Annotated in this window: 52 protein-coding genes, 2 tRNA genes, 2 pseudogenes and 1 riboswitch; of the genes and pseudogenes, 27 read left to right on the top strand and 29 right to left on the bottom strand. The window is 74.1% G+C overall.

The window, feature by feature from the left end:
* Positions 1-204: 204 nt before the first annotated feature.
* From ACGFMP_RS35665 to ACGFMP_RS35655, 3 genes are all read left to right on the top strand, one after another.
* Positions 205-897 (top strand): alpha/beta fold hydrolase, encoded by a 693-nt coding sequence (locus ACGFMP_RS35665; protein WP_393678016.1) that lies wholly within the window; start codon positions 205-207, stop codon positions 895-897.
* Between the two features lie 127 nt (positions 898-1024).
* Positions 1025-1951 (top strand): L,D-transpeptidase family protein, encoded by a 927-nt coding sequence (locus ACGFMP_RS35660; protein WP_393678015.1) that lies wholly within the window; start codon positions 1025-1027, stop codon positions 1949-1951.
* 188 nt (positions 1952-2139) lie between these two features.
* Positions 2140-2529 carry a nuclear transport factor 2 family protein gene (locus ACGFMP_RS35655; RefSeq protein WP_393678013.1) on the top strand — a complete coding sequence of 130 codons (390 nt, stop codon included), beginning with the start codon at positions 2140-2142 and terminating at the stop codon, positions 2527-2529.
* Between the two features lie 82 nt (positions 2530-2611).
* Here the strand turns inward: ACGFMP_RS35655 and ACGFMP_RS35650 are convergent, their stop codons facing one another.
* From ACGFMP_RS35650 to ACGFMP_RS35640, 3 genes are all read right to left on the bottom strand, one after another.
* Positions 2612-3712, bottom strand: coding sequence for a phosphatidylinositol-specific phospholipase C domain-containing protein (locus ACGFMP_RS35650; protein ID WP_393678011.1), 1101 nt, complete (start codon positions 3710-3712; stop codon positions 2612-2614).
* Between the two features lie 144 nt (positions 3713-3856).
* Positions 3857-4180: an AzlD domain-containing protein gene (locus ACGFMP_RS35645; protein ID WP_393678009.1), complete on the bottom strand. Its 324-nt coding sequence runs from the start codon at positions 4178-4180 to the stop codon at positions 3857-3859.
* The gene (locus tag ACGFMP_RS35640) at positions 4177-4887 is read right to left on the bottom strand and encodes an AzlC family ABC transporter permease (protein WP_393678007.1); all 711 of its coding nucleotides are present in this window, start codon (positions 4885-4887) and stop codon (positions 4177-4179) included. Before ACGFMP_RS35640 ends, ACGFMP_RS35645 begins: the two co-directional genes overlap by 4 nt.
* 71 nt (positions 4888-4958) lie before the next feature.
* Here ACGFMP_RS35640 and ACGFMP_RS35635 point away from each other — a divergent pair, with 71 nt between their 5' ends.
* On the top strand, positions 4959-5537 hold the full coding sequence (locus tag ACGFMP_RS35635; protein WP_393678005.1) for a helix-turn-helix domain-containing protein: 579 nt from the start codon (positions 4959-4961) through the stop codon (positions 5535-5537).
* A gap of 26 nt (positions 5538-5563) precedes the next feature.
* Positions 5564-6426, top strand: a pseudogene (locus ACGFMP_RS35630) (crotonase/enoyl-CoA hydratase family protein).
* Positions 6427-6466: 40 nt separating this feature from the next.
* On the opposite strand, the gene ACGFMP_RS35625 reads toward ACGFMP_RS35630, so the two are convergent.
* Positions 6467-7624: a phosphoribosylaminoimidazolecarboxamide formyltransferase gene (locus ACGFMP_RS35625; RefSeq protein ID WP_393678003.1), complete on the bottom strand. Its 1158-nt coding sequence runs from the start codon at positions 7622-7624 to the stop codon at positions 6467-6469.
* 62 nt (positions 7625-7686) lie between these two features.
* Positions 7687-7772: riboswitch (ZMP/ZTP riboswitch) on the bottom strand.
* Between the two features lie 30 nt (positions 7773-7802).
* Complete coding sequence (locus tag ACGFMP_RS35620) at positions 7803-8309, bottom strand: DUF1772 domain-containing protein (protein WP_393678001.1); 507 nt, start codon at positions 8307-8309, stop codon at positions 7803-7805.
* A gap of 190 nt (positions 8310-8499) precedes the next feature.
* On the opposite strand from ACGFMP_RS35620, the gene ACGFMP_RS35615 reads away from it, so the two are divergent.
* The 3 genes from ACGFMP_RS35615 to alc all read left to right on the top strand — a co-directional run bounded on the left by ACGFMP_RS35615 (position 8500) and on the right by alc (position 11863).
* Positions 8500-9501 carry an AraC family transcriptional regulator gene (locus tag ACGFMP_RS35615; RefSeq protein ID WP_393677999.1) on the top strand — a complete coding sequence of 334 codons (1002 nt, stop codon included), beginning with the start codon at positions 8500-8502 and terminating at the stop codon, positions 9499-9501.
* 118 nt (positions 9502-9619) lie between these two features.
* Positions 9620-10558, top strand: coding sequence for a LysR substrate-binding domain-containing protein (locus tag ACGFMP_RS35610; RefSeq protein ID WP_393677997.1), 939 nt, complete (start codon positions 9620-9622; stop codon positions 10556-10558).
* Between the two features lie 78 nt (positions 10559-10636).
* On the top strand, positions 10637-11863 hold the full coding sequence (alc, locus tag ACGFMP_RS35605; RefSeq protein WP_393677995.1) for an allantoicase: 1227 nt from the start codon (positions 10637-10639) through the stop codon (positions 11861-11863).
* 36 nt (positions 11864-11899) lie between these two features.
* Here alc and ACGFMP_RS35600 read toward each other — a convergent pair whose 3' ends face one another.
* The 3 genes from ACGFMP_RS35600 to ACGFMP_RS35590 form a co-directional block, all read right to left on the bottom strand.
* The gene (locus tag ACGFMP_RS35600; protein ID WP_393677993.1) at positions 11900-12337 is read right to left on the bottom strand and encodes an ankyrin repeat domain-containing protein; all 438 of its coding nucleotides are present in this window, start codon (positions 12335-12337) and stop codon (positions 11900-11902) included.
* A gap of 10 nt (positions 12338-12347) precedes the next feature.
* The gene (locus tag ACGFMP_RS35595) at positions 12348-12851 is read right to left on the bottom strand and encodes a hypothetical protein (protein ID WP_393677991.1); all 504 of its coding nucleotides are present in this window, start codon (positions 12849-12851) and stop codon (positions 12348-12350) included.
* Positions 12852-13057: 206 nt separating this feature from the next.
* The gene (locus ACGFMP_RS35590; protein WP_393677989.1) at positions 13058-13834 is read right to left on the bottom strand and encodes a maleylpyruvate isomerase N-terminal domain-containing protein; all 777 of its coding nucleotides are present in this window, start codon (positions 13832-13834) and stop codon (positions 13058-13060) included.
* A gap of 239 nt (positions 13835-14073) precedes the next feature.
* On the opposite strand from ACGFMP_RS35590, the gene ACGFMP_RS35585 reads away from it, so the two are divergent.
* Complete coding sequence (locus ACGFMP_RS35585) at positions 14074-16128, top strand: DUF5107 domain-containing protein (RefSeq protein WP_393677987.1); 2055 nt, start codon at positions 14074-14076, stop codon at positions 16126-16128.
* A 195-nt stretch (positions 16129-16323) separates the two neighbouring features.
* The gene (locus tag ACGFMP_RS35580) at positions 16324-17394 is read left to right on the top strand and encodes an RNA ligase (ATP) (RefSeq protein ID WP_393677985.1); all 1071 of its coding nucleotides are present in this window, start codon (positions 16324-16326) and stop codon (positions 17392-17394) included.
* A 99-nt stretch (positions 17395-17493) separates the two neighbouring features.
* Here ACGFMP_RS35580 and ACGFMP_RS35575 read toward each other — a convergent pair whose 3' ends face one another.
* Positions 17494-18099: a GNAT family N-acetyltransferase gene (locus tag ACGFMP_RS35575; RefSeq protein ID WP_393677983.1), complete on the bottom strand. Its 606-nt coding sequence runs from the start codon at positions 18097-18099 to the stop codon at positions 17494-17496.
* Positions 18100-18250: 151 nt separating this feature from the next.
* Here ACGFMP_RS35575 and ACGFMP_RS35570 point away from each other — a divergent pair, with 151 nt between their 5' ends.
* Positions 18251-18688 carry an SseB family protein gene (locus ACGFMP_RS35570; RefSeq protein WP_393677981.1) on the top strand — a complete coding sequence of 146 codons (438 nt, stop codon included), beginning with the start codon at positions 18251-18253 and terminating at the stop codon, positions 18686-18688.
* 61 nt (positions 18689-18749) lie between these two features.
* Here the strand turns inward: ACGFMP_RS35570 and ACGFMP_RS35565 are convergent, their stop codons facing one another.
* Positions 18750-20222, bottom strand: coding sequence for a bifunctional phosphatase PAP2/diacylglycerol kinase family protein (locus ACGFMP_RS35565; protein WP_393677979.1), 1473 nt, complete (start codon positions 20220-20222; stop codon positions 18750-18752).
* Here ACGFMP_RS35565 and ACGFMP_RS35560 point away from each other — a divergent pair.
* The 3 genes and pseudogenes from ACGFMP_RS35560 (at position 20221) to ACGFMP_RS35550 (ending at position 23329) form a co-directional block, all read left to right on the top strand.
* A pseudogene (locus ACGFMP_RS35560) lies at positions 20221-20933 on the top strand (HAD family hydrolase). The gene ACGFMP_RS35565 and the pseudogene ACGFMP_RS35560 sit on opposite strands and share 2 nt — an antisense overlap.
* 96 nt (positions 20934-21029) lie before the next feature.
* Entirely contained in the window at positions 21030-22244 is a 1215-nt protein-coding gene (locus ACGFMP_RS35555) for an aminotransferase class I/II-fold pyridoxal phosphate-dependent enzyme (protein ID WP_393677977.1), read from the top strand.
* 83 nt (positions 22245-22327) lie between these two features.
* A complete protein-coding gene (locus ACGFMP_RS35550) occupies positions 22328-23329 on the top strand; it encodes an MBL fold metallo-hydrolase (RefSeq protein ID WP_393677975.1) in 1002 nt (333 codons plus the stop codon).
* 155 nt (positions 23330-23484) lie between these two features.
* Here the strand turns inward: ACGFMP_RS35550 and ACGFMP_RS35545 are convergent, their stop codons facing one another.
* Together ACGFMP_RS35545 and ACGFMP_RS35540 are read right to left on the bottom strand one after the other, a co-directional pair.
* A complete protein-coding gene (locus tag ACGFMP_RS35545; protein ID WP_393677973.1) occupies positions 23485-24105 on the bottom strand; it encodes a DedA family protein in 621 nt (206 codons plus the stop codon).
* Positions 24102-24902: an MBL fold metallo-hydrolase gene (locus tag ACGFMP_RS35540; RefSeq protein ID WP_393677971.1), complete on the bottom strand. Its 801-nt coding sequence runs from the start codon at positions 24900-24902 to the stop codon at positions 24102-24104. Before ACGFMP_RS35540 ends, ACGFMP_RS35545 begins: the two co-directional genes overlap by 4 nt.
* A gap of 339 nt (positions 24903-25241) precedes the next feature.
* On the opposite strand from ACGFMP_RS35540, the gene ACGFMP_RS35535 reads away from it, so the two are divergent.
* From ACGFMP_RS35535 to ACGFMP_RS35525, 3 genes are all read left to right on the top strand, one after another.
* The gene (locus tag ACGFMP_RS35535) at positions 25242-27314 is read left to right on the top strand and encodes a phage holin family protein (RefSeq protein ID WP_393678062.1); all 2073 of its coding nucleotides are present in this window, start codon (positions 25242-25244) and stop codon (positions 27312-27314) included.
* Between the two features lie 143 nt (positions 27315-27457).
* Positions 27458-27976 carry a hypothetical protein gene (locus ACGFMP_RS35530; RefSeq protein ID WP_393677969.1) on the top strand — a complete coding sequence of 173 codons (519 nt, stop codon included), beginning with the start codon at positions 27458-27460 and terminating at the stop codon, positions 27974-27976.
* A gap of 101 nt (positions 27977-28077) precedes the next feature.
* Entirely contained in the window at positions 28078-28794 is a 717-nt protein-coding gene (locus ACGFMP_RS35525) for a Clp protease N-terminal domain-containing protein (protein ID WP_393677967.1), read from the top strand.
* 12 nt (positions 28795-28806) lie between these two features.
* On the opposite strand, the gene ACGFMP_RS35520 is transcribed toward ACGFMP_RS35525, so the two are convergent.
* Both ACGFMP_RS35520 and ACGFMP_RS35515 read right to left on the bottom strand, forming a co-directional pair.
* Positions 28807-29550 carry a class I SAM-dependent methyltransferase gene (locus tag ACGFMP_RS35520; protein ID WP_393677965.1) on the bottom strand — a complete coding sequence of 248 codons (744 nt, stop codon included), beginning with the start codon at positions 29548-29550 and terminating at the stop codon, positions 28807-28809.
* A gap of 70 nt (positions 29551-29620) precedes the next feature.
* On the bottom strand, positions 29621-30448 hold the full coding sequence (locus tag ACGFMP_RS35515) for an aldo/keto reductase (RefSeq protein ID WP_393677963.1): 828 nt from the start codon (positions 30446-30448) through the stop codon (positions 29621-29623).
* 164 nt (positions 30449-30612) lie between these two features.
* Between ACGFMP_RS35515 and ACGFMP_RS35510 the strand changes: the two genes are divergently transcribed.
* Entirely contained in the window at positions 30613-31302 is a 690-nt protein-coding gene (locus ACGFMP_RS35510; RefSeq protein WP_393677961.1) for an SLATT domain-containing protein, read from the top strand.
* A gap of 52 nt (positions 31303-31354) precedes the next feature.
* Here the strand turns inward: ACGFMP_RS35510 and ACGFMP_RS35505 are convergent, their stop codons facing one another.
* Together ACGFMP_RS35505 and ACGFMP_RS35500 are read right to left on the bottom strand one after the other, a co-directional pair.
* Positions 31355-33181, bottom strand: a complete 1827-nt coding sequence (locus ACGFMP_RS35505) for an AMP-dependent synthetase/ligase (RefSeq protein WP_393677959.1) — start codon at positions 33179-33181, stop codon at positions 31355-31357.
* A 267-nt stretch (positions 33182-33448) separates the two neighbouring features.
* Positions 33449-34321, bottom strand: a complete 873-nt coding sequence (locus tag ACGFMP_RS35500) for a LysR family transcriptional regulator (protein ID WP_393677957.1) — start codon at positions 34319-34321, stop codon at positions 33449-33451.
* Positions 34322-34482: 161 nt separating this feature from the next.
* Here ACGFMP_RS35500 and ACGFMP_RS35495 point away from each other — a divergent pair, with 161 nt between their 5' ends.
* Positions 34483-35490: an NAD-dependent epimerase/dehydratase family protein gene (locus ACGFMP_RS35495; RefSeq protein WP_393677955.1), complete on the top strand. Its 1008-nt coding sequence runs from the start codon at positions 34483-34485 to the stop codon at positions 35488-35490.
* Here the strand turns inward: ACGFMP_RS35495 and ACGFMP_RS35490 are convergent.
* Both ACGFMP_RS35490 and fdhD read right to left on the bottom strand, forming a co-directional pair.
* The gene (locus ACGFMP_RS35490; RefSeq protein WP_393677953.1) at positions 35430-35804 is read right to left on the bottom strand and encodes a hypothetical protein; all 375 of its coding nucleotides are present in this window, start codon (positions 35802-35804) and stop codon (positions 35430-35432) included. The two genes, ACGFMP_RS35495 and ACGFMP_RS35490, sit on opposite strands and share 61 nt — an antisense overlap.
* Before the next feature lie 37 nt (positions 35805-35841).
* Entirely contained in the window at positions 35842-36687 is an 846-nt protein-coding gene (gene fdhD / locus ACGFMP_RS35485) for a formate dehydrogenase accessory sulfurtransferase FdhD (RefSeq protein WP_393677951.1), read from the bottom strand.
* Positions 36688-36802: 115 nt separating this feature from the next.
* Here fdhD and ACGFMP_RS35480 point away from each other — a divergent pair, with 115 nt between their 5' ends.
* The 5 genes from ACGFMP_RS35480 (at position 36803) to ACGFMP_RS35460 (ending at position 40363) form a co-directional block, all read left to right on the top strand.
* Positions 36803-37156 (top strand): chorismate mutase, encoded by a 354-nt coding sequence (locus ACGFMP_RS35480; RefSeq protein ID WP_393677949.1) that lies wholly within the window; start codon positions 36803-36805, stop codon positions 37154-37156.
* A gap of 68 nt (positions 37157-37224) precedes the next feature.
* A tRNA-Leu gene (locus tag ACGFMP_RS35475) sits at positions 37225-37309 on the top strand.
* 549 nt (positions 37310-37858) lie between these two features.
* Positions 37859-38254, top strand: coding sequence for a WXG100 family type VII secretion target (locus ACGFMP_RS35470; RefSeq protein WP_393677947.1), 396 nt, complete (start codon positions 37859-37861; stop codon positions 38252-38254).
* 94 nt (positions 38255-38348) lie between these two features.
* Positions 38349-38651, top strand: a complete 303-nt coding sequence (locus ACGFMP_RS35465; RefSeq protein WP_393677945.1) for a WXG100 family type VII secretion target — start codon at positions 38349-38351, stop codon at positions 38649-38651.
* A complete protein-coding gene (locus ACGFMP_RS35460; protein WP_393677943.1) occupies positions 38651-40363 on the top strand; it encodes an RNase A-like domain-containing protein in 1713 nt (570 codons plus the stop codon). The genes ACGFMP_RS35465 and ACGFMP_RS35460 overlap by 1 nt, the downstream gene beginning before the upstream one ends.
* Positions 40364-40403: 40 nt before the next feature.
* On the opposite strand, the gene ACGFMP_RS35455 is transcribed toward ACGFMP_RS35460, so the two are convergent.
* The 3 genes from ACGFMP_RS35455 to ACGFMP_RS35445 form a co-directional block, all read right to left on the bottom strand.
* Positions 40404-40760 (bottom strand): hypothetical protein, encoded by a 357-nt coding sequence (locus tag ACGFMP_RS35455; protein WP_393678060.1) that lies wholly within the window; start codon positions 40758-40760, stop codon positions 40404-40406.
* A gap of 106 nt (positions 40761-40866) precedes the next feature.
* Positions 40867-41757, bottom strand: coding sequence for a carbohydrate kinase family protein (locus ACGFMP_RS35450; protein WP_393677941.1), 891 nt, complete (start codon positions 41755-41757; stop codon positions 40867-40869).
* The gene (locus tag ACGFMP_RS35445) at positions 41754-42683 is read right to left on the bottom strand and encodes a pseudouridine-5'-phosphate glycosidase (protein ID WP_393677939.1); all 930 of its coding nucleotides are present in this window, start codon (positions 42681-42683) and stop codon (positions 41754-41756) included. Before ACGFMP_RS35445 ends, ACGFMP_RS35450 begins: the two co-directional genes overlap by 4 nt.
* Positions 42684-42802: 119 nt before the next feature.
* On the opposite strand from ACGFMP_RS35445, the gene ACGFMP_RS35440 reads away from it, so the two are divergent.
* Positions 42803-42876: transfer RNA gene (locus tag ACGFMP_RS35440), tRNA-Met, on the top strand.
* Positions 42877-42933: 57 nt separating this feature from the next.
* On the opposite strand, the gene ACGFMP_RS35435 is transcribed toward ACGFMP_RS35440, so the two are convergent.
* The 8 genes from ACGFMP_RS35435 to ACGFMP_RS35400 form a co-directional block, all read right to left on the bottom strand.
* Positions 42934-43215: a DUF6343 family protein gene (locus ACGFMP_RS35435; RefSeq protein ID WP_393677937.1), complete on the bottom strand. Its 282-nt coding sequence runs from the start codon at positions 43213-43215 to the stop codon at positions 42934-42936.
* 81 nt (positions 43216-43296) lie between these two features.
* Complete coding sequence (locus ACGFMP_RS35430; RefSeq protein WP_393677935.1) at positions 43297-43941, bottom strand: TetR/AcrR family transcriptional regulator; 645 nt, start codon at positions 43939-43941, stop codon at positions 43297-43299.
* Positions 43929-44669, bottom strand: a complete 741-nt coding sequence (locus ACGFMP_RS35425; RefSeq protein ID WP_393677933.1) for an enoyl-CoA hydratase family protein — start codon at positions 44667-44669, stop codon at positions 43929-43931. The genes ACGFMP_RS35430 and ACGFMP_RS35425 overlap by 13 nt, the downstream gene beginning before the upstream one ends.
* A gap of 82 nt (positions 44670-44751) precedes the next feature.
* Complete coding sequence (locus ACGFMP_RS35420; RefSeq protein WP_393677931.1) at positions 44752-45942, bottom strand: acyl-CoA dehydrogenase family protein; 1191 nt, start codon at positions 45940-45942, stop codon at positions 44752-44754.
* Positions 45939-47936: an acetyl/propionyl/methylcrotonyl-CoA carboxylase subunit alpha gene (locus ACGFMP_RS35415; protein ID WP_393677929.1), complete on the bottom strand. Its 1998-nt coding sequence runs from the start codon at positions 47934-47936 to the stop codon at positions 45939-45941. Before ACGFMP_RS35415 ends, ACGFMP_RS35420 begins: the two co-directional genes overlap by 4 nt.
* 46 nt (positions 47937-47982) lie before the next feature.
* Positions 47983-49572, bottom strand: a complete 1590-nt coding sequence (locus ACGFMP_RS35410; RefSeq protein ID WP_393677927.1) for an acyl-CoA carboxylase subunit beta — start codon at positions 49570-49572, stop codon at positions 47983-47985.
* Positions 49572-50363: a TIGR03084 family metal-binding protein gene (locus tag ACGFMP_RS35405; RefSeq protein WP_393677925.1), complete on the bottom strand. Its 792-nt coding sequence runs from the start codon at positions 50361-50363 to the stop codon at positions 49572-49574. The genes ACGFMP_RS35410 and ACGFMP_RS35405 overlap by 1 nt, the downstream gene beginning before the upstream one ends.
* Before the next feature lie 829 nt (positions 50364-51192).
* The gene (locus ACGFMP_RS35400; RefSeq protein WP_393677923.1) at positions 51193-52155 is read right to left on the bottom strand and encodes an acyl-ACP desaturase; all 963 of its coding nucleotides are present in this window, start codon (positions 52153-52155) and stop codon (positions 51193-51195) included.
* Between the two features lie 194 nt (positions 52156-52349).
* Between ACGFMP_RS35400 and ACGFMP_RS35395 the strand changes: the two genes are divergently transcribed.
* Both ACGFMP_RS35395 and ACGFMP_RS35390 read left to right on the top strand, forming a co-directional pair.
* The gene (locus ACGFMP_RS35395; protein ID WP_393677921.1) at positions 52350-53990 is read left to right on the top strand and encodes an ABC-F family ATP-binding cassette domain-containing protein; all 1641 of its coding nucleotides are present in this window, start codon (positions 52350-52352) and stop codon (positions 53988-53990) included.
* Positions 53991-54254: 264 nt separating this feature from the next.
* Entirely contained in the window at positions 54255-54656 is a 402-nt protein-coding gene (locus tag ACGFMP_RS35390; protein ID WP_393677919.1) for a hypothetical protein, read from the top strand.
* Positions 54657-54883 lie beyond the last annotated feature (227 nt).

Genomic DNA, 54883 nt, shown 5'->3' with positions numbered 1-54883 from the left:
GCTGCGACACGCGCGGCGGGCCACCCACACAGCGCAACCGCGAGGCCCCGGGGTGAGCGCCCTCCCCGCGCGAACACCTACATTGGGCCGGGACAGTTGGGAGAGCCATGACCGACCACCGCCCGACCACACGCCCTCCGCGGCGCCGCCGTGCCCGTAGGCCTGCCGCCGGGTGCCCCCGCACCGGTGGGACGGTCTGACGCCATGGCGACATACATCCTCGTCCCCGGCGCCGACGGCAGCGCCTGGTACTGGCACCTGGTCGTGCCGCTGCTCCGCGACCACGGGCACACGGTGGTGACCGTGGACCTCCCGTCCGAGGACTCGGCGGGGCTCGACGCGTTCGCGGACGCGATCGTCGCCGCCGTGCGGGCCGCGGCACCCGAGCCGGAAGGGCCTGTCGTCCTGGTCGCCCAGTCGCTCGGCGGCTTCTCCGCTCCGCTGATCTGCGACCGCGTCCCGGTCGACCGCATCGTGCTGGTCAACGCGATGGTGCCGCGCCCGGGCGAGACCGCGGGGGAGTGGTGGGGCAACACCGGACAGGCCGCGGCCAGATCCGCGTACGCCGAGGCGACGGGTCGGGACCCCGACGCAGGCTTCGACCCGCGGACCGACTTCTTCCACGATGTGCCGCCCGCGGTGACCGAGGAGGCACTGGCCGCTCCCCAGGCCGGGCCGCCCGCCGCCGTGTTCACCCAGCCCTGGCCGCTGGCGGCGTGGCCGGACGTGCCCACCCGCTTCCTGCAAGGCCGCGACGACCGCTTCTTCCCACGGGAATTCCAGCGGGAAGTCGTACGGGAACGGCTCGGCATCGACGTCGAGGAGTTGCCCGGCGGCCATCTTGCGGCCCTCAGCCGTCCGGGTGAACTCGCGGCGCGCCTTCTCGAGGAGGCCTGACGCACGCGCGGAGCGTGTCGTCCGGCCCCCGGCCGCCGGCGGACGAAATACGAATGCGCGGGATGAAACGGGCGCAGATGGGGGCTGGGTGACGGATGAGAACCGGTTGTTTGCGAGGATCGTACCGATGACTGCCACACCCTCCGACGCATATGCCGACCGACGACCCGCACCAGCACCGGCCCGCCCATCCGCTCCCGGCACGGACCCGGGCGCCCGCCGCGACACCGACAGCGAGCGCCGCAACCGGCACCGGCGGCCCCGCCGCCGGCGGCGCGCGATGGTCGTGCTGGCCGTCGCCGTGGCCGGAATCGCCGTGCTGGGCGGCGGCTACACGGTCCTGACCCGGCACGCCGACAGCGCCGCCGCGGAGAGCACGGCCGCGCCCGGCCGCGGCGCGGGACCGCTCGGCGCCGCGGCGCCGCCGGCCGCGGCGAGCCCCAGGGCCACCCCCGACGGCTCGGTGGAGTCGATCACCGGCCTCGGCCCCAAGACCCGCGCGGCGATCCCCGCCGCCACCCGCCAGGTGCTCGTCGCCTCGGGCCGGGCGAAGAACTCCTCCGACACCGTGGTCACCCTGTGGACCAGGACCGGTGCCGGCCGCTGGCAGCCCGGCCAGGCCTGGGCCGCGCACAACGCGCTGCGCGGCTGGACCACCGACCACCACGAGAGCGACCTGCACAGCCCGATCGGGGTGTTCACGCTCAGCGACGCCGGCGGTCTCGACCCCGACCCCGGTACCCGGCTGCCCTACCACCGCTCGGCCAAATTCCGCGCCGGAGGCGTCGGCTTCGACGGCGAACCCCTCGACCAGGCCTTCGACTACGTCATCGCGATCGACTACAACCGCCTTCCCGGCACGTCACCGCTGGACGGTACCCAGCCGCTGGGCGGGAGCCGCGGCGGCGGCATCTGGGTGCACGTGGACCACGGCGGCCCGACCCACGGCTGCGTCAGCATCTCGGCCGCCCACATGGTCGACCTGCTGCACACCCTGCTGCCCGCCGACCATCCGGTGATCGTGATGGGCGACCGCGGCTCGCTGGCGACGTAGCGTCAACCGGCCCGTGCCGGGGGCCCGTCGGCGGTTACTCCCGCGGGAGTACGCCATGTGGGTTCAGCCCCTGACCGCGGGAGTAGACCGAAGACCTACCGCAGGTCGATGTCACATCCGCGCCGTTTTGGGAGTCTCAATACCAGGAGGGATTGCCCGTCTCTCCCAGGTGCATTGGAGGCAACGGCATGGACGACGACCAGGGGCTGGCCGACTTCGGGCGGCGGTGGACCGAGGCCGAGCGGCTGGGCGATGTCACGGCACTGGACGCCCTGCTCACCGAGGACTTCACCGCGGTGGGTCCGCAGGGCTTCGTCCTGGACAAGAAGCAGTGGATCGACAGGTACGCCTCAGGTGTGCTGATACACGACGCCTTCACCTGGGAAGAGGTGACGGTCCGCAGGCATGGGCGGGCGGCGGTGGCGGTGGGCGTGCAGGGCCAGCAGAGCATCTACGACGGGCGGGACGCGGACGGCCATTTCCGCGTCACCCAGATGATCGTGGCGGACGGCGCGGACTGGAAGCTCGCGGCCGTGCACCTCAGCCCGACCGGCGGGCGGCCGGGCCCGGACTCGTAGCCCCCCGTGACCGCCACCGCGCCCCGCGGTGGACCGACCACCGCGGGGCGCTGTCAGGGGGCGGCGGACCGCCGGCCGGGGGTCAGCCGCGGGGCAGCACCATCGACTGGACCTGCGGCAGGCCCTTCCAGTCGTTGGAGGCCACCGTCGCGTGGGACGTGGCCAGTTGGGCGACCCGGGCCTGCGCGTCGGCAGGCGCGGGGTTCACATCGTCCAGAGCGGGCGCCACGTTCTGAGAGTCGGTCATGAAGAGCAGGTAGTGGTGGGTGTCGTACCAGCCGGTGTCGATGCTGCCGTTCAGGTACGTGGCCGCGTCACCGTCGAAGGCCACGAACCACGGCCGCAGCGATGTGTCCGAATACCGCGTCCTGGGGTCGCCCGCCTGCGCGTTGTGGACCGAGGGGAAGATGTTCGCCTGCGCGGTCTTCCCCTGGGTGTGCAGGTCCCGCAGGTAGCCCGCGTACTCGCGGTCGGTCCACAGCGAATCGGTGGGGTTGGCCTCCTCGACCGTGCCGGGGATGACCTCCAGCAGCACCTTGCCCGCGAGCTGCGCGCGGGTCGGCCAGTTGCCGGCGTTCGCAGCCTCGTCGAGGGTGGCGTACTGCCCGCCGCCCGGCTTGTTCAGCAGGTCGTTCGGCTTGAACACCAGGTTGCCCAGGTGTGCGCTGATGGACTGGTCGAGCTTGGCCGGGCTCATCCCGAAGGTGGCCTGGAAGCCCGCCTTCATCTCCAGCTTGATGATCAGCGGCCCGTGCCCGGGGTGCGCGCCGAGCCAGACCCGCACGTCGTCGAGGCAGCTTTCCAGGTTCTTGTTGGCCCCGCCGGTGTAGAGCTGGGCGGCGCTGGACGCGTTGACGCAGTTGTTGCCGTTGCCGGTCGGGTTGGAGTGGCTGACCTTCCACTCCTGGGTGAAGAAGTCGTCCCACACGTCGAGTTCGATCATCGACGTGCCCGTGTCGAGCGCCTGCGCGAGGTAGCTGAAGGAGGCGGGGTCGTAGGTGTTGTGCAGCCCGGACATGGTGGAGCCGGACAGCGGCAGCGCATTGGTGTCGGCGGCCGATGCGTTGCCGCCGCCGGGGCCTGCGACGGTGAAGGCGAGGCAGGCGGCGAGCGTGCCGAGCAGTGCGGTACGCGCGGTGGCGCGCGGGCGGAGCGAAAGGCGGCGGGTCAGCGGGCCGGTCACGTGTGTCCTCCTGTGGGGGTGGCTCTCCGTCAGGACGGTGACGTCCGCGTATGAAGCGACGGAGACATGACACGTAACACGGCCTGCATTCCTGCTGTCACCTCCGAGTTCGGCCACATTGCCGCGCGGTGGGCCTCCCGGCGCTCAGGGCGCGCCGATCAGCCGCAGCACGGCGGTGGTCGCCGCAGCCGCGACCACCACGACGAGGAAGGGTGCTCCGCGCCATGCGCTGAGCGCGCCGACCGCGACCCCGGCGGGCCGGGCGGGCCCTGCGAAGGTGTGGGCGTCCGTCAGCGCCGACGTCGCGACCAGCGCGGCGAGCAGCACCACCACCGCGACCTCCAGCAGTCGCTCCGCCCGGCCCGGCAGCGTCATTCGGGAGCGCAGCACGGGACCCGCGAAGCGGAAGGCGAAGGTGCCCGCGCCCAGGACCGCCGTGGCGGCCACCAGTTCGGCCCCGCTGCTCATCGCGGCCCCCCGCCGTCGGCGCCCCGTCCGGGCCGCGTCCTTCCGGCGGCCGCGACCCCGGCCAGTGCGAGCAGGACCGGCAGGCCCGCGGGCAGGAAGGGGGTCGCCGCCAGCGCGATGAGCACCCCCGCGAGTGCGGCCCTGCGGGTCCGCCCCGTCCTCAGCGACGGCAGCAGCAGGGCGAGCAGCACCGCGGGGAAGGCGGCGTCGAGCCCGAGGGCGTCGGTGTCGCCCACCGCCCGGCCGCCGTAAGCGCCCACCACCACACCGGCGTTCCAGCTCATGAAGAGTCCCGTCCCGCAGAGCCAGTAGGCCGTACGCCGCCGCGCCGGGTCGTGCTGGGCCAGGGTGAAGGCGACCGTCTCGTCCACCATCAGGTGGCTGCCGACGATCCGCCGCAGCCACCCGGTGCCGAAGACGTCGCCCACCGCGAAGCCGAACGGCACATGGCGGGCGTTCACCAGCAGCCCGGCGGCGACGGCGGCGACCGGACTGCCGCCGGCGGCCACCAGGCCGACGAAGAGGAATTGGGCGGCGCCCGCGAAGACGACGACAGACAGCAGCATCGGCAGCCACACCGGCAGGCCGAGCCCGACCGCGATCGCACCGAAGGACATGCCGACCACCGCGTCGGCGGCGCACACCAGCGCGATGTCCCGCGCCAGACCGTGCGTGAGGACCCGTCTTGTTCGCCATATCGAACGCATCGCCGCCTATACTGAACACCGTTGGGTCGTTCGTCAAGGCGAACGGATCGACTTCTCCAGCGAACGAAGGAGTGGATGTGCCACACGACGAGAGCTCCCCCGGCGGCCCCCCGCTCGCCGTCATCGCGGCCTCGCTCCAGCGCGAGAGGCGCCGCGCGGGCCTGTCGCTCGCCGAGGTCGCCCGCCGCGCGGGCATCGCCAAGTCGACGCTGTCCCAGCTGGAATCCGGCACGGGCAACCCGAGCGTGGAGACGCTGTGGGCGCTCAGCGTCACCCTCGATGTGCCCTTCGCCCAGCTCGTCGAGCCGCCCCGCCCCCGGGTGCAGGTCATCAGGGCGGGCGAGGGACCCGCCTTCGCCGCCGAACGCGCGGACTACGTCGCCACGCTGCTCGCCTCCTCGCCGCCCCACACCAGGCGCGACATCTACCTGGTCTCCGCCCAGCCCGGCACCGCCCGCGAGTCCGACCCGCACATGCCGGGCGTCGTCGAGCACGTGGTGCTGAGCACCGGCCGTGCCCTGGTCGGCATCGCGGAGGACCCGGTCGAACTCGCCCCCGGTGACTACGTCGCCTATCCAGGCGACATCGCCCACGTCTTCCGGGCACTGGAACCGGACACCCTGGCGGTGCTCGTGCAGGAACACCGCTGACCCGCCGACCGGACGGAGCCGCCGCCATGCCGCAGCCGACGCGACCCGAGGACGGGCCTGAGCCGACCGTGCGGACCGAGCACAAGGGCGCGGTGACCACCGTGGTGCTGTCCCGGCCCGCCGCCCGCAATGCCGTCGACGGCCCCACGGCGCGGGCACTCGCCGACGCCTTCCGCGCCTTCGACGCAGACGAGGAAGCGGCGGTCGCGGTGCTCTGGGGCGAGGGCGGCACCTTCTGCGCCGGCGCCGACCTCAAGGCCATCGGCACCGACCACGGCAATCGCGTCACCGACGTGAACAGCCCCGGTCACGCCGCGGGTTCCGGTGCGGCCACGGACCCCGGTGACGCCGGCGACGCCGCACAGGCCGACGGTCCGATGGGACCGACCAGGATGCGGCTCGGCAAGCCGGTCATCGCGGCCGTGTCGGGCCACGCGGTGGCGGGCGGTCTCGAACTGGCCCTGTGGTGCGACCTGCGGGTCGTCGAGGAGTCCGCCGTCTTCGGGGTCTTCTGCCGCCGTTGGGGTGTGCCCCTGATCGACGGCGGCACCGTACGACTGCCCCGGCTGATCGGCGCGGGCCGCGCCATGGACCTGGTCCTCACCGGCCGGTGGACGCGGCGGAGGCACTGGCCATCGGCCTCGCCGACCGCGTCGTCCCCGACGGCACCGCTCGCGCCGCCGCCGAGCGGCTCGCGGCCGAGATCGCCGCCTTCCCGCAGACCTGCCTGCGGCACGACCGCCTCGCCCTGCTGGAGCAGCAGGGCCTGGCGGAAGACGCCGCCCTGGCCGTGGAGTGGGCCCACGGCCGGATCTCGCTCGCCGAGGCGGCGCGGGGCGCCGCCCGCTTCGCGGCGGGCGAGGGGCGGCACGGGGCCTTCGGCGGCTGACCGGCGCGGCCCGCGGGACCCGCGCCGGCCAGCGGCCGGATCAATGGCGGAAGAGGCGCAGCCTGGTGCGGGCCAGCGTGATGCCGTGCTCGCGGCAGGCCTCCGCCACATCACCCGATCGGATGGAGCCGCCGGGCTCGGCGATCCAGCGCACACCGTGGCGGGCCGCGTGGTCGACGTTGTCACGGAAAGGCAGGGCGCCATCGGAGGCGAAGGCGACATCGGTCAACCGGGCGCCCCACTCCCGGCGCCGCGCGTCGTCGAGCAAGTCGGCGGGCGCGGCCAACGCGTCCGCGAAACGGCGGCGTTCGTCGGCGGTCATGTCGCCCTCGATGAAGCGCACGTGCCAGTTGACGCGGTCCTGGCGGCGTATCCCCGGCACGAAGTCCAGGGCCGACACGGCCGGATGCCGCCGCAGCCACCAGCTGTCGGCCTTCGCCCCCGCCAGCCGTGTGCAGTCCACCCGCGACTGCTGCCCCGCCCCGATGCCGAGGGTGACCCCGCCGCGTACGTAACACACCGAATTGGACTGGGTGTAGCGCACCACGGCGAGCCCCAGCAGCAGATCCTCCACCGCCGCTGCGGGCAGCGGATCGCCGCACACCACGTCGTCGAGCAGCGACGCGTGCAGCGGCACGTCGTCCCGCTGCTGCGTCAGCCGCAGCCCGTGCACCTCGCGCTCCTCCTGCGGCGGCGGAACGAAGCCGGGGTCCGCCTCGAGCACCAGGAAGCGGCCCTTCTTCTTCCGGCCGAGCGCGGCCACCGTGCCCGGTGCGTAGCCGGGCGCCACGATCCCGTCGCAGACCACGTGGGCCAGCAGCGCCGCCAGTTCCTCGTCCACCGGATGCGACACCGCGGCGAAGTCGCCGTAGGAGGACTTCGGATCGGCGTCCCTGGCGCGTACGTAGGCACTGGTCAGCGCGCCCGCCTCGGGGTCCGTGCGGTAGAGGGCGGCGGTGGCCGGGTCGAGCGGGCCCGCGAGCGCGGCGCCCGCGGGCGACACGTGCTTGAACGACGCGGCCGCCGGCCGCCCCAGGGCCTCCGCCGCCTCCCGGACCAGCTGCCAACCGCTCAGCGCGTCCAGCAGGTTGATGTAGGACGGCTCGCCGTTGAGCACCCGCACCGGCCATGCGCCCGCGCTCACCGGCGCGGCGCTCGCCGTGTGCTGCTGAGGGTTGGTCCCATAACGCAATTGCATGTCCCGGCCTCCTCGGTCAGAGCCCGGATCCCGCAGGAGCGGGACGGACGGGCTGCGTTGACGGGAGGCGCCCAGGCGGTCGACGCATCACGGATGCGAACAGCCGCTCCCCGGTGGTGGTCCACCCTCGCCAGTCGCGACCGCCACCGACTCTAGCGGAGCCGGGACCGTCCGGGTATCACGCGCGGCCGGTGCCGCCGGCCACCCGCATCGCCCACGCGAGGCAGCCGAGCGCCCCGGTGGTGGCCAGGGTCCGCGCGATGTTCCAGTGCACCCAGGCGGACTCGAATCGGGCGCGTACCGCCGCGAGGTCGTGGATGTGCCCGGGCGCCCCCGCGTCCGCCAGACGGTTGTTGAGCGGCACGCTGAAGCCCATGGTGACCACGAGCGAGACCGCGTAGAGGGCCGTGCCCGCGATGATCCACGGCAGTGCGGATCGCCCCTCCCCGCCGCGGTGCAGCACCGCCGCCAGCACGCCGAGCACCAGGGCGCCGCCGAAGGCCAGGGTGAACCAGCCGTTGAGTATCGCCGCGTTCACGCGCTGCATCGCCTCGACGAAGGTACGGTCGCCGGCCTGTGCGAGACCGGGCATCACCGCGACGGAGAAGGCGAAGTAGAGGCCGGCCATCAGACCGGTGGCGAGGGTGGCGGCAAGCAGCACCAGGCTGCGGAGATCGCCGTTCACGGCAGCTCCTCGGGTCGGGCGGGAGGCGGGATCCGGTACGGGGACGTGGCCGGCGCCGGCCGGTGCGGTGCGGGTGTTCTGCGTCATGGCCTCAGTGAATCCGCGCGCGGTACGGCCCCGCCATCGCTGAAAAGCTCATCCCCATACGCGGCCGTCCAACTCTGCGGGCCGGTACGCCTAGGGTGTCGCCATGGACGCACTGGCCGATCTGCTCGACGGCCCGCGGGCACGCGGCGCCTTCCTGCTGCGTTCCGTCCTCACCCCGCCGTGGTCGGTGCGGATCGCCGACCTCGCGCCGCTGACCCTGGTGCACATGGTCCGCGGCGACGCCTGGATACGCACCGACGACGCCGGGGCCCGGCAGCTGCGCCCCGGCGACATCGCCGTCATCCGCGGGCCCGAGCCGTACACCGTCGCGGGCGACCCGGAGACCGAGCCGCAGATCGTCATCAGGCCGGGCCAGGTCTCCACAGATCCCGACGGCGACGAGCTGTGCGAGCGGATGGACCTGGGGGTGCGGACCTGGGGGGACGACCCGACCGGGGTGGAGGGCCCCGGCGGTCCTGCTGCCCGCGGTCCGGCCGCCGGCGGGCCGCCCGCGTCCGCCGTGATGATCAGCGGTACCTACCAGATGCGGGGCGAGATCAGCAGCCGGCTGCTCTCCGCGCTGCCGCGGGTGCTGGTCCTGCCCGGTGACGCCTGGTCGAGCCCGGTGCCCGCGCTGCTGAGCGAGGAGATCGTGCGGGACGAGCCGGGCCAGGAGGTGGTGCTCGACCGGCTGCTCGACCTGCTGCTGATCGCGGTGCTGCGGGCCTGGTTCGCCCGGCCCGAGGCCGCCGCCCCCGCCTGGTACGCCGCCCAGGGCGACCCGGTCGTCGGCCCCGCGCTGCGGCTGCTGCACGACGACCCCGCACACCCCTGGACGGTCGCGGGCCTGGCCGCCAGGACGGGCGTGTCGCGGGCAGCGCTCGGCCGCCGCTTCACCGAGCTGGTCGGCGAGCCGCCGATGGCCTATCTGACCGGCTGGCGGCTCGCCCTGGCCGCCGACCTGCTGCGCGAGCCGGACGCCACCGTCGCCTCCGTCGCCCGCAGGGTCGGCTACGGCAGCCCTTTCGCACTGAGCGCGGCCTTCAAGCGGGTCCGCGGGGTCAGCCCGCAGCAGCACAGGGAGCGCACCGCGGTGGCCCCGTAGGCCCATGCGGCCCCCTGCCACCGAGGCCGCAGGACCGCGCCGGCCGACGCCGCGGCTGCCCCCGCGAATCCCTGCGGAGGGTGCGAACATTCCGGCGGTGAATGTTTAGGCTGGCTGCATGAAGGAATGGGACCTCCGCAAACTGTCGATCCTGCGCGCGGTGCACGACACGGGAACCGTCACGGCCGCCGCGGGAGCGCTGCGGATGACGCCCTCGGCGGTGTCGCAGCAGCTGGCCGCCCTGTCGAGGCAGGTCGGCACGCCTGTCATCGAGGCGCGCGGCCGCGGTATCCGGCTCACCGGGGCAGCGCACGTCCTGCTGAGGCACGCCGAGATCGTCTTCGCGCAGCTCGAACGCGCCGGCGCCGAGATCGACGGCTGGGCGCAGGGCGAGGCGGGCGTGGTGCGGGTCGGGACCATCGCCACCGCGATCACCCGGCTCGTGGTCCCTGCCGCTGCGCTGCTGCGCCGCAGCTCGCCCGGCATCACCGTCTCGGTGCGGGAGGCCGAGGCCGCCGAGGCCTATGAGCGGCTGGCCGCGGGGGACGTCGATCTCGCGGTGTCGCTCGCGGTGGACGCGCCCACCGCGGGGGACCCGCGCTTCGTGCTCTTCCCGCTGCTCACCGACCCGCTCGACATCGCGCTGCCGCCCGGCCACCCGCTGGCGGCGGCGCCCGCGCCGCGGCTGGCGCAGTTCGCCGAGGAGCCGTGGATCTTCGGCAGCCGCGGCCCGTGGCACGACCTGACCCTCGCGGCCTGCGCGGACGCCGGGTTCGTGCCGGAGCAGGCGCACGCGGCGGCGGACTGGCCGGCCATCTTCTCGCTGGTCGCGGCCGGGATGGGGATCGCGCTCGTGCCGCGGATGGCCACCGCGGGCGGGCTGCGGCAGGAGGTCGTGGTCCGGGCGCTCGACGCCGACCGGCCGCGGCGGCGCATCGTCGGGGCGGTACGCGGCGGGGCGCAGGACGCGCCGCTGCTGCGGCGGACGCTGGAGGCGCTGCGGCAGGCCGCTGACCTCGACCCACTGTACAGCTCAACTGAAAGGTCTGTTCAGTAAGTTTCGATGGACGTGAACGGTGGGGGAGGCGGAGAGTGGAGGACAGGAGATCGGAGCAGGCGGGAGAGGCGGACGACGATGACGCTGTCAGCGGCGGGTGCGGGTGCGGGTGCGGGCACGGATGCGGGGGCGACCTCGACGGCGCTGACGTCCTTCACGGGGGACGCGCCCCCTTATGCGGGAGGCAATCCGTTCGCGGACTATCGGCGTACGGACCAGGTCCTGTCACGGTTCGCGGGACTCACGGACCTGGCCGATCGCAGGCTCGGCGCAGGAGTGATCGCGGCGAATGACGAGTTCTTCGCCGAGCGGGAGAATCTGCTGATCAGGGGGCCTGCTGTCTTCGACCCCGAGCGGTTCGGGCACAAGGGCAAGATCATGGACGGCTGGGAGACCAGGCGGCGGCGCGGTGCCTCCGCGCAGGTCCCGCATCCTGACCCGACCGACCACGACTGGGCGCTGATCCGGCTGGGGACGCCGGGGGTGATCCGCGCGGTCGTGGTCGACACCGCGCATTTCCGGGGCAATCACCCCCACGCCGTGTCGGTGGAGGCGGTCGCGGTGTCACCGTCGGCGTCGCCCGCGGAGTTGCTGGATCCGGCGCTCCGCTGGACCGGGCTGATAGCGCGGAGCGCCGTCGGCGGCCACGCGGAGAACGCCTTCGCCGTCCATGTGGAGCGCCGCTTCACCCATGTGAGGCTCCGCCAGCATCCGGACGGCGGGATTGCGCGGCTGCGGGTACTGGGCGAGGTGGTGCCCGATCCGGCGTGGCTGGCGGGGTTGGGGACGTTCGACCTGGTGGCGTTGGAGAACGGCGGGGCGGTGGAGGACGCCTCCGACCGCTTCTACTCACCGCCCGAGCACACCATCCTGCCCGGCCGCTCGCAGAAGATGGACGACGGCTGGGAGACCCGGCGGCGTCGTGACAGCGGGCACGACTGGATCAGCTATCGGCTGGTGGAGCAGGGCGAGATCCGCGCCGTCGAGATCGACACCGGCTGTCTCAAGGGCAATGCGGCGGGCTGGGCGGATTTGTGGGTCAGGGACGCAGGGGGAGTCGCAGGGGCGGCGGGGATCGAGCCCGGGGGCCGGAGTGCCACAGGGGGCGCCGACTGGGTCCGGCTGCTGGACCGGGTGCGGCTCCAACCCGACACGGTCCACCGCTTCCTGGTCGAGCCCAGGCCTGCCACCCACGTCAGGATCGACATCTTTCCCGATGGCGGGATAGCCCGGCTGCGGCTGCACGGGTCGCTGACCGAGCAGGGCGCGGACCGGCTCGCGCTTCGTACGGCGGCCATCACCTGACCCTGACCGGGAGCGGGGTCCCGCCGCCCGGCCGGGTCAGCCGGCGCCGAGAAGGGTGAGCAGGTCGTCCTTGCCGAAGAGCCGGGCCGTGTCCACCGCCGAGGGTGCACCGGCCGCCGGGTCGGCGCCGCCCTCGACGAGGGCGCCGACCACCTCGCGCTCGCCCTTGAAGACGGCGCCGGCCAGCGGGGTCTGGCCGCGGTCGTTGGCCCGGTCGACTTCCGCGCCACGCTGGAGCAGCGCCCTGACGGTGTCCGCGTGGCCGTGGTAGGCGGCGAGCATCAGCAGCGTGTCGCCGCGGTCGTTGGTCAGATTCGCCGGGACTCCGGCGTCGATGTAGGCGGCGAGCTTCGCGGTGTCGCCCAGGCGGGCCAGGTCGAAGACCTGAGCGGCGAGCTGGAGCACCTCCGGGTCGTGGGCGGGCTCGTGCTCGGCGTCGGGCGCGGAATCCTGCCCGGGGGTCGGCTCGGTCATGGGGCCCACACTATGCAGGGCACTCGCCGTTGAAGAAGGAGATCACCACCCGTTGCGGCGCGCCGTCACCCACCCGGATGTCCAACGGCACGCACGCCCTGCCGTCACCCGCCACGAAGAAGGCCCCCAGATAGCTGGTCGCCGCGTCAGGACACCCGTGGAAGGCCACCGAGGGCGCCGGCGCCATGCCCTCCTTGCCGCCGAATTCCAGACCCGCCCGGGCGCGCTGTTCGGTGCCGATCGTGACGGTCACCTCCCCGCCGTCACGAACCGCCGCGGCGATCAGATAGTGCCACCCGTCGGAATCGTGCGCCGCGTGGGCGCCCTGGTCGCCGCTTTCCAGCCCGCGCAGACCCTGAAGGGTCAGCGGACCGACCGTGACGTCATCCCATTCCGGGCCGGGCGACGAAGGTGAGGCGGGCGGTGACGAGGCGGGCGGCCGTGAGGCGGGCGGTGACGAGGGGTGGCCGGCGGGGCGGGTCGAGCCGGGTCCTCGGCCGGGCAGCGGAGTCATACCGTCACCGCAGTTGACGGGGCGGGGGTGTTCGATGCTGCCCACCGGGGGGCCGGCGGAAGCGGTGGGCACGTCCGCTCTCGGCGAGTCCTTGTGGCCGCCCCACGCGCATCCGGCGACCAGAAGCAGTGCCCCACCTGTCACACCAGCCGCCTGCCACGCTCGACCTGACATGGACATCACCCCTCTGTCAGGACGGTACGTCCTCAGCGGAGCGTCGGCCAGACCACCAATTGCCGTATGAGGGCGGCATCCCCGGTCATCCGCAGGGCCTCGTCGTCCCAGGGGATCCGGCGGTAGAGGGCCAGCAGCAGATCACTCGCCGGGGCCGACAGTGTCGCGTCGGCCTCGGGCCTGCCCTCGCCCGCGGCGCTGCGGACGGCCGAGGCGCCGGTCTCGTCCAGGATCAGCGTCCAGGCCCGGCCCTCGTCCGCGACCAGGGCGACCCGCACGGGGGACTGCGGCCACCCGTCCATCGAACCGAAAGCGACATGGAGGAATTCATCGACAGCGTCCACCGCCGGCCCCGACGGCAGGGGTTCGGGCACACCAGCAGCGTCCTGGACGTCCCTGACGTGCACCGCGACCTCGTGCACATGGTGCCTGGCCACCGTTCCCGCGGTCGAGGCGCCGCCCGAGTCCGCCCACCAGGTCCAGCACGGAGCGTCCGCACCCGCGGTGCGCAGCGCGCCCAGCAGAACCGCGGTGGAGCGCGCCGACCACTCCGGCAGGTCACCGGCCGGCGCGCGGTCCGGCACCTCCGCGTCGGCGGGCGGCCGGGGCGCGGGGCCGGCCGTGACTGCGGCCGCCCAGAAACGCTGCAATCCGCCGACGTGCGCCAGCAGATCGGTCACCGTCCAGTCAGGGCAGGCCGGGATCCTGGCATCCGCCGGAGACTTGCTCGCCACGGACCGCAGTGCGGCGGACCGCTCCTCGATCAGATCGAGCCATTCATCGAACCGCGGCACCGGCGAAGTCGTCATGGGCTCCGTTGTAGCAGCGAACACCGACAAGCAACCCGCTCTCGGGCGGGTCCGGCACGGCCGGCGCCCCGGCGGCCGATTACGGCAGTTTTGCCCAACCCTGAGTGGAGCGGGGCCTGTTCAGGGGGCGGCGAAGGCTGTTCCATGGTGATCGTCAGTCGCGTCAGTCCCGCACACCCGACGACGGCCCGCCGCACCCCGGCGGCCGGCCCGTACCCGACGAACCGGATGAGGTGGCCTTGGCTACGACCGTGCGCAGTACTCAGGTGAGCATTCCGGCTGCCCCGCTCGGACCGGAGAACCCGCTGCCCGCGCTGCGCCCGCACGGCGAGCTGCACCGGATCGACCCGGCCGACCTCGAAGGGCTGCCCGCCGACATGGTGCGGCAGATCGGTTACGCCCAGCTGCGGACGGTGCTCCCGGCGCCGCTGCTCGACGGCTACGGGCGGGACCGCGAACCGGCCGTCCTGGATGCCCTGGTGATCGAGAACAGCAGGCTGCGCGCCACTGTGCTGCCAGGGCTCGGCGGCCGGCTGTACTCGCTGCTCCACAAACCCACCGGAAGGGAACTGCTCTACCGCAACCCGGTGTTCCAGCCGGCCGACTTCGCGCTGGCAGGCGCCTGGTTCTCCGGCGGGGTCGAATGGAACCTCGGCGCCACCGGGCACGCCGCGCACACCTGCGCCCCGCTGCACGCCGGCCGGGTGCCCGCGCCGGACGGCGGCGAGATGCTGCGCATGTGGGAGTGGGAGCGGCTGCGCGACCTGGCCTTCCAGATCGACCTGTGGCTGCCGGAGGACTCCGACTTCCTCTACGTGGGCATCCGGGTCCGCAATCCGCACGACCGCACCGTTCCGGCCTACTGGTGGTCCAACGCCGCGGTTCCCGAGACCGACCGCACCCGCGTGCTGGCCCCGGCGGAGGCCGCCTGGCACTTCGGGCACCGCCGCGTCCTGCGCCAGGTCCCCTTGCCCGTCGCGGAGCCCGGCGGCCCCGACGTCAGCTATCCGGCCGGCTCGCAGCTCCCCGCCGACTACTTCCTCGACATCCGTGGCGACGACCGCCGCTGGATCACCGCACTCGACGGCGAAGGCCACGGCCTGGTCCAGACGTCCAGCGATCTGCTGCGCGGCCGGAAGGTCTTCGTGTGGGGCCGCGGCCGCGGCGGCCGGCGCTGGCAGGAATGGCTCACCGAGCCGGGCACCGGCGGCTATCTGGAGATCCAGGCGGGTCTGGCCCGCACCCAGTTCGAGCACATCCCGATGCCCGCCGACACCGACCTGTCCTGGCTGGAGGCCTACGGCCCGCTCAGCGCCGACCCGGACCTGGTGCACGCCGAGGACTGGGCCGCCGCCCGAGCCGAGGCCGCGGCCCGGCTGGAGGAGGCGCTGCCCCGCGCGGCCGTCGACACCGCCTACGCCGACTGGCTCGCGCACGCCGACACCGACCCCAAGGACGTGCTGGCCACCGGATCCGGCTGGGGCGCGCTTGACGTCGAGCGCGGCCACTTCCGGCTGCCTGGCACCCCGTTCGACGCAGGCACCCTCGGCGACCCGCAGCGGCCCTGGCTGGAACTGCTGCTTGCCGGCGTCTTCCCCCGGCCCGTCGCGGGCGCCCTGCCAGGGCCGTGCCTGGTCTCGCCCCAGTGGCGCGAACTGCTGGAGTCCGCGGACACCTACCCGGGCAACGAGTGGTTCCTGGACTACTACCTCGGCATCGCCCAGTGGGCCGCCGACGACCGGGCGCAGGCGGTGCGCAGCTGGGAGCGGTCTTCGGCGGCCCACCCCTCGCCCTGGACCCATCGCGCACTGGCCGTCGCCGACAGCGCGGACGGGAGGACCGAGCAGGCCGCCGAGCGCTACACCCGGGCCTGGGACTGCCTTCGCACCACGGCGGAGCTGTACGGACCGGGTGCGCGCACCGCGCAGCGCGCACTGCTCGTCGAGGCCGTGCCCGTCCTGCTCGCCGCGGGCCGCACCGCCGACGCCGCCCGGCTTCTCGCCGAGCCCGCCCTGGGCGGCACCGAATCGCAGGACGACGGCAGGATCCGGCTGCTGCGCGCCCGTACCGCGCTCGCCCGCGGGGACGCACCGGCCGCCCGTGCCCTGCTGGACGCCGGGATCGTCGTCGCCGACCTGTGGGAGGGCGCCGAGGAGCTGAGCGCGACCTGGTATGCCGTCGCCGAACGCCTGCTGGCCGGCGACGGGGAGGTCACCGACGCGGTGCGCGCCGCGGCCAGGACCGAGCACCCGCTGCCGGCCCGATACGACTTCCTGATGCGCCCGGAGGGCTGACCTGCGGCCGGTCGGGCCTGCGACCGGCCGGGCCCGCGGCCGGTCGGGCCTGCGACCGTCGCAGCGGTAGGAGCGGCCGAGCGGGCCGGTTAAACCGGTGGCCCGACCCGCGCGCGGGCCGCGACAGTGGTCACTGCGTCCCCGGTCAGGGGGTGATCGCCGGACCGACGGGGGAGTCGGGGGAAGGGGACAGCCATGTCCACACTGCGCGTGACCGCCGAGCAGCTCACCATCGTGGAGCACCCGAACGCCGATGCGCTGGAGCTCGCACAGGTCGGCCTGTATCGCGCGGTGGTCGCCAAGGGGGCCTACCGCACCGGGGAGTTCGCGGTGTACATCCCCGAGCAGGCGGTGCTGCCCGACCCGCTGATCGCCGAACTCGGCCTCACCGGGCGACTGGCAGGCGGCGCGGCGAACCGCGTGAAGGCGGTACGGCTGCGCGGGGAGCTGTCCCAGGGCATCGTGTGCCGCCCTGCCGCCCTGGACGGCACCGACCTGGAGCGCGCCTCGGCCGCCGACGAGGACTTCGCCGAGCGCCTCGGTGTCACCAAGTGGGTGCCTCCGGTGCCGGTCTCGATGAGCGGCGAGGTGGAGTCCGCGCCCGACCTGCTGCCGTGGATCGACATCGAGAACCTCAAACGCCACCCGGACATCTTCGCGGCCGGCGACCTGGTCACCGTCACCGAGAAGCTGCACGGCACGGCCTGCTGCCTGACCTACCTCGCCGGCACCGGCGTGGTCCACGTCAGCTCCAAGGGCCTCGGCTCGCAGCACCTCGCCCTCATCGAGGCGCCCGGCAATCTCTACTGGCGTGCCGTGCACGGCCACGGCCTGCCGCGGATCGCCGCGGACCTGGCCGGCAGGCTCGGCGCGACCAGGATCGGCATCTACGGCGAGGTCTACGGCAGCGGTGTGCAGGACCTCGGCTACGGGGTCGACGCCCGCCGCGAAGTCCCCGGTTACGCGGCCTTCGACGTGTGCGCGGAGATCGGCGGCCGGCTGACCTGGCTCGACCCGGCGGACCTGCTGCCTGCCGGCGAGCTGCCACTGGTGCCGCGCCTCCACCACGGCCCCTTCGACCTGGACCTGGTGCTCGAACTGGCCCAGGGCCGCGAGACCGTCTCGGGGCACGGCGCGCACATACGCGAGGGCGTCGTCGTACGCACCGCCGACGGCGCCTACAGCTCGGTCATCGGCGGCCGGGCCATCGCCAAGGTGGTCGGGGACGCCTATCTGACCCGCAAGGGCGGCACCGAGTACGAGTGACGTCCCCGGGCGGTCCCTTCGCCCCGGAGCCCCCGGCCTCCCCGCGGCCGGAGGTCCGCCCGCCCCCGGCAGACCCCGGGGCTGCCGGGCCGCCCGCCGTCAGCCCGCCAGCCGGGCGCGCAGCCGCAGCCGCGCGTCCGGCCACTCGTCGGCCAGCATCGAGAAGAAGACGCTGTCCCGCCACGTCACCCCGTCCGACCGCAGCCGGTGCCGCCGCCACACCCCCTCGCGGACCGCGCCGAGCCGCGCGATGGCTTGCTGCGACCTGGTGTTGAGCAGGTCGGTCTTCCAGCAGATCCGGCCGTAGCCCAGGTCCTCGAAGGCGTGGCCCATCAGCAGCAGCTTCGCCTCGGTGTTGACCGCGGTACGCCAGTGGGCCCGCCCGTACCAGGTCCAGCCGATCTCCAGCCGCTCGTCGACGGTGCTCACATCGCTGTAGGTGGTCCAGCCGACGGCCTGCCCGCCGGCCTGGCCGACCACCGCGAAGGCCAGCCCGCCCGAGGCCTCGCAGGCGGCGGCGACCCTGCCCGCGAGGTCGCGTATCTCGTCCACGGTGCGCGGCGGCTCCACCGGCAGCCAGCGCCACAGCTCCTCGTCCCCGCCGCCTGCGGCGAACAGCGCGGCGGCGTGGGCGGCCGGGTCCAGCGGTTCCAGCCGGACGTGGCGGCCTTCGAGGACGGTGGGTGCGGGGTTCCTGGCGACCATGCGCGCACGTTAACCGGCCGGGTACGGGCCTGGTCAACGCCGTTTCACGGTCCGGACGGCATGGTTCGCCGGTGGATGGGTACGCGCCGGGTTCAGCCAAGACCGACCGTACCCGCAGGACGGGCCCCCGCGGCGAGAGGACACAGAAGCGATGACCGACGACATCAGCCCCAACGGCGCCCTGCCCCCCGCGCAGCGCGCGCTGCACGAGATCGCGACCGGCAGTGAGAACGTCATCGCGCTCAGCACCCTGGCGATCAGCGAGGTGCTGCTGCCCGTGCCGGCCGTCGAGGAGTACCCGGAGGGAGTGGAGGGCGCAGAGCTGCCCCGGGAGATCCAGCTGCCGGTCTACGAGCAGGACGACGGCAGGCAGCTGGTCCCCGTCTTCACCTCGGAGACGCGGATGGCCGAGGCGCTGCCGTCGACCAACCGCTACCGGCTGGTCCAGCTGGCGGCGCTCAGCGGCGCCTGGCCGTCGGACGAGCTGATCCTCTCGATCGACACCGGCAACGCCGACGCGCTGAGCATCTCGGGTGAGGGCGTACGCGCCCTGGCCGGCCTGGTCGGCGGCCCCAACGGCAGCAACTGACCGGAGCGGGACCACACCGGCCGGGCCGCGGGGGAGTCCCGCGGCCCGGCCGGTTTCCTGTTCAGCGCCGGCCGCGGTAGGCCACCAGGCCGCCGGGCGCCTTGTCGAGCAGCAGCTCCTGCGGTGCGGGGGCCACCTCGCCGTCGCAGGCCAGGTGGACGCCGGCGCCCGGCACCCGGACCCGCAGCCGCGGAACCGTCGCCGCCTCGTAGACCGGCGACCTGGTCAGCACCCCGGTCAGGGCGGCGCCCAGCAGCCGTGTCCTGGCGAACGGCCCGCCGTCCACGATCCGCACGTCGAGCCGCCCGTCGGCCAGGTCGCGCCGCCGCACCGGCGCGAGCCCCACGCTCGAATAGCGGCAGTTCCCGGCGAAGAGCAGCCACACCGAGCGCGCCCTGCCGTTGATCTCGATGTCCACGGGCTCGCAGGTCCGCAGCACGTGCACCGCCGCCAGCACGCTCGCCGGCCACGACCCGACCCGCCGCGACCAGCGCTCCCGCACCCGCACCAGGTCCGGGTAGGACCCGAGGCTGAAGGTGTTGAGGTAGGGCTCCGCAGTCCCGTCCGGCGTGTCGAGCACGGTGGTGCGGGCCACGTCCACCGCCGCCGCCCGCTGTTCGAGCACCGCGGCCGCGGTGTCCTCGACCGTGCTGCAGCCCATGTCGATCGCGAAGTGGTTGCGGGTCCCGCCGGGGAAGACCGCCAGCGGCAGCCCGTGCCGTATGGCGATCGCCGCGGCCAGCCGCACGGTGCCGTCGCCGCCGCACACCCCCAGCGCTCCGCCCATCTCGACCGCGGTCCTCGCGGCCTTCTCCAGCGTCTCGGCCAGGTCGTCGTCCTCGGTGCACTCGGTGACCTCGGCCTCCGGCAGCGCCGCGGCGATCCGCACCTCGGGCGTGGTCAGCAGCGGCGGCGGGCCCGAGGCGGCGTTCACCACGACCTGCAGCCCGCGGCCGCCCGGCAGCGAGGGCACCGTCGCGGCCGGCCCCGACCGCGGCGTGCCGGGCGCGGGCGGCAGCAGCGCCCGCACGGCCAGCGCGGCGCCCACTCCCAGCGCGCAGCCGACCAGCACATCGCTCGGGTAGTGCACTCCGGTGTAGATCCGGGAGAAGGCCACGCTCGCCGCCAGCGGCGCCACCGCGGCCCCCCAGCCGGCCGACTCCATCGCCGCACCGACCGCGAAGGCGGCCGCCGACGCGGAGTGCCCCGAGGGGAAGGACGAGGTGACCGGCTGCCGGTGCAGCCGCCTTATCACCGGAACGGCGTCGAGCAGCGGCCTGGTCCGCCGGACCGCCCCCTTGCCCACCGTGTTGACGGTCAGTGACGCAAGCGCCAGCGATCCGATGCCGCGCAGCGCTGCACGCCGGCCGTCCCGGCCGCCCGCCACCGCCATGCCCACCGCGACCGCGCCCCACAGCCGGCCATGGTTCGCCGCCCGGCTGAGCCGTGGCAGCACGGGCTCCGCGCCCGGCCAGTGCCGTCCCGCCACCTCGGCGAAAAGCGCCGTGTCCCAGCTCTTCCAGGGGTATGCCATGCCTGCCGGTTACCCTGTGCCGGGCTGCGCACGCGCGCTGTACGCTCTCCGGGTGAACGCCGCCCGCCGCGACCCCCCGGACCTGGTCGTCTTCGACTGCGACGGCGTACTGGTGGACAGCGAGAAGATCGCCGTCGGGATCGACGTGCTCATGCTGGCCGACCTCGGCTGGCCGCTGTCGCGGGACGAGGTCGTGGAGCGCTTCGTGGGCCGCTCCTTCGCCGACATGGCCGCCGACATCTCCGCGCACCCGGGCGCCCGCTGCCCGACGGCTGGGACACCCGCTGGCGGCAGCGCTACCGCGAGGCCTTCGAGACCGACCTGACGCCGGTCGACGGCATCGTCGAAGCGCTCGACGCACTCACCCTGCCGGTCTGCGTCGCATCGAGCACCGGCCACCGCGGCCTGCGGCACACCCTCGGTCTGACCGGGCTTCACGACCGCTTCGCCGGCCGGATCTTCAGCGCCGCCGACGTCGCGCGCGGCAAACCCGCGCCCGACCTCTTCCTGCACGCGGCCCGCACCCTCGGCGTCGACCCGTCCCGGTGCGCGGTCGTGGAGGACAGCCCCTACGGTGTCGCCGCGGCCCGAGCGGCGGGCATGCGCGCCTACGGCTACTGCGGCGGCCTGACCCCGGCGCACCTCCTCGAGGGCGACGGCACCACCGTCTTCGACGACATGCGCGACCTCCCGGCGCTGCTCCAGGGCTGACCCGGCCCGCGCGCCCGCCGCGGGGCGCTGCTGGTGCGGGAAGGCGCGCGGCGGGGGAAGGTGGGCACACGTGGCGCCTACCACCGGAGGTGCGCAATGCCGATCAGCCTGCCGTACGACCTCAGGCCGGAACCAGGCCTGCCGGTTCCCGTGCACTGGCATGCGCACCTGTCCGCGACCGCTCCCGGCACGGAAGCGGCGGGCGGTGGTGAGCGGCTGCTCGACGCGGCCTGCGGCTACTTCACCCGGCGCGGCATGCGGAGCGGCCCCGACCAGGTGCTGGCCGCCCCCGGCGCGGAGCCGCTGCTGCTGGCGCTGCTCGCCGCCGTCGGCGGCGACCCGGTGCTGGCCCGCCCGGCGCCCGCCTGGCAGGCACCGGTCGCCGCGCTGCTCGGCAGGCCGGTGCACGCGGTACGCAGCGCGCCCGAGGGCGGCGGGGTGCCCGACCCGTTCGCGCTGCTGGAGACGGTCCGCAGGGCCAGGGCGGCCGGCGCCGACCCGCGGCTGCTCGTGCTGTCGGCGGCCGACGACCCCACCGGCACGGTGACCGCGCCTGAGCTGCTGCACGAGACCTGCGAGGCGGCGGCGGAGGCAGGGCTGCAGATCGTCTCCGACGAGACCTACTCCGACACCCTGCACCACCGCGACACCGTGCTGCTCAGCCCCGCCGAGATGCTGCCCGACCACACGGTCGTCCTCACCGACCTCGGCGCCACGCTGGTGCCCGCCGGTGTGCCCGTCGCGCTCGCCCGATTCCCCGCGACGGCGCACGGCAGCGCCTGGCGCCGGCGCACCGCCGCGGCGCTCGCGACGCTGCGTGCCGTGCTGCCCGCACCGGTCGCGGCCGCGACCGCGTACGTGCTCAGCGAGCCGCCCGAGGTCACGGAACTCGCCGCCGCCGCGACCCGCCTGCACGCCAGGACGGCCGCCGCCGCGTACCGGGCGGTCACCGGCACCGGCGCGGTCTGCCGGCCACCGCGGGCCGGATTCCAGATCTACCCGATGCTGCGCAACCCCGACCTCGACGCGGCGGCGGTCGAGGAGCGCCTCACCGCGGCACTGGGCAGGCCGGTGCCCGGCGGCCACCGTTTCGGCGACGACCCGGCGGTGCCCCGGGTGAGGATCACCACCGGCGCCCTGCACGGCAGCACCGAGAGCGAGCGCCGTACGACGCTGGCCGCGGCGGACCCGCTCGCCGTCCCCCATGTGGCGGCGGCGCTGGACGCGCTCACCGCCGCCTTCGGCGCCCTGACCGGCCCCGACGTGGTCAGCGGTTCGGCCGACCTGGGATCGCGGGGCCCGGCCGGCTGACTTACGTTCGAGGCGTCGCGCCGGTGCCGCGACCTTCAGACCTCGGAGCACGGACCGCACGGAGCGCACGGACGGAGTTCCCGATGACCGACCAGAGCGAACGGATCCTGGCCGGCCCCCGCCCGACCGGCGAGCGCCGCGCCTGGCCCAGGTCCTTCGCCGACCGGCTCACAGAACCGCTGCCCGGGCTGCGCACCCTGGTCCGCACGGTCCGCGAGTGCGTCGTCCGCCCGCCCGCCCACACCCTGCGCCAGGTGCCGCTGCTGCCGGTCGATCCCGGCCCGCTGCCGGAACCGCGCCCCGGAACCGCCGGGGTGACCTGGGCAGGGCACGCCAGCTGGGTGATCAGCGTCGGCGGCCTGACCGTGCTGACCGACCCGGTCTGGTCGCGCCGCATCCCCGGCACCCCGGCCAGAATCACGCCGGTGGGCGTGCCCTGGGAGAAGCTGCCGCCGGTCGACGCGGTCGTCATCAGCCACAACCATTACGACCACCTCGACGCCCCCACCATGCGCCGGCTGCCCCGGGACACCGCGCTGCTGGTACCGGCCGGCCTCGCAGCCTGGTGCCGCCGCCGCGGCTTCACCCGGGTGACGGAGCTGGACTGGTGGGAGGCCGCCGAGATCGGCGGCGTCCGCTTCGACTTCGTGCCCGCGCACCACTGGAGCCGGCGCACCCTCACCGACAGCTGCCGTTCGCTGTGGGGCGGCTGGGTCCTCACCGACCCGGCGGGGCCGCGGATCTACTTCGCGGGCGACACCGGCTACGGCAACTGCTTCACCGACATCGGCCGCGCCCATCCCGGCATCGACCTGGCGCTGCTGCCGATCGGCGCGTACGCGCCGCGGCGGCTGCTGCGCGCGGTCCACACGGATCCCGAGGAGGCGGTCCAGGCCTTCCTCGACCTCGGCGCGGCGGCGATGGCGCCCATGCACTGGGCGACCTTCCTGCTCTCCAGCGAGCCGCCGCTCGAACCCCTCACCCGGCTGCGGGCCGCCTGGTCCGCGGCGGCGCTGCCCCGCGACGCCCTGTGGGACCTCCCGGTCGGCGCCTCGCGCCGCCTCACCCGCCGGCAGCCGGCCTGAGCGCCGCCCCGGCCGACCCCCTCCCGGGTCGGCCGGGAAGGACGAACACGGCCGGCTGCGGACGCGGCCGGCCGGCGGGACACCGCTTTCTGCGCAGCGTGCCGACCGACCACGGCCCGCGGGAGCGCCCGTTGCGGGCCCGGGAGCCGTTCGGATCAGTGGCGGAAGTGCCGTACGACCGCAGGACCGGCGGCGATCGCGAAGGTCAGGCCGACCGCCAGGGCGACGCCCTGCCAGGGCTCGGGGAAGAGCGAACCGCCCAGGATGCCGATCAGCTGGTAGGTCGCCGCCCACGCCAGGCAGGCCGGCACATCGCCGCGCACGAAGCGGCGCAGCGGCATCTCGGACATCAGGCACGCCACCATCACCGGGATCCGGCCCGCGGGCAGCAGCCGGGACAGCACGAGGACGGCGGCCCCGTGCTCGTCGAGGCGGTGTTGCGCGGCCGCCAGCGTGTGCTCGTCGACCCGTGCCTGGAGCCGGTGCAGCCAGCGGGACCCGTTGCGCGACCGTACGCCGCGCAGCCCCAGTACGTAGAGCCCGATGTCCCCGAGCAGCGCGGCGAAGGACGCCACGCAGAAGACGCCGAGCAGCGCGAAGGGATCGGTCTGGTGGAAGGCGACGACCGCGGCGCTGGAGACGATCGCCCCGGTCGGCACCACGGGTATCAGCGAGCCGAGCACCACCAGCAGGAACAGCGAGGGGTAGCCCACCGCCTGCTGCGCGCCCTGTGACGGCGGCGGATTCGCCGCGGCGGACGCCAGGAAGGCGATCACCCGGCGGTCCCCCGTCCCGGCGCGTCGGCGGCCGCGACGGTGACGCTCTGCCCGTGGTCGAGCCGGTGCACCGCCACCCGCGGGGCCGCCCGCGCGGCCTGCCGGACGAACTCCCGGCCCGGCGTGTGGAATTCGTGCGGCCGCACCGCGTCCATCCCGATCGGCCAGAACGTGCCGTAGTGCACCGGGACCGCGGCCCGCGGTGCCAGCCGCGCCAGCGCCTGCGCGGCCCTGGCGGCGTCCAGGTGCCCGTCGCCGAGGAAAGGCCCCCAGCCGCCGACCGGCAGCAGCGCGATGTCGCAGGGCCCGACCGCCTCCGCCATCCCGTCGAACAGCCCGGTGTCCCCGGCGAAGTAGGTCCGCGCGGCCCCTTCCACCACGTAGCCGAGCGCGGGCGCGCGCTGCGGCCCGTACGGCAGCCGCCGCCCGTCGTGCGCGGCCGGTACGACGCGCACGGTCAGCGCGCCGAAGTCCAGCGACTCGCCCGCCTCGACCTCCGTCAGCCGCAGCCGGTCGCGCACCCGGCGCAGCCCCGGGACGGCGGCGAAGGCGCCGCGCGGCAGCAGCACCGGGGTGCCGGGCGCGAGCATGGCGAGCGACCCGACGTGCAGATGGTCGGCGTGCAGATGCGACACCAGCACCACGTCGGCCGTGGCGGCCGCGGCCGGCGGCACGGCGCCGCGGCGGCGGCGCAGATGCGCGAGCCGGCGAGCGAACAGCGGGTCGGTCAGCACCCGCATCCCGGAGTCCCGCACGGTCACCGTGGCATGGCCCCACCACGTGATCTCCACCGTCAACGTGCCCGTCCCTCCGCCATGCCCCGTGCCCGACTGCCGCCGGGCCTTCGCCGACTGCTGCCCGCCGACCTGCCCCGACCGGCCGGCCGGATCCGACCGGCTGTCCCGCCGGCCGCACCGCGTCCGTCCGCCGCTGCCCCGGAAAAGGGCGCGTACGCTCCCCGGCCGCCCGCGTTCGTGCGCCCTCCGCGCCCGTCCGCCCCCGAGCGTATGCCCTTCGTTGCAGGTCCGGGGGTACGGGTATGGCAGGGTGTAGGCGTGCCTCAGCCGGGTGAAAGTCGGAGACGGGCCGCGAGGCACAGCGCCCTGCGGGCCGTCGGCCGGGTGCTCGCGGTGTGGATGGTGGCCTCCGCCACCCTCGCCGTCCTGGCCTGGCTGCTGCCCGACTTCCGTATCGAGGCGCCGAACGGCGACAGCCCCACCCAGATAGCGGTCACCGCGGCGATCGGCGCGGGTGCCTTCGGTGTGCTGAGCGCGCTGGTGTGGCCGCTGCTGGTCAGGGCGCTGCTGCTGGTGCCCGCCCTGGTGCTGGGCGCGCTGGTCTTCTTCCTCAACGGTTCGCTGCTGCTGGTCGCGCTGCGGTTCACCCCGGACGGCAGGGGAGAGGTCACACCGGTCACCGCCGTGGTGATCGCCGCGGTGATGTCGGCCGCGTCGTCGGCGACCAGCACCGCGCTCGCCGTACGCGACGACGCCGCCTACGGGCGGCGGCTGGCCCGGCTCGCGGGCCGGCGCAGGCGCCGCGCCGGCGACCCGCCGCTGCCGACCACCCCCGGCACCGTCTTCCTGCAGCTCGACGGCGTCGGCCACGATGTGCTGCACTCCGCCCTGACCTCCAGCCCGCCCGCGATGCCCACGCTGGCCCGCTGGTTCGGCAGCACCCACCGGCTCACCCCATGGCACACCGACTGGAGCAGCCAGACCGGCGCGAGCCAGCTGGCGATCCTGCACGGCAGCAACCACGATGTGCCCGCCTTCCGCTGGTTCGAGAAGGAGACCGGGCAGGTCATGGTCTGCAACCGGCCGTCGAGCGCCGCCGAGCTGGAGCGCCGGGCGGTCGAGCGCACCGGCGACCGCGGCCTGCTCGCCGCGGACGGCGCCAGCCGCGGCAACCTCTTCACCGGCGGCGCCGACCAGTCGGCGCTGGTGATGTCGGTGGCGGCGCAGCGGGGGAAGTTCAGCCGCTCCAGGTCCGGCTACTTCGCCTACTTCTCCGACCCGGCCAACGCCGTGCGCACCGCATGGTCGTTCGTCGCGGAGGTCGGCAGGGAGGTCGTGGAGTCCAGCGCGTCCCGGCTGCGCAGGGACCGCCCGCGGATCAAGCGCGGCGGCCTCTACCCGGTGCTGCGCGCCTTCGCCACCGTCGTCGAGCGGGACGTGGCGGTGGCCGCGGTCATCGGCGACATGCTCGCCGGGCGCACCGCCGTCTACGCCGACCTGGTCGCCTACGACGAGGTCGCCCACCACTCGGGCCCCGGCAGCCGGGACGCCCGCAAGGTCCTCACCCGGCTCGACCGCTCGGTGCTGCTCATCGCCGACGCGGCACGCCACGCCCCCCGGCCGTACCGGATCGTGCTGCTCTCGGACCACGGCCAGAGCGGCGGCGAGACCTTCGAGGACGCGTACGGTACGGGGCTGCGCGAGCTGGTGCGCGCCGGCTGCGGGCTGCCGCCCACCGGGCGGGAGCCGGGGCGGCGGGCCAGGCGGCGTACCGGCGCGGAGGCGCGGGCCGCGGCCCGCAGCGCCCTGCGGCGGCCGGAACGCGGGCGGCGGGCCGCGGAGGAGGCGGCCTGCCAGGGCCCGCCGTCCGACCCGATCGTGCTCGCCTCGGGCAACCTGGGCCTGGTCGCCTTCCCCGACATCGCCGGGCGGGCGACCCTGGAGGAGCTGGCGCAGCGCTGCCCGCGGCTGCTGCCGGAGCTCACCGCGCACCCGGGGATCGGCTTCGTGCTGGTCCGCAGCGAGCGGCGCGGGCCGCTGGTGCTCGGCCCGGGCGGCGGCGAACACGAGCTGGCCACCGGCCGGGTGACGGGCGCGGACCCGCTGGCGTGCTTCGGCGCGGGCGCGGCCGCGGCGGTGCTGCGGGCGGACGCCTTCCCGCACACGGCCGACCTGATGGTCAACTCGGCGGTCGACCCGGGGAGCGGGGCGGTGCACGCCTTCGAGGAGCAGGCCGGGTCGCACGGCGGCCTCGGCGGGCCGCAGTCCCGCCCCTTCCTGCTGGCCCCTGCCGGGCTCCCGCTGCCGCCGGGACCGATCGTCGGAGCGGAGTCCCTGCACGAGGTGTTCCGCGGGTGGCTCACCCCTGCCACGGACCCCGCGCCCGCACCCCTGCTGCGCCCGCGCCCGCACGACGGCCTGTCGCACCCGCTGGGCGCCGCCAGCGGATCGGACGCGGCCCCGGGCCGCTGAGTTCGGCACCTCCTCAGGAGATGTTGCTTCGGCCCGGTCCCGGCCGCCGAGAAGAGTCTTCCGTTCATGCGGACACCCCCGTACGCAGCAGCTGCGACCAGCTCGGCCCCCACAGTTCCAGGACGGTTGGGACCGCGGACGGGATGCCGCTGCTGCCCGCTCATGTCATGGACTTCCGGCTCGGCGTGCTGGCGCACAACACGGCCGCCGCGGCGCTGTTCGGCGACGGCTTCGGCACGGCGGGCGCGGACAACCTGGCCCGCGCGCTCTTCCTGCCGACGCCGATCCGGGCGACGAAGCTCGACTGGGCGCGGGTCGCCCGGGAGACGGTCGGCAACCTGCGGGTGAATCGCGCCCGGCACACCGACGACCCCCGGCTGCTCGGACTGATCGCCGAACTGCGCTCCGCAGGTGCCGACTTCGCGGCCGGGTGGGAGGACCACACGGTCAAGGAGCGGGACCACGGCATCAAGCGCGTCCTGCATCCGGTCGTCGGCGAACTGACCGTCAACCATGACGCGCTGGCGGCGCCTGGTGACTTCGACCAGTGCCTGATCGCCGTCACGCCGGCCGACGCGGCGGCCGAGCGCGCGCTGCGCACCCTCGTGGCCTGCCATGCCGCGGCCGCGGCCCCCGCGAGCGTCCGCCAGATCGTCGCCTGACGCACCCCGCCCGCGCCTCGCGGCTCCCCGGGGCGGGCGCACGGGGAATCATTCGTCAACTACGGGTTGACGATCCGGCTGCGTCAACTTACGGTTGACGCATGACTTCACACCCCGTACGACTCGACGACCTCATCGACTACGTCAAGCAGCAGCACCCCGGCAGCGACCCGCTCGCCGACCTCGAACACGCGGTGACCGTCGCCACGCACCTGGACGAGGTCGCCGACCACCTCATCGGCCACTTCGTCGACCAGGCCCGGCGGGCCGGCGCGTCCTGGACGGACATCGGCCGGCACATGGGCGTCAGCAAGCAGGCGGCGCAGAAGCGCTTCGTGCCCAAGGTCCCGGAAGACCTCGAACTCAACGTCGAGGCGAACTTCAGCCGCTTCACCCCCCGCGCCCGCAAGGCCGTGGCCGACGCGCAGGAAGAGGCCCGCACCGCACGGCACGGCGCCATCGAGCCGGAGCACCTGGTCCTCGGCCTGCTCGACCAGCAGGACACCTTCGCGACCCGCGCCCTCACCGACCTCGGCACCACGCTTGACGCCGTGCGCGCCGCAGTCGCCACCCCGGGGGACCGGAAGAAGCCGCTCACCGGGCATCTGCCGATCAGCCCCGCGGCCAAGAAGACCCTGCAACTCGTCCTCCGCGAGGCCCTGCGCCTCGGCCACAACTACATCGGCACCGAGCACATCCTGCTGGGCGTGCTCAGCGACGACCAGGATCCGTCGGCGCAGGCCCTCACCGCCCTCGGCATCACCCACCAGGCGGTCGAGGAGTGGCTCGTCGAGGCCCTGGCGGGACTCACCCCCTGACCGGCTCGCAGGTCAGGCGGCCAGACCGGCCGACTTGCGCAGCGCCAGCAGCCGGTAGACCGGGTCCGCGCGCGGCACGTCGGGGTCGGGCAGACCGGACAGCCGGCCGGCGAGGGCCGAGGCGCCGTCCTCGTCCAGGACCAGGGCGGAGGCGTAGTAGCCCCGGGCCACGTCCCCGGCCGTCCGGTTGGGGGACCTGCCCTGTCCGTGACCGGTGAAACGGGCCTCGCCTATCCGGCCGAGACCGTGCTCGACGGCCGCCGCCAGGACCCGCGGCCCCGCGTCGTAGGCCCTCGTCACCCGGTAGGGGGCGAGCAACCTGTCGACGTCGCTGTCCACATCGTGCCCCGCGTCCTTGTCGACGGTCGTGACGAGGACACCGCCGGGCCGCAGCACGCGGGCGCACTCGGCGACCACCGCGAGCGCGTCCGGCAGCAGGTGCAGCAGCCACACCGCACTCACCGCGTCGAGCGAATCGTCGGCGAAGGGCAGCCGGCGGCAGTCGCCCCTGACCACGAATCCGCCGACCCGCGCGGCCGCCGTACGCAGCATCCCGTCGGCCGCGTCCACGCCGAGGACCCGCAGGCCGGGACGGGCCAGCCGCTCGGTCACCAGGCCGGTACCGCACCCCACGTCCAGCAGGGTGCGGGCCCGGCCGGGAACGAGCGCGAGCACCGCCCGGGCCGCCGCGTCGGCCCGTGGCACACCACCGCGCGTCGCGTCGTAGCGCGCCGCCTCCGAGTCGTAGTCCAGCATGCGGCCGATCGTAGACGGTGCCGATGAACAGCAGCCTGTCCTGGACCTTGCGCTGCTGTTACGCGAAGGATCAGCCGAAGGTGTCCGGGTCCGGGCCGAGGCGGGTGCCGTCGTCGAGCGCCGCCAGCTCGGCGAGGTCCGCGGCGGGCAGCTCGAAGTCGAAGACGTCGATGTTCTCCCGGATCCTGGAAGGGGTCACCGACTTGGGGATCACCACGTTGCCCAGCTGCAGGTGCCACCTGAGCACCACCTGCGCGGCGGTCCGCCCGTGGCGGTCCGCGATCTTCGCGACCACGGGGTCGGCCAGCAGGCCCTTGCCCTGGCCCAGCGGGGACCACGCCTCGGTCGCGATGCCGAGCTCCGCGTGCACCGCCCGCAGTTCGGACTGGGCGAGCTGCGGGTGCAGCTCGACCTGGTTCACCGCGGGCACCACGTCGGCCCCGGCCACCAGCCGGCGCAGGTGCGCGGGCTGGAAGTTCGACACGCCGATCGCCCGCGCCCTGCCGTCGGCGGCTATCCGCTCCAGGGCGCGCCAGGTGTCGGTGTACGCGTCGCGCTGCGGCTGCGGCCAGTGGATCAGGTACAGGTCCACGTACTCCAGGCCCAGCTTGGCCAGCGAGAGGTCGAAGGCCCGCAGCGCGGCGTCGTAGCCGTGGTCGGTGTTCCACACCTTCGTGGTGACGAACAACTCCTCGCGCGGCAGCCCCGAGGCGGCCAGTGCCCGGCCGGTGCCCTCCTCGTTGCCGTAGAGGGCCGCGGTGTCGATGCTGCGGTAGCCGGCGTCGAGGGCGGTGGCGACGGCGTCGGTCGCCTCGTCGTCCGGCACCTGCCAGACGCCGAAGCCGAGCTGCGGCATCTGGACACCGTTGTTGAGGGTGAGGGCGGGGACCTTGCTCACGGGCGGTCGATCCTTACGTCGGGGGCGGGTCGTACGGCGGGGTGCCGGACCGGGGCGTACAACCCTGCGGCCGATCGGCGCATTCCCGCGTCCCCCGGCGACCCGAGCCGATAACCTCACGCGCGGGACCCGGCTCGGCCCGGGCAGCGGAGGGGAGCGGACCGATGGCGGGCCAGAACACGCCGGTGGCGGAGACGCGGCCGGCGGACCGCGCCGGAGGGGCGCGGCGCGGCCGGCGGCGCGGAGACCTCCAGCCGCAGCCCTTTCCCGATGTGTCGGCCGCCTCGGCCGCCGACCCCGCCGTGCAGCGCGAGACGCTGGCCCGGCTGCGCACCTGGGCGGAGCAGGACGCCGAGGCCGCCATCGACTGGTACCTGCACGACAAGCGGCTCAAGCGCGTGGCGTCCCGGACGCTCCAGGGCCTCGCGATCAGCTTCGCCGTGGCCGGCACCGCGGTCCCGCTGGGCACCGCGGCCTACGGCGGTTCGGGTCAGGGCTGGGGCTACGTCCTGCTCGCGGTCGCCGCCGGCTGCAAGGGCTTCGACCACTTCTTCGGGGTGTCGGCCGCCTGGATGCGGGACGTCGTCGTCGCCCACGCCCTGCGCACCGAGCTGAACGCCGTCCGGCTTGAGTGGGCCGCAGACGTGCTGCGGGCGGGACCCGGCCTGGACACACCCGGCCGGCTGCTGGAACCCGCCGAGGTCGAGCGGCAACTGGCGCTCGTCCAGCGGCTGGCCGATGCCGTGCGCGGCCATGTCGACGGGGAGACCGCGCAGTGGCAGGCCGCGTTCAGCGCCAGCACCAGCCAGCTCCAGGGCCAGAGCCCGCTGCCCGGCGCGGAGCAGCGTCCATGACAGGCCGCCCCGCCGGTGGCCGGCGCGCGCTCGCGCGGGATCGCTGGCGCCCTCAGGCCCGGTAGAGCGCCTCGATCTCCGCCGCGTACGCCGCCTCGATCGCCCGCCGCTTGAGTTTCAGCGACGGCGTCAGCATGCCGCGCTCCTCGCTGAACTGCGCGGCCAGTATCCGGAAGGTCCGGATCGACTCGGCCTGCGACACCAGGGTGTTCGCGGCGACCACCGCCCGCCGGATCTCCGTCTCCAGGTCCGGGTCGTGCACCAGGTCGGAAGGCCCGAGCCGCGGCTTGCCGCGCATGGTCAGCCAGTGGCCCACCGCCTCCGGGTCGAGGGTGACCAGGGCCGCCACGAAGGGCCGGTTGTTGCCGACCACCACGCACTGCGCGACCAGCGGATGCGCCCGCACCCGGTCCTCCAGCGCGATCGGCGACACGCTCTTGCCGCCGCTGGTCACCAGGATCTCCTTCTTGCGCCCGGTGATGGTCAGGTAGCCGTCCTCGTCGAGCGCGCCGATGTCGCCGGTGGCCAGCCAGCCGTCGCGCAGTACCTCGTCGGTGGCCTTGACGTTGTTGAGGTAGCCGCCGAAGACCTGACCGCCGCGCAGCCAGATCTCGCCGTCCTCGGCGATCAGCACGGTGGTGCCCGGCACCGGCAGGCCGACGGTGCCGAAGCGGGTCTGCTCCGGCGGGTTCGCGGTGGCCGCCGCCGTGGTCTCGGTGAGCCCGTAGCCCTCGTAGATCGTCACGCCCGCGCCGGAGAAGAACAGCCCGAGCCGCCGCTCCATCGCCGACCCGCCGGAGATCGCGTGCCGCACCCGGCCGCCGAGTGCGGCACGCACCTTGCTGTAGACCAGCTTCTCGTAGATCTGGTGCTGCATCCGCAGCGAGGCGCTCGGCCCGGGACCGGTGCCGAAGGCCCTGTCCTCCATCGCCTCCGCGTACCGGACCGCGACCTCGACGGCCTTCTCGAAGGGGCCCAGCTTCCCGCCGGTCTCCGCCTTGCGCCGGGCGCCCTGGAAGACCTTCTCGAACACGTAGGGCACGGCCAGCACGAAGGTCGGCCGGAAACCGGCGAGCGAGGGGATCAGATCGGACGCCGCCATGCTCGGCTGGTGCGCGAGCCTGATCCGGTGCCGGATGCACGCCACCTCGACCATCCGGCCGAAGACGTGGGCGAGCGGCAGGAAGAGCAGGGTGGCCGGTTCCTCGCCCGGTTTGCTGGAGAAGACCGGTTCCCAGCGGGCCACCACGTTGTCGGTCTCCGCCATGAAGTTGGCGTGGGTGAGGACGCAGCCCTTGGGCCGGCCCGTGGTGCCGGAGGTGTAGATGACGGTGGCGACCGCGTCCGGCGTCACGGCCAGCCGGTGCCGCTCCACCACGTCGTCGCCGATGTGCCGGCCGGCCTGCGACAGCTCCGCGACGCAGTCCGCGTCCAGTTGCCACAGCCGTTCCAGCCTGGGCAGCTCGTCGACGGCCGCGCCGATCGTCATCGCGTGGTCCTCGTGCTCCACGACGGCGGCCACGGCGGCCGAGTCGTGCAGCATCCAGCGGACCTGCTCCGATGAGGATGTCGGGTAGATCGGCACCGACTGGGCGCCGATCGACCACAGCGCGAAGTCGAAAAGCGTCCACTCGTAGCGGGTGCGGGACATGATCGCGACGCGGTCGCCGAAGCGGACGCCTTCGGCCAGCATGCCTTTGGCGACCGCCAGTACCTGATCGCGGAATTCGGCGGCGCTGACATCGTGCCATTCGCCCTGGTCGTCGGCGCGTGCCAGGACGGCCTGGTCGGGGGTCTGTTGTGCGTTGCCGAACACGGCATCCGCCAAACCGCCGGCCTTGGGTGAGGTGGCCAGTGGGGGGACGGTGAACTGACGCAACGGGTGCTCTCCTAGGACCGCTCAGTGCGGGGCCGTAAGTTACCCGATCCGCCGGGCCTGCGGGAGGGGCGGAAAATTATCGGTGATTCGGACGTTTGTGCTGGTCGGGCGGCATTTCCGGGCTGTGACAAGGAAGTCGGCGGAATCCGGGGTTCAGCGGGGCTGCCCGGCGGGGCGCGGATCTCCACCAAATCTGCCCGTGCCGGTCACGGTCGCTCCACCCCCTGGGCTCTCGCGCGCCCCGTGCACCCCACGCGTCACCAGGGCTCACGGCAGCGGCCTGTGCAGCAGGTCGCCACCGGCCAGGATGGCATCGGCCAGCGCGTCCGCAGCCTCCTGTGCACGGGAATCCCGCCGGCCGTGCAGCAGGACGAAGTCCACCCCGCCGAGGTCCGGCAGCCCGCAGGCGCGGGGCGGCACCCGGACCAGACCGGCCGGAATCAGCCCCTGCGCGTGCGCCATCACCCCGAGCCCGGCCCTGGCCGCCGCCACCAGACCGCTCAGCGATCCGCTGGTACCCGCCACCTGCCACGCCCTGCCGTGCCGCTCCAGCACGTCGAGCACCCTGGCCCGGGTGAGCCCCGGTGGCGGGAAGGCGATCAGCGGCACCGGGCGGCGCGGGTCGAGCCGCAGCCGCTCGCCGCCGATCCACACCAGCTTGTCCCGCCAGACCAGCCGCCCGGGTCCCTCCGGGCTGTGGCGCTTGGCCAGGCACAGGTCGAGGCCGCCCACGTCGAGCCGCTGGTGGAGGGCGCCGGACAGCTCCACAATCAGCTCCAGGTCCACCTCGGGGTGGTCGCGCCTGAAGCCCGCCAGGATCTCCGGGAGCCGGGTCGGCACGAAGTCCTCCGACACCCCGAACCGCAGCCGGCCACGCAGCCGGGTGCCGGCGAAGAAGGCCGCCGCCCGTTCGTTGGCCTCCAGGATCGGCCGGGCGAAGCCGAGCATCGCCTCGCCGTCCTCGGTCAGCTCCACCCCGTGGGTGTCGCGCAGGAAGAGCCGGCACCCGGCGGTCTCCTCCAGCCGCCGCACATGCTGGCTGACCGTGGACTGCCGCAGCCCGAGCCGGTGCGCGGCCTGTGTGAAGCTCAGCGTCTGCGCGACGGCGAGGAACGTACGCAACTGGACCGGCTCGAACATGGCCGCACGTTATCGCGGTGCGTGATGGCAGTCAGGGCGGTAACCGGCCAACCTGATCGCACGCCCACCGCCCGCCCTACCGCTCATGGCGCGGCCCCGCGTACCGCCGTGCGGCCCCCGGCCGATGTCACATTCCGCGGGGTGCCGTCCGTCGCACCGGCATGACGAACGACACCACCGCACACCGGGCCCCCGCCAGGACCGTCCTGCTGGCCGGAGCCACCGGAGTACTCGGCCGGCACATCAGCCGGGCCCTGGCCGCCGCAGGCCACCGCGTGGTCGGGCTCGGCCGGGGCCCCGCCAACGACCTGCGCGCCGACCTCACCGACCGCGACGCCGTGCTCCGCGCGGTGGCAGGGCAGCACGCCGACGTGGTGGTCCACGCGGCGACCGCCCTGCGCAAGCCGCCCGTACGGCACGCCGACATGGACGCCACCGACACCCTGCGCACCGTCGGCACCGCCAACCTGCTGGCCGCGGCGCGCGAGGTCGGCGCCCACCGCTTCATCGCCGAGTCCATGGTCTTCGGCTACGGGTACGGGGACCACGGCGACCGGCCGCTCACCGAGGCCGGCGCACCCTTCGCCCCGCCCGGCGCCACCCCGGCGCTCGAACGCCACATCGCCGCCATGCGCACCAAGGAGGAGCTGACCCTGGGCGCCGACGGCATCGACGGCATCGCCCTGCGCTTCGGCCTCTTCTACGGCCCCGGCGGCACCGAGGCGCTGCTCCCGATGCTGCGCAGGCGCGTGCTGCCGGCCACCCCCGACCGCGGCCTGGCACTGCCCTGGGTCGAACTCACCGACGCGGCCGCCGCCGTGGCGCTCGCCGTCGACCACGGCACCCCCGGGCAGGCGTACAACATCGCGGACGCCACGCCCCTCGGCTTCGGCAGCCACCTCCGGCTCGTCGCGGACGCCTTCGGGCTGCCCCGGCCGATGACGGTGCCGCGCTGGACGATGCGCCCGATGGGCTACGTGCACGCCGTGCTCGGCTCGAACCTGCGGGTCGACAGCACCCTCGCCGCGGCGGAGTTGGGCTGGCGGCCGGTGTACCCGGACGCCAGGGCGGGCCTGGCGGCGCTCCTACGGTCCACGGAAGCCGGCGGTCACCGCCGCAACGCGCAGACCACCAGCACGGCGAGCGCCCACGACGCGAAGAGCGAGTAGGCGAAGAGCTCGCGGCCGCGGTCGCCGGCCCGCAGCTGGCGCAGCAGCACCCAGCAGAAGTACACCGTCTCGGCGGCCCCGCCCGCGACACCGTAGGCGGGGCGCCAGATCCCGGCGAGCACCGCCGCCGTGGCCGCGGTGTGCAGCACCCCGGCGCCCGTCACCACCCAGGAGTTCCTGCCGTCCCGCAGCCCCAGCCTGGTCAGGCTGTCGAGCCGCTCCACCCCCGGGCCGAACCGGGTCAGCGCGGCCAGCGCCGAGGGCACCACCTCGAGCAGCAGCAGAACGGTCAGGGCGGCACTGAGGGCGAACACGCCTGGCTCCTCGGACGGTCGTACGGGTCGGACCGGTTCAGTGTGCCGGTTCGGCCGCCAGTGCGATACGGCCTTCGCCCGCGTAGACGTTCATCGAGTCGCCGCGCAGGAAGCCGACCAGGGTCAGCCCGCTCTCCCTGGCCAGGTCCACCGCGAGCGAGGACGGCGCCGAGACCGCGGCAAGCACCGGGATGCCGGCCATCACGGCCTTCTGCGCGAGCTCGAAGGACGCCCGGCCCGACACCATCAGGATCCGGCCGTCCAGCGGCAGCCCGCCGTCCCGCAGCGCCCGCCCGACCAGCTTGTCCACCGCGTTGTGCCGCCCGACGTCCTCGCGCAGGTCGAGCAGTCGGCCGTCCGCGGAGAAGAGCGCGGCGGCGTGCAGTCCGCCGGTCCTGTCGAAGACCGCCTGCCCCGCCCGCAGCCGCTCCGGCAGCACGGCCAGCAGCTCGGGCGTCAGCCGCGGCAGTGCGGTGTCGGCGATCGGCAGCCGGGTCGCGGTGCGGACCGCGTCAAGGCTGGCCTTGCCGCACAACCCGCACGAGGAGGACGTGTAGACGTTGCGCTCCAGGCTGATGTCGGGCATCGGCACCCCGGGCGCGAGCGTCACGTCCACCACGTTGTAGGTGTTCGCGCCGTCGGCCGTCGCGCCGGCGCAGTAGACGACGTTGGCGACCTCGTGCGCCGCCGCGACCACGCCCTCGCTGACGAGGAAACCGGTGGCCAGGGCGAAGTCGTCACCCGGCGTGCGCATCGTGATCGCCAGCGGGCGGCCGTTGAGCCGGATCTCCAGCGGCTCCTCGGCGACCAGGGTGTCGGCCCGGTGGGCGGCCACCCCGCCGCGTACCCGCAGCACCCGGCGCCGCTCCGTGACCCGTCCCATCGGTCCTCACTCCCTCCGCGGCCGTCCACGCCCCGGCCGTACACCCGGGCGGGGTGTCATAGGGTGATCGGGACCGTGCAGCCGTGCACCACGGATCTACCAGGATGGCAGAGAGATGAGCGACCAGCCGACCGCCGAGCACACCCTGGTGGGTGACGAGCAGGCACTCCAGCGCCTGAGGGATCTGCGCGGCAGCATCGACAACCTGGACGCCGCCCTGGTGCACCTGCTTGCGGAGCGCTTCAAGTGCACCCAGCAGGTCGGCGAGCTCAAGGCCGCCCACGACCTGCCGCCGGCCGACCCGGCCCGCGAGGCCGACCAGATCGCCCGGCTGCGCCGCCTCGCCGAGGACGCCAGGCTCGATCCGGCGTTCGCGGAGAAGTTCCTGAACTTCATCATCGACGAGGTCGTCCGCCATCACCGCGCCATCGCCGCGCGCCCCCAGCAGGGCGACGGGAATCGCAGGTGAGAAGCACTGCCGATCCTTGGTATCGTGGAGCCTGTCACCACGACCCGGCGGTCGCGGCGGCACACCCGGTCCGGGTGGCGGAATGGCAGACGCGCTAGCTTGAGGTGCTAGTGCCCTTTATCGGGCGTGGGGGTTCAAGTCCCCCCTCGGACACACGGCAACACGGCACAGCTCGGAGAACGTCCGGGTCGGTATCCACTTCCGACCCGGACGTTCTGCTGTCCTGGGCCGCATGCGCCTCGGGAGCGCCCGCAGGCCGGCCGCGGTCGGAGCCTGACGCGGCTGCGGCCCTTGGGCCGCCCTGGTGGAGCGCGGCCGGCCGTGCCCGGGGAAGACCTCGATGTGCACGGCACCCGCGGCGTTGAGGCCGAAGGACGCGCCGGAGCCGGCGAGCAGGAAGTCGTGTACGGCGGCCCGTGCGCCGGTGGCGCGGAAGACCACCCGGCCGTCCCGCGAAAGCGTGGTCCGGTCGGGGCCCGCCGACACGTCACAGCTGCGGCCCCGCACCGCACGTCGGCGACGGCGTCGGTGCCCGGCAGCGTCAGCGAGGACAGGACGGTTCCCGCCGGTGCGCAAGGAAGCACGGCTGCTCGCACGTCACTCCCGTTTCCCGGCTTCTCGGTACAACTGCTGGCGCAACACGGCTGTCTGACGGACAGTTGGCTGCGGGAGCCGTGCGCTCCCCGGTCCTGAGGGGGCGCCATGACAAAGCCGCGGCTCCAGGCCACCGCCGACGATCTGACCAGCCTGGCCGGCGACCTGGACAGCATGCAGAGCCATCTGGAAACCCAGATCAAGAAGCTGAACGCGCTGGTGGACGCCGCGGAGAAGGGCTGGCGCAGCCCGACCGCGAGCATCTACCGGGACCTCCAGCGCAGCGTCAACACCGACGCCGTCACCGTCCGGCGGATGCTGGGCTTCATCGAGGAAGCGGTCCGGATGAGCCGCGACGGCTTCAGTGCCGGGGACCTGGAGACGCTGGAGTCCTTCCGCGCCCTCGCGATCCCCTCGGACGGCGCGCCGCCGCTCTTCTCTCCCGCCCTGCCCGCCGCCGCCCCGCCCCCGGCAGCACCGCGCAGCCGGGTCGCGGACCTGTAGGGCGGGTCCGCCGGATGGACGGCGGGACCCCGCGGGCACGCCCTCCCGGCCGGACCCGCCGGCTGCCGAGGAGAACAGTCCACCTGGGGGCCATGTGACACACGACGAAGGCATCTCGGTCGACTTCGGCACGCTCGTGCACCTGTCGTCCGAGATGGAGACCATTCTCAAGGACCTCACCGACCACCTCGACGAGCTCTACGCCCGGGCGGCCCGGATCGTGCGCGGCTGGGAGGGCGAGGCCCGCGACATGTGCGTGGACAGCCTCGACCGGTGGGACGGGGCGGTGCAGGACATGCAGGGCGCGCAGAGCTGGCTGCACGAGCTGGTCGTCACCGGCCACATCAACTACGACGCGGCGCACAAGGCGGTGCTTCGCGGCTGGGGCGGCGCCTGATGGGCGGCGACGGCCTGCCGGACGCCAGGGAGCGGGCGGACCAGCTCAAGCGGCTGGAGACGGCGTCGCCCACCGGCTCCGGCGGCTTCGACGTCAGGCCGGCGAACCTGTACTACACGTCCTACCGGATCAGGGACGAGCAGTTCGCATTCGACACCGTCGCCAGGAACCTCGTGCACGCCCTCGCCGACCACCGGCAGGTCGCGGGGAACGGGGAGGGCCCAGGTGCCTTCGCTGACGCCTACCGCAAGGTGGCCAAGCGCTTCCTCGAGGTGTGGGCCAAGAGCGTGGCGAGCATCGGCGGCGCGGCCGTGGGCTTCACCGTCACCGCCAACAACTACGCGGCCGCCGACTGGTTCGTCGTCCACAAGCAGTCAGGACCGCCCCCCATGCGGCAGCCGCCGGTGGTCATCGAGACGCCGCCGGACTACGGGGAGGTCCCCGACATCAGGTGGCGGGGCACGAACGCCGACTCCGACTGGGGGATCGTCCGGGCACTCGGCCACATCCCCGACTTCGTGGCCGACCACGTGGAGAAAGTGATCGACGAGGGCCTCAGGCTGGGCGGCCTGTACGAGATCACCCCCGGCATGACGGACGGCCTGGGCGCGGTGGGCGACCAGTGGAAGGTCTGCGGCGCCGCCGTGGTGAAGACCGGCGAGAACCTGACCGGGGAGATCGGGTACATCACCGACGACAAGAACGACGAGTGGCAGAAGGCGATGCGCTCCTTCTGCCAGACGATCTGGGGCACCACCGCATGGGGCAAGACGCGCGGCGAGCCCTCCCAGCCGTGGAAGACCAGCACCAGCTCGACCCTCCGCGTGCAGCGGCGCCCCATCATCACGGTGCTCGACGACACGGCGCTCGCGATCGAGAAGGCATGCCAGGACGCCCTGGCGGCGCAGAAGACCCTGCGCGACATCGTCGTGCCCGCAGCGGTCGAGGCGGCCAAGCTGATGATCCAGGACACCGCCAAGAGCTTCGAGAACCCGCTGCGGGACATCTTCGACACCGTCAGCGGGGGCGCTGCCCTGGTCGCCCAGATGGTCGCGTCGTTCAGGTCGCACATGCCCTACGACCGGATCCACACCGCCGTCGACACCTTCCAGCAGGCCTGCCACGCACTGGCGACCGAGCTGTCGGGCCGGATGACCTCACTCGACGAGGCATATCTGAGCGCGCCGACCTTCCAGGCCGAGGAGGCCAGGAGCGAGGGCTTCGGCGCCCGCTCCCTGAACGACTTCAAGCACCAGCACAAGTGGACGGTCCAGGGGGACCCCGCCAGCGGCCACACCTACCCCCTGGACCTCGCGAACCAGGAGTACATGGGCGGTGCGCACGGCATCGACAAGCACGTGGGCAAGACCGACGAGCAGCTGGCCCAGCGGCTGCGGGACCAGGGCGGCATACCCGGCGCGTCCTCGTACAAGGACCTGTCGGACGCCCAGAAGTACACCCAGCGGTGCCTCGACATGAGGTCGGAGGAGATCAAGGACTTCCTCGACTCGCCCCCACCGCCCGACACCAAGACGCTGAACGCCGACTTCGGTTCCGACGGGCCGGTCACCGGGCGCAGCATCTCCAAGGACGACTACGCCAGCGACCCCCAGCACCCGCGTGTCTCGGAACTGCACGGCGTCCAGGTGGTGATCAAGCGTGATCCAGGCCTCGACCCGCCGTTCATCGTCACCACCTCGACCCCCGACTGATGCCGTCGACCGCCTGAGGTGACGCGGGAATCAGCCGAGGTCAGCGCAGATCGGTGATCTCCGGCGCGAAGACCGTGCCGAGCGGCTCGGGGCCCACGTACTGCTGGCAGTTGCACTGCTGCGGCGAGTACTGGAGCGGCTTGCGCTCGGCGTCCCACAGCGCGGGCGCCTCGACGACCTCATGGCACTTGCCGTCGTCCTTGCCGTGCATCGCCAGGTGGTGCGTGCAGCCGCAGACCGGCTCCGGCGGGCGGTTCGCGGCCGTCAGCGCGTGCTGCCGGCGCTCCTCGGCCTTGATGACTTCGAGCTTGCGCTTGTGCCGCATCTTCGTCGCGGCGCTGAGCTTGTCCCCGATGAAGCCGCTGCCGAACAGCAGAACCGGAATAATCCACCACAGATTGTCCACGCCTGACCACCCCGTCCCGTTGTGCGCCTCAGCATATAGCCGCCGTCGGACGGCTGTTCGGCGCTCGGCCCCGGGCGTCACGGCCGCGGCGCGCGGATCACGGCAGGCGCGGCCGTCCGCCGACCACCTCCACCGCGGCGGCGCCCGCCGCGCAGCCGGCCGCCAGCGCCGCCGCCGGATCCGCGCCGGCCAGCCGGGCGGCGAGCAGCCCGCCGGTGAAGGCGTCGCCCGCCCCCGTGCTGTCGACGGCGGTCGCCGCCACGGCCGGCGTACGCGCGGTGACGCGTCCGCCGTGCGCGGCCAGCGCGCCGCCCGCGCCCAGCGTCACCACCACGGTCCCGCCGCAGCGGCTCAACCGGGCGGCCGCTGCCGCCGGTTCCGCCGTACCGGACAGCAGCGCCGCCTCGGCCTCGTTGGGCAACAGCAGATCCGCGTCCGACACCAGGTCCAGGAAGCGCGGCACGCCGAGGCCGCGCAGGAAGCCGGCGGACGCCGGGTCGACGCTCACCGGAAGGCCCAGGGCGCGGGCGGCCTTGCCGACCACGGCGGCAAGTTCGCGGCCCGGCTCGCAGAAGAACAGGTAGCCGGACAGGTGGACGTGGCCGACCCCGTCGAGCAGCGCCTCGTCCCAGTCGGCGGGGCCGAGCCGGAAGGCGGCGCCGCTGTCGGTGACCAGGGTGCGTTCCGCGTCTGCGCCGACCAGCGCGATCACCACCGCGGTGGGCCGCTCCCCGTCGACCCGCAGCGCCGCCTCGACGCCCGCCGCCGTCAGGGCCGCGCGGTGCCAGTCCGCCGAGTCCGCCCCCGCCCTGGCCAGCAGCCGCACCCCGGGCGCACCCCGGTACGCCACGTTCGCGCCCGCGCCACCGGGCAGCACCGCGATACGGGCCGCGGTGTCGGTATCCGCGGCCAGCGGCTCCGCGTGCCTGGCCACCACGTCGGTCACCACGTCGCCGACCACCAGCAGGCCGCGCCCCGCGCCGCTCACCGCTGCCGCGACCAGGCGACGGCGATGTCCCCCGCGAGCGCGACGTTGCCGCGGACCGCCGCGAGGTTCGCCTCGAGCGACGCGCCCTTTGTGTGCTCGGTCAGATACCCGAGCAGGAAGGGCGTGATCGCCTGCCCGGTGACCCCCTCGCGCTCCACCGCCGCGAGCGCCTCGGCCAGCACCCGGTCGTGCAGCGCGCGGTCCAGCTGGCGGTCGGCCGGCACCGGGTTGGCGACGATCAGCGCGCTGTCGTGGCCGCCGAGCGCGTCCTGGCCACGCATCACCGCGGCGACCTCCCGCGCCTCCCGCACCGTCCAGTCCACCGGCTCGCCCGAGTCGGTCAGGTAGAAGCCGGGGAAGCGGCCGGTGCGAAATCCCAGCACCCCCACGCCCAGCGTCTCCAGCCGCTGCAGCGTCGCGGGCACGTCGAGGATCGACTTCACGCCCGCGCACACCACGGTGATCCGGGTACGTGCCAGCAGCGCCAGGTCCGCTGACTCGTCCTGCACCTGCGCCCAGCCGCGGTGCACCCCGCCGAGGCCGCCGGTGCCGAACACCCGGATCCCCGCCCTGGCCGCCAGGAACGCCGTGCCCGACACCGTCGTCGCACCGCTCGCGCCGGCCGCCATCGCCGGTGCCAGGTCGCGGAAGCCGAATTTGCGCAGGTCCGGGTCCCGGGCGACCCGCTCGACCTCCGCATCGGTCAACCCCACCCGGGGGACGCCGTCGAGCACCGCGACGGTGGCAGGCACCGCGCCGGCCTTTCTGACGATCTCCTCCAGCTCCCGCGCCACCTGCAGATTGCGCGGCCTCGGCAGCCCGTGCGCGATGATCGTCGATTCCAGCGCCACGACGGGCTGCCGCCGGCTGAGGGCGTCCCTGACCTCGCCCGAGGTCACGACCCCGGCCACACCTGATTTCTCCATGCCCCCTACCTGGCACCCCTCGCCCACCCGCAAACATCCCCTTCGGGGCCGCGAGGGAGTGCACCCGGCGATATGGATTTGGCGTGAGCGCGACTCACGCGTAGTGTGATGTTCACCGACGCGGGGTGGAGCAGCTCGGTAGCTCGCTGGGCTCATAACCCAGAGGTCGCAGGTTCAAATCCTGTCCCCGCTACGAATCGGAAGGGCCCGAAGCCTCAAGCTTCGGGCCCTTCCGCTGTCAGTGGCCGCCTCAGCGCCGCCGCCGCCCGCCACTGCGCTCGGCCGGCCGGTAGGGCGGAACGTCGCGACCCGGCTGGAAGTGTGCCCCCTGCCGGATGCGCCGGACGACGATCACGCAGTCCGCGACGGCGATCGCGGCGATCGCCGCGCACAGGGCTGCCCAGCCCGGCTGGTCGAAGAACGCGAAGCCGATGGCTGCTCCGATGCCCCACATCAGGCCGCACACGGCCAGACCCAGCCGTAGCCGCAGCGGGCTGCGGGCCTGTGTCGGTTCGTATCCGGTTCTGCGCATCGCGCGCCTCCCTCCCCTCCAGCATCCACCCCGCTGCGCCAGGACGGAACCGCGGCGCCGCCGGGAGGCCGTCCGCCCCGGTCAGCGCCCCGGCGGCTCGCGGAGCACCTGGTCGAGGACGGCGGCCCACTGCCGGACGACACGGCCGCGCCGGACGGAGTCGTCGCTGAGCAGGTTGGCCAGGCCCAGGCCGCGGGCCATGTCCAGCGTCGCCTGCACGGTCTCCCGCACGCCGGGCCGCGACTCGTCGGCGCCGAGGAAGTCGGCCGCGAGGCGATGCGCCTCGCGGCCGATCCGCGCCTCGAGCGCCGTCACCCCCGGGCGCAGCCGCTCCTCCGCGGTGGCCGCCGTCCACAGGTGCAGGGCGGCCCTGAAAAGCGGCCCGGTGTGGACCGCCACCAGCATGTCGACCACCGCGTACGTACGGTCGGGTCCCTCCCGGGGCAGCGCGCGGGCGCGGTCGCGCACCGCGGTCAGCCACTGCTCCGCCATGTGGGCGATGGCCGCGGTGAAGAGTTCCTCCCGGGTGGGGAAGTGGTGCTGCGCCGCACCGCGGGAGACCCCGGCCCTGGCGCAGACGACCGCGACCGTGCTGCCCGACCAGCCGTGCTCGGCCAGGCAGGAGACCGCGGCCTCCAGGATGCGCAGCCGGGTCGCGCGGCTGCGGTCCTGCTTGGGGGAGCGGTCTGCGGCCGTGCGGCCGGCCACGGGGCTCACAGCGCCCATGGCGGGTCCCGGCGCTCCATGGCGGCCCTGACGCCCTCCGCGGCCTCCGCCGACGCGAAGAGCCGGGCGCTCTGCTGCTGGAGGTGCTCCGCCTGCGACGCGATCGTCTCCCGCAGCGCCGCCGCGGTGAGCTCCTTCGACGCCGCGAGCCCCTGCGGGGACGCCGCCCGCAGCCCGGCGAGTATGCCCTCCAGCGCCTCGTCCCAGGCGGTGACCAGGCCGATCCTGACCGCCTCCGCGGTGTCGAAGGTCTCGCCCGTGAGCAGGTAGCGGGCCGCGGCCCGCGGATCCGCGCGAACCAGCACGGGCAGCGAGGCCACGGACGCGGCGAGCCCGAGGCGTACCTCGGTGAACGCGAAGGTGGCCGCGCTGCCGGCGACCGCGATGTCGCAGGCCGCGAGTAGCCCGAGGCCGCCCGCCCTGACGTGGCCGTCGGCCCGCGCCACCACCGGTTTGGACAGGGTGGCGATCCGGCTCATCAGGCCGACCAGCAGCGCAGGCCCGCGGTGCACGCCGTCCGCCCTGAGGTCGGCGCCCGAGCAGAAGGTGGTGCCGGTGTGGGTGAGCAGCACGGCCCTGACCCCGGGGTCGCCGTCCGCGGCGTCCAGGGCGTCGGTCAGCTCGGCGATGAGCGCGGCGGACAGGGCGTTGCGGTTGTGCGGTGAGTCCAGGGTGAGGACGGTGACGGCGCGGTCGGTGTGCCGGCGCACCTGGGGTGCGGTGGTCACGGCGGACTCCTTCACGTCGGGCGGCGGGCGTCGCCCGCCGCCGGCCTTCCCGCGGGCGGGCGGTCGGTAGGCGGCATGCCGCTCAGTACGACTTGGGCAGCCCCAGGCTGTGGTGTGAGACGAAGTTGAGGATCATCTCCCGGCTGACCGGGGCTATCCGGCCCACCCGGGACGCGGTCAGCAGCGAGGCAAGACCGTACTCGGCGGTCAGCCCGTTGCCGCCGAGGGTGTGCACCGCCTGGTCGACGGCCTTCGCGCAGGCCTCCGCCGCCGCGTACTTGGCCATGTTCGCGGCCTCGCCCGCGCCCATGTCGTCGCCCGCGTCGTAGAGGTGGGCGGCCTTCTGCATCATCAGCCGCGCCAGTTCCAGCTCGATGTGGGCCTGCGCCAGCGGGTGGGCGATGGCCTGGTGGCCGCCGATGGGCGCCGACCAGACCTGCCGGGTGCGGGCGTAGGCCACGGCCCGGTCCAGGGCGTAGCGGCCCATGCCCAGGGAGAAGGCGGCGGTCATGATCCGTTCGGGGTTGAGCCCGGCGAAGAGCTGGAGCAGGCCAGCATCCTCGTCCCCGACCAGCGCGTCGGCGGGCAGCGCCACGTCGTCGAGGAACAGCCCGAACTGCTTCTCCGGCGCGGACAATTCCATCTCGATCTGCCGGAAGTCGAAGCCGGCGGTCTCCCGTTCGACGAGGAAGAGGCACGGCTTGAGCTTGCCGGTACGCGCGTCCTCCGTGCGGCCGACGATCAGCGTGGCGTCGGCGATGTCGACCCCGGAGACGAAGACCTTGCGGCCGGTCAGCAGCCAGCCCCCGGTGTCCGGGTCGCGGCGGGCGGTGGTGGTGATGCGGTGCGAGTTGGACCCGGCGTCCGGCTCGGTTATGCCGAACGCGATACGCAGCGATCCGTCCGCGAGCCCCGGCAGCCAGCGCTGCCGCTGCGCCTGGGTGCCGAAGCGGGCGATGACCGTGCCGCAGATGGCGGGGGAGACGATGAGCAGCAGCAGTGGGCAGCCCGCCGCACCCAGCTCCTCCAGCACGATGGACAGTTCGGCGAGCCCGCCGCCACCGCCGCCGTACTCCTCGGGCAGGTTGACGCCGAGGTAGCCCAGGTCCGCCGCCTCCTGCCAGAGCTCGTCGGTCTGCCTGCCGGCCTTCACCGCGGCGGTGAAGTAGTCGCGGCCGTAGCGGCGGCCCAGCGCGCCGACGGCCTTGCGCAGGGCGCGCCGCTCCTCGGTCTCCAGCAGTGCGCTGTCGAAGGTGCTGCGGACGGTGCTCATGGTCCTGTCTCCTCCTTGACGACGGCGAGTACGGCGCCGAGCTCGACCTGGCGGCCCACGTCGGCGGTGAGTTCGAGCAGGGTGCCCGCGGCGGGGGCGGCGATCAGGTGCTCCATCTTCATGGCCTCGAGCCACAGCAGCGGCTGCCCCGCCTCGACCCGGTCGCCGGGGGCGAGCCCCGCGGTCCTGACGACCGTCCCGGGCATCGGCGCCCGCAGCGAACCCGGCGCCGCGGACTGCTCGGGGTCGGGGAAGCGCGGCAGCACCGTGAAGGCCGCCGACCCGAACGGCGAGTCCACGAAGGTCCGTTCCGGATAGGCGGTGACCTCGAAGGTCCGCAGGACACCGCCGGTCTCCAGCGCCACCCGGCCGGCGTCGGCGCGCACCAGCCGTGTGCCCTCGAAGCCGTCCGCCGTGAGGCCGTCCCGGTCCAGCCGGTAGCCGATGTCGTACGTCCGCCCGCCGGGCTCGCTCCGGTAGCGCTTCAGCTGAGGCTGCGAAGGGACGTTCCGCCACCCGCCGAGGCGTACCGGCACCGGCGCGCCGGCCGCGCCCGTGCGCCGGGCCGCGTCGGCGAGCGCCGCGGCCAGCGCCGCGATGCGCTCGGTGCCGTCCGCGGGCTCGGGCTCGGGGGCGAGGCCGAGCGCGGCGGCGTGGCGTTCGAGGAAGGAGGTGTCCAGCCGGGCGGCGGCGAAGTCCGGGTGCCGCAGCGCACGGACCAGCAGGTCCCGGTTGGTGACCGGGCCGTGCAGGCGGGCCCGCTCCAGGGCGTGCGCCAGCCGGCGTACCGCCTCGGCGCGGGTCGGCGCCCACGCGATCAGCTTGGCCAGCATCGGGTCGTAGTGCACCCCGATCCGCTCCCCGCCGACCACCCCGGAATCCAGTCGCAGCCCCGACTCGCGCCCCGGCGGCACCGTGAACCGCGCGTCCACGCCCGGCACGTCGAGCAGGTGCAGCACCCCCGGCTGCGGCTGCCAGCCGCGCGCCGGGTCCTCCGCGCACAGCCGGGCCTCCACCGCGTGGCCTCGCGGCTGCGGCGGCCGCTGCGGCAGTGCGGCGCCCTCGGCGATCCTGATCTGCCACGCCACCAGGTCGAGCCCGGTGACGCACTCGGTGACCGGATGCTCCACCTGGAGGCGGGTGTTCATCTCCAGGAAGTACGGACGGCCGTCGGCCGAGACCAGGAACTCCGCGGTGCCCGCGCCCCGGTAGCCGATCGAGCGGGCCGCGCTGACCGCCGCCTCGTGCAGCGCTGTGCGCAGCGGCGCGGCAAGACCGGGCGCCGGGGTCTCCTCGATCACCTTCTGGTGCCGCCGCTGAAGCGAGCAGTCCCGGTCGCCCAGCACCCACACCGTGCCGTGCGCGTCGGCGAGCAGCTGCACCTCGACGTGCCGGGCACCCTCCGCGTACGGCTCGACGAAGACCTCCCCGTCGCCGAAGGCCGCCGCGGCCTCGGCCCGCGCCGCCGACAACTCCCCCTCCAAGGAGGCCACATCACGTACCACCCGCATGCCGCGCCCGCCGCCGCCCGCCGCGGCCTTCACCAGCAGCGGCAGATCCGCCGCGGTCACCGCAGCCGGGTCGAGCGCCGCGAAGACCGGTACACCGGCCGCCGACATCAGCTCCTTGGCCCTGGTCTTGGACCCCATCGCCTCGACCGCCGCCGCGGGCGGCCCGATCCACACCAGCCCCGCCGCCTCGACCGCCCGGGCGAAATCGGCGCTCTCCGACAGGAAGCCGTAGCCCGGGTGCACCGCGTCGGCGCCCGCGGACAGGGCCGCGGCCACCAGCAGATCCGCCCGCAGGTAGGTGTCGGCGGCCGTGTCACCGGGCAGCCGTACAGCGGCGTCGGCCTCCCGTACGTGCGCGGCGCCCTCGTCGGCGTCCGAATGCACCGCGACCGTGGCGATGCCCAGCCCGCGGCAGGTGCGGAAGACCCGCCGGGCGATCTCGCCCCGGTTGGCCACCAGCACAGAACCGATCGGCGTGCCCATCGGCCCGCCCCCTCCCCATCGCCCGCCGACCGCCCGCGGGAAGCCGTCACATACGGAAGACCCCGAAACCGCCCCGCGCGCCCTCGACCGGCGCCCCGTGCACGGCCGACAGGCACATGCCCAGCACCGTCCGGGTGTCGCGCGGGTCGATCACGCCGTCGTCGTAGAGCCGCCCCGACAGGAACATCGGCAGCGACTCCGCCTCGATCTGCTGCTCCACCGCCGCCCGCAGGCCGGCGTCCGCGTCCTCGTCGTACGGCAGTCCGCGCGCCGCCGCCGACTGCCGGGCGACGATCGACAGCACCCCGGCGAGCTGGCTCGGCCCCATCACCGCGGACTTGGCGCTCGGCCAGGAGAACAGGAAGCGCGGCTCGAAGGCCCGCCCGCACATGCCGTAGTGCCCGGCTCCGTAACTCGCGCCCATCAGCACCGAGATGTGCGGGACCCGCGAGTTGGACACCGCGTTGATCATCATCGCGCCGTGCTTGATGATGCCGCCCTGCTCGTACTGCCGGCCCACCATGTAGCCGGTGGTGTTGTGCAGGAACAGCAGCGGGATGTCCCGCTGGTTCGCCAACTGGATGAACTGCGCGGCCTTCTGCGACTCCGCGCTGAACAGCACACCCTGCGCGTTGGCGAGGATGCCGACCGGATAGCCGTGCACCTGCGCCCAGCCGGTCGCCAGGCTCGGCCCGTACAGCGGCTTGAACTCGTCGAAGGCCGAACCGTCCGCGATCCGCACGATCACCTCGCGCGGGTCGAAGGGGGTGCGCAGATCGCCCGGCACGATGCCCAGCAGGTCCGCCGGGTCGAAGAGCGGCGGCTCCGGGTCGGGTCGCGGACCAGGCCCCGGCTTGCGGATGTTGAGCCGCGCCACCACCCGGCGTGCGGTACGCAGCGCGTCCGGCTCGTCCAGCGCGAAGTGGTCGGCCAGTCCTGAGATCCTGGCGTGCATGTCGGCGCCGCCCAGCGACTCGTCGTCGCTCTCCTCGCCGGTCGCCATCTTCACCAGCGGCGGGCCGCCGAGGAAGACCTTCGCGCGCTCCTTCACCATGATCACGTGGTCCGACATCCCCGGGATGTAGGCGCCGCCCGCGGTCGAATTGCCGAAGACCACCGCGATCGTCGGGATTCCGGCCGCCGACAGCCGGGTCAGATCACGGAAGAGGGCGCCGCCGGGTATGAAGATCTCCTTCTGGCTGGGCAGATCGGCGCCGCCCGACTCCACCAGGCTCACCACGGGAAGCCGGTTGGCGAAGGCGATCTCGTTGGCCCGCAGCGCCTTCTTCAACGTCCACGGGTTGCTCGAACCACCGCGCACCGTCGGGTCGTTGGCGGTCACCATGCACTCGGTGCCCTCGATCACCCCGATCCCGGTGACCAGGGAGGCGCCGGTGGCGAAGTCGCTGCCCCAACCGGCGAGCGCGGACAGTTCGAGGAAGGGCGTGTCCGGGTCGAGCAGCAGCTCGATCCGCTCCCGGGCGAGCAGCTTGCCGCGGGCGCGGTGCCGCTCCTGGTACTTCGGGCCGCCGCCGGCCAGCGCGTCGGCGTGGGCCGCGGCCAGTTCCCCGAGGCGCGCGGTCATCGCGGCGGCGCGCTCGGCGAAGTCGGGGCCGCCGACGTCGAGTACGGTCATCAGGCCGTTGCCCCCCTGGACGGCGGCCGGTCGGCGCCCGGCGGCCCCGCGAAGGCCTGCACCAGCGACAGCCAGACGTCGGCGTCCGGGCCCTCCGCAAGCAGGGCCACGTCGTCGCGGTGCCTGCGGCGCACGGCCAGCAGGCAGAAGTCGAGCGCGGGCCCGGTCACCCGCTGGGTGGCGTCCGCCGGACCGAAGTCCCATGACGAGCCGTCGGGAGCGGTCAGTTCGACCCGGAACTCCTCGGCGGGGGCGGGCCTGCCGTGCACGGCGAAGGCGAAGTCCCGCGCGCGGACGCCGATCCGGGCGACGTGCCGCAGCCGGGCGGTCGGCTCACGGCGCACCCCGAGGGCGTCGGCCACGTCCTCGCCGTGCGCCCAGGTCTCCATCAGCCGGCCCGTGGCCATCGACGCGGTGCTCATCGGCGGTCCGAACCACCCGAAGCGAACCCCTTGCGGCTGCGCCGCCAGCACCTCCCCGAGCCGGGCGCGGCCCTCCCGCCAGCGCGCGAGCAACTCACCCGGGGGCATTTCCGCGCCCCGCCGGGCACCCATGTCGACGTAGGTGTCGAAGTGGGCTGCCGCGACCTCGAACTCGCGGGCGAAGCCGTCGGGGTCGAGGACCGCCATCAGGGCGCGGCGATCGGTCCAGGCCAGATGGGCGATCTGGTGCGCGATCGTCCAGCCCTCGGCCGGGGTCCGCTGACCCCAGCCTGCCGGATCCAGCCCGGCCACCAGCGCGTCGAGCTCCGCGCTCTCTGCGGTCAGGTCCTCCAGGACGGGCATGTGCATGAGCAGCACCCCCTGCGTAGGCGTGGCCCCCGAGGCTCCCAGCCCACCCCGAATCATTCAAGCCCGCACGCTTGATTTTTTTCCCGCCCCCCAAGCCCCCCTGCCAGGAGCGCGAGGAACAGCGCCCCCATCCACGACGCCGCTGCGGCTACCGACACACCCCAAGGGGCACCCCGCCAGGGGTGCGAGGAACGGCGCGCTCAGCCACGACGCGGCGGCGGCTGCCGACGCACCGCGAGGGGCACCCCGTGAGGGGTGCGAGGAACGGCGCGCTCAGCGACGATGCGGCGGCGGCTACCGACGCACGGCAAGGGGCACCCCGTGAGGGGTGCGAGAACCCTCGTGGCCCCGCGGATACTCACGCACGGCGAGGGGCACCCCGCCAGGGGTGCGAGGAACGGCGCGCCCAGCGACGACGCGGCGGCGGCTGCCGACGCACGGCGAGGGGCACCCCGTGAGGGGCACGAGAACCCCCGTGGCCCCGCGGATACTCACGCACGGCGAGGCCCACCCCGTGAGGGGTGCGAGAACCCCCGTGGCCCCGCGGATACTCACGCACCGTGAGGGGCACCCCGCCAGGGGTGCGAGGAACGGCGCGCTCAGCCACGACGCGGCAGCGGATACTCACGCACGGCGAGGCGCACCCTGTGAGGGGTGCGAGAACCCCCGTGGCCCCGCGGATATTCACGCACCGCGAGGGGCACCCCGCCAGGGGCGCGGGGAACGGCGCCCCAGCGACGACGCCGCGGCGGCTGCCGGCGCACCGCAAGGGCCCCCCGCCAGGGGGACGTGGGGCCGGAGCCCCACGCCCGCCACGACCAGCGGAAGGTCAGGACTTGGCGCGCCGCGCCAGAAGAGTGGCGCGCTTGGTGTCGAACCGCACCGCCTGTTCGTTCAGCCCGCCCATGAAGAGGCCGAGCTCCTCCTGGGCCTTGAGGCCTTCGGGGCCCAGCCCGGAGACCTCCAGCACCTTCAGGTGCCTCAGCACCGGCTGCAGCACGTCGTCGTGGTGGATCCGCAGGTTGTAGATGCCGCCGATGGCCATCCGCGCGGCGGCCCGCTCGAAGCCGGGCATGCCGTGGCCCGGCATGCGGAAGGCGACGACGACGTCGCGGATGGCCTGCATCGCCAGGTCGGGCGCGAGCTGGAGCGAGGCGGCCAGCAGGTTCCGGTAGAAGACCATGTGCAGGTTCTCGTCGGTGGCGATCCTGGCGAGCATGCGGTCGCACACCGGGTCACCGGACTCGTGGCCGGTGTTGCGGTGCGACACCCGGGTGGCGAGCTCCTGGAAGGCCACGTAGGCGACCGAGTGCAGCATGCTGTGCCGGTGGTCGTGCTCGAAGCCCTCGGACATGTGCATCATGCGGAAGCGCTCGAGCTCGACCGGGTCGACGGCCCTGCTGGTGAGCAGGTAGTCGCGCATCACGATCGCGTGCCTGCCCTCCTCCGCGGTCCAGCGGTGGACCCACGTGCCCCACGCGCCGTCGCGGCCGAAGATCGTGGCGATCTCGTGGTGGTAGCTGGGCAGGTTGTCCTCGGTCAGCAGATTGACCACAAGAGCTATCCGGCCGACCGCGGAGACCTTGGACTGGTCGGGCGCCCACGCCTCGCCGTCCATGATGCCGTCGAAGTTGCGGCCGTCGCTCCACGGCACGTACTCGTGCGGCATCCATTCCTTGGCCACCCCCAGATGCCGGTTGAGCTCGCGCTCGACCACCTCTTCCAGCGCGTAGAGCAGCGCGGTGTCGCTCCAGACGTCGGGTCGGGCGAGGTGGGTCGAGGTAACGGTCACGGGTGCTCCTGGGGACGGGAGAGGGGACGGGAGGGGGGACTGCGGAGGGAAACGGGGACACCTACGCTGTCGTAAGTTACGCAACCGTAGGTTAAGCCTGCGTAAGAAGGCAACCCATCCGCCTACCTGCGAGGACCGTGCCGCGGATTATCCCGTCGTCGCAGGTGCCGGCAGCCGATAGGATCCTGGGCCTGATGAGTGCCACCCTCGTAGCCAGGAATCTCGCCGCAGGACACGGCGACCGCGCGCTGTTCTCGGGCCTCGACCTGGTGGTCGCGCCCGGGGACGTCGTCGGTCTCGTCGGCGCCAACGGCGCCGGAAAGTCGACATTGCTGCGGCTGCTCGCCGGTCTCGACACGCCGGAGGACGGCACGCTGCGGCTCAGCCCGGCCACCGCCACCGTCGGCCATCTGCCACAGGAGCCGGACCGCAGGGACAACGGGGAGACCGTGCGGGACTTCCTGGCCCGCAGGACCGGGGTCGCCGCGGCGCAGACCGCGCTGGACACCGCCACGCAGGCGCTGGTGGACGGGGCGCCGGGCGCGGACGACGCCTACGCGGTCGGCCTGGAGCGCTGGCTCGCGCTGGGCGGCGCCGACCTGGACGAGAGGGCGGAGGAGGCCGCCGCGTCGCTGGGCCTGGGCATCAGCCTGGACCAGGAGATGTACGCGCTGTCCGGCGGCCAGGCCGCCCGCGCCGGGCTCGCCTCCCTGCTGCTCAGCCGCTACGACGTCTTCCTGCTCGACGAGCCGACCAACGACCTGGACCTCGACGGTCTGGAGCGGCTGGAGAAGTTCGTCACCGGGCTGCGCGCCGGCACCGTCCTGGTCAGCCATGACAGGGAATTCCTCACCCGTACGGTCACCAGGGTGGTGGAGCTGGACCTGGCACAGCAGCAGGTCGCCGTCTACGGCGGCGGATACGCCTCGTACCTGGAGGAGCGCGCCACCGCCCGCCGGCACGCCAGGGAGGAGTACGACGAGTACGCCGACACCAAGGCGGGCCTCGAGGCGAGGGCGCGCATGCAGCGCGGCTGGATGGACAAGGGCACCCGCAACGCGCTGCGCAAGGCCCCGGACAACGACAAGATCGCCCGCAAGGCGCGCGCCGAGGGCAGCGAGAAGCAGGCGGCGAAGGCCCGGCAGACCGAGCGGCTGATCGAGCGCCTCGACAAGGTCGAGGAGCCGCGCAAGGAGTGGGAGCTGCGGATGGAGATCGCCGCGGCGCCCAGGGCCGGCGCGGTGGTGGCCACCCTGAGCGGTGCCCGGGTCCGCCGCGGCGACTTCGCCTTCGGCCCTGTCGACCTCCAGATCGACTGGGCCGACCGGATCGCGATCACCGGCGCCAACGGCTCGGGCAAGTCGACGCTGCTGGCGGCGCTGCTCGGCCGGCTGCCGCTGGACGAGGGCCGCAGCGCGCTCGGCCCCGGGGTGCTGGTCGGCGAGGTCGACCAGGCGCGCGGCCTCTTCCGCGGCGACGAGCCGCTGCTCGACGCCTTCCGCGGTCCCGCGCCCGACCTGGACCCGGCCGCGATCCGCACCCTGCTGGCGAAGTTCGGGCTCAAGGCCGACCATGTGCTGCGGCCCGCCGCCACCTTGTCGCCCGGGGAGCGCACCCGTGCGGCGCTGGCGCTGCTCCAGGCCCGCGGGGTCAACCTGCTGGTGCTCGACGAGCCCACCAACCACCTCGACCTGCCGGCGATCGAGCAGCTGGAGGAGGCCCTGGCGGCGTATCAGGGCACCCTGCTGCTGGTCACCCACGACCGGCGGATGCTGGACGCGGTGCAGACCACCCGGCGGATCGAGGTCGCGGACGGCCGGATCACCGAGCGCTGATCAGGCCGCGGGGCGGCGGGTCGGACGGCCGGATCACCGAGTGCTGATCAGGCCGCGGGGCGGCGGGTCGGACGGCCGGATCACCGAGCGCTGACCAGGCCGCGGGGCGGCGGGTCGGACGGCCGGATCCCACCCTGCTGACCCGGCTGCCGTCGCGCCGGTCACCGAGCGCTGACCTGGCCGCCGGGCGGCGGGGAACCCGATCGGCGTCGGCTGCGTCCCACCCTTGACCGAGGACGAACGGTCGCTGGGAGGAGGACGGTGATGCGCCATCCGATACGTGCCGTCGCCGCGGCGGGCGCGGCCGCCGTGCTGGCGTCCGGTTGCGGCTCGGCGGCCGGGGTGCGGGTGGTGCCGCACGATCCGGCCGGCGGCACGGACCTCTCGGCGGACTGCGGCGACGTCGTGCTCGATCTGTCGAGCAAGGACACGCCGGGCGAGATCTGCCTGAGCGTCGGCAGCACGCTGACGCTGCGCCTCGATTCCGGAGTGAAGGCCGCGTCCGAGTCGGGGGAGGCGCTGACCGAGGTCGCACCAGGCGTCTACCGGGGTGCCGCCGTGGGCGAGGCCACCCTTGGCGGCACCCGGCGGGCCTGCCCCGACGAGCCGGGCAAGGTGTCCTGCCTGGCGATCGTGGGCTGGAGCATCACGGTCGACGTCCGATGAGCGCCCCGGGCGACAGGGTGAGCCCGGGACGGCGGAGGGCCCGGGCCGGCAGTGGGGGCCGGTCCGGGTCCTCCGCTCATGCGCTGCCCTGCGGCGCGGGTGTGCGCCGGTGTCGGTTCAGCTGACGTTGAGGGCGGTGTCGTCGATCAGGAAGGAGGTGGCGAGTGAGGTGTCCTCGGTGCCGGTGAACTTCAGGGCGATGGTCTGGCCGATGTAGGGGGTGAGGC

It is taken from the genome of Streptomyces sp. NPDC049040 (assembly GCF_043197715.1).
In the GTDB taxonomy this organism is placed as follows: domain Bacteria; phylum Actinomycetota; class Actinomycetes; order Streptomycetales; family Streptomycetaceae; genus Actinacidiphila.
This window is presented reverse-complemented; position numbering and strand designations above follow the sequence as displayed.

Excerpts from the sequence above, each read along its gene's own strand:
- ACGFMP_RS35665 (WP_393678016.1), top strand. The coding sequence starts at position 205 with ATGGCGACATACATCCTCGTCCCCGGCGCCGACGGCAGCGCCTGGTAC.
- ACGFMP_RS35660 (WP_393678015.1), top strand. The coding sequence starts at position 1,025 with ATGACTGCCACACCCTCCGACGCATATGCCGACCGACGACCCGCACCA.
- ACGFMP_RS35655 (WP_393678013.1), top strand. The coding sequence starts at position 2,140 with ATGGACGACGACCAGGGGCTGGCCGACTTCGGGCGGCGGTGGACCGAG.
- ACGFMP_RS35645 (WP_393678009.1), bottom strand. The coding sequence starts at position 4,180 with ATGAGCAGCGGGGCCGAACTGGTGGCCGCCACGGCGGTCCTGGGCGCG.
- ACGFMP_RS35640 (WP_393678007.1), bottom strand. The coding sequence starts at position 4,887 with ATGCGTTCGATATGGCGAACAAGACGGGTCCTCACGCACGGTCTGGCG.
- ACGFMP_RS35625 (WP_393678003.1), bottom strand. The coding sequence starts at position 7,624 with ATGCAATTGCGTTATGGGACCAACCCTCAGCAGCACACGGCGAGCGCC.
- ACGFMP_RS35615 (WP_393677999.1), top strand. The coding sequence starts at position 8,500 with ATGGACGCACTGGCCGATCTGCTCGACGGCCCGCGGGCACGCGGCGCC.
- ACGFMP_RS35610 (WP_393677997.1), top strand. The coding sequence starts at position 9,620 with ATGAAGGAATGGGACCTCCGCAAACTGTCGATCCTGCGCGCGGTGCAC.
- alc (WP_393677995.1), top strand. The coding sequence starts at position 10,637 with ATGACGCTGTCAGCGGCGGGTGCGGGTGCGGGTGCGGGCACGGATGCG.
- ACGFMP_RS35600 (WP_393677993.1), bottom strand. The coding sequence starts at position 12,337 with ATGACCGAGCCGACCCCCGGGCAGGATTCCGCGCCCGACGCCGAGCAC.
- ACGFMP_RS35595 (WP_393677991.1), bottom strand. The coding sequence starts at position 12,851 with ATGACTCCGCTGCCCGGCCGAGGACCCGGCTCGACCCGCCCCGCCGGC.
- ACGFMP_RS35590 (WP_393677989.1), bottom strand. The coding sequence starts at position 13,834 with ATGACGACTTCGCCGGTGCCGCGGTTCGATGAATGGCTCGATCTGATC.
- ACGFMP_RS35580 (WP_393677985.1), top strand. The coding sequence starts at position 16,324 with ATGTCCACACTGCGCGTGACCGCCGAGCAGCTCACCATCGTGGAGCAC.
- ACGFMP_RS35575 (WP_393677983.1), bottom strand. The coding sequence starts at position 18,099 with ATGGTCGCCAGGAACCCCGCACCCACCGTCCTCGAAGGCCGCCACGTC.
- ACGFMP_RS35570 (WP_393677981.1), top strand. The coding sequence starts at position 18,251 with ATGACCGACGACATCAGCCCCAACGGCGCCCTGCCCCCCGCGCAGCGC.
- ACGFMP_RS35565 (WP_393677979.1), bottom strand. The coding sequence starts at position 20,222 with ATGGCATACCCCTGGAAGAGCTGGGACACGGCGCTTTTCGCCGAGGTG.
- ACGFMP_RS35555 (WP_393677977.1), top strand. The coding sequence starts at position 21,030 with ATGCCGATCAGCCTGCCGTACGACCTCAGGCCGGAACCAGGCCTGCCG.
- ACGFMP_RS35550 (WP_393677975.1), top strand. The coding sequence starts at position 22,328 with ATGACCGACCAGAGCGAACGGATCCTGGCCGGCCCCCGCCCGACCGGC.
- ACGFMP_RS35535 (WP_393678062.1), top strand. The coding sequence starts at position 25,242 with ATGGTGGCCTCCGCCACCCTCGCCGTCCTGGCCTGGCTGCTGCCCGAC.
- ACGFMP_RS35530 (WP_393677969.1), top strand. The coding sequence starts at position 27,458 with ATGCCGCTGCTGCCCGCTCATGTCATGGACTTCCGGCTCGGCGTGCTG.
- ACGFMP_RS35525 (WP_393677967.1), top strand. The coding sequence starts at position 28,078 with ATGACTTCACACCCCGTACGACTCGACGACCTCATCGACTACGTCAAG.
- ACGFMP_RS35520 (WP_393677965.1), bottom strand. The coding sequence starts at position 29,550 with ATGCTGGACTACGACTCGGAGGCGGCGCGCTACGACGCGACGCGCGGT.
- ACGFMP_RS35510 (WP_393677961.1), top strand. The coding sequence starts at position 30,613 with ATGGCGGGCCAGAACACGCCGGTGGCGGAGACGCGGCCGGCGGACCGC.
- ACGFMP_RS35500 (WP_393677957.1), bottom strand. The coding sequence starts at position 34,321 with ATGTTCGAGCCGGTCCAGTTGCGTACGTTCCTCGCCGTCGCGCAGACG.
- ACGFMP_RS35495 (WP_393677955.1), top strand. The coding sequence starts at position 34,483 with ATGACGAACGACACCACCGCACACCGGGCCCCCGCCAGGACCGTCCTG.
- fdhD (WP_393677951.1), bottom strand. The coding sequence starts at position 36,687 with ATGGGACGGGTCACGGAGCGGCGCCGGGTGCTGCGGGTACGCGGCGGG.
- ACGFMP_RS35480 (WP_393677949.1), top strand. The coding sequence starts at position 36,803 with ATGAGCGACCAGCCGACCGCCGAGCACACCCTGGTGGGTGACGAGCAG.
- ACGFMP_RS35470 (WP_393677947.1), top strand. The coding sequence starts at position 37,859 with ATGACAAAGCCGCGGCTCCAGGCCACCGCCGACGATCTGACCAGCCTG.
- ACGFMP_RS35460 (WP_393677943.1), top strand. The coding sequence starts at position 38,651 with ATGGGCGGCGACGGCCTGCCGGACGCCAGGGAGCGGGCGGACCAGCTC.
- ACGFMP_RS35445 (WP_393677939.1), bottom strand. The coding sequence starts at position 42,683 with ATGGAGAAATCAGGTGTGGCCGGGGTCGTGACCTCGGGCGAGGTCAGG.
- ACGFMP_RS35435 (WP_393677937.1), bottom strand. The coding sequence starts at position 43,215 with ATGCGCAGAACCGGATACGAACCGACACAGGCCCGCAGCCCGCTGCGG.
- ACGFMP_RS35430 (WP_393677935.1), bottom strand. The coding sequence starts at position 43,941 with ATGGGCGCTGTGAGCCCCGTGGCCGGCCGCACGGCCGCAGACCGCTCC.
- ACGFMP_RS35420 (WP_393677931.1), bottom strand. The coding sequence starts at position 45,942 with ATGAGCACCGTCCGCAGCACCTTCGACAGCGCACTGCTGGAGACCGAG.
- ACGFMP_RS35415 (WP_393677929.1), bottom strand. The coding sequence starts at position 47,936 with ATGGGCACGCCGATCGGTTCTGTGCTGGTGGCCAACCGGGGCGAGATC.
- ACGFMP_RS35410 (WP_393677927.1), bottom strand. The coding sequence starts at position 49,572 with ATGACCGTACTCGACGTCGGCGGCCCCGACTTCGCCGAGCGCGCCGCC.
- ACGFMP_RS35405 (WP_393677925.1), bottom strand. The coding sequence starts at position 50,363 with ATGCACATGCCCGTCCTGGAGGACCTGACCGCAGAGAGCGCGGAGCTC.
- ACGFMP_RS35395 (WP_393677921.1), top strand. The coding sequence starts at position 52,350 with ATGAGTGCCACCCTCGTAGCCAGGAATCTCGCCGCAGGACACGGCGAC.
- ACGFMP_RS35390 (WP_393677919.1), top strand. The coding sequence starts at position 54,255 with ATGCGCCATCCGATACGTGCCGTCGCCGCGGCGGGCGCGGCCGCCGTG.